Origin of the sequence: Yokenella regensburgei (assembly GCF_003634235.1) — a bacterium.
GTDB lineage: Bacteria > Pseudomonadota > Gammaproteobacteria > Enterobacterales > Enterobacteriaceae > Yokenella > Yokenella regensburgei.
The window spans coordinates 574129-631799 of sequence record NZ_RBIZ01000005.1; the positions used below are offsets into that span (position 1 = coordinate 574129).

Here is a 57671-nt window from a genome sequence, read left to right on the forward strand (position 1 = left end):
AACAACACGTTACCCGCGGTAGAGATTGGGCCACCCAGCATTGGCATCCCCATGTTGAACGGCACCGGAACCGGCATCGGGAACGGCATGCTGTCCTGCGGGGTACCAATACGTTTTTTCCACGCGATCTGGTTGGTTTTCAGATCCAGGGCGGAGATATAACCCCACGCCGGCTGTTTACACGGCAGACCGAACGGTGAAAGGAACGGATTCAGGGTCACGCCAAACGGAACGCCATACTGCGGCTGGATACCGGATTCGGTACCGCTGGCTTTCGCGTCCTTCGGCGGCTCTATCGGGTTGCCCGGCCCGCGTGGGATCAGACGTGAGACAAACGGCAGCGCCATCGGGTTGGCAATCGCCACCTGACGGTCAGGATCAACGGAAATCCCACCCCATTCGAACATCCCCAGGTTACCCGGGAATACCAGCGTGCCCTGCTCAGACGGCGGGGTAAAGATCCCTTCGTAGCGCAGTTTGTGGAACATCACACGGCACACCAGCTGGTCGAACATGGTGGCGCCCCACATGTCCGCATCGGTCAGATCTTTCTTCGGTCGGAAGCTGAGATCGGAGAACGGCTGGGTTGCGGAGACGTGATCACCTTTCGCAGCACCCTGCGGAACCGGTTTTTCCGGCGCCGGGACGACCAGCTTACCGTCACGACGATCGAGAACAAAAATGTTCCCGGTTTTCGCTGGGGCATAAATCACCGGAACGGTTTCGCCTTTCACGGTGATGTCAGCCAGCGTAGGCTGGGAAGGCATGTCCATATCCCACAGATCGTGGTGGACGGTCTGGTAGCTCCAGGCCAGTTTACCGGTGGTCGCGTTCAGCGCCAGAATCGCGCTCGCATAGCGTTCCTGCTCCGGCGTGCGGTAACCGCCCCAGATATCCGGCGTGGTAACGCCCATCGGGAGGTACACCAGATCAAGCTTCGCATCGTAGGCCGCAGGTGCCCAGGAGTTCGGCGAGTTCAGGGTGTAGTGGTGTTCGTCTTCCGGGATCGCGTTCGGATCTTTTGCACCCGGATCGAAGGCCCACAGCAGCTTACCGCTGTTAACGTCAAAACCACGGATAACGCCGGACGGCTCGCGGGTTGAGAAGTTATCGGTGACAGCACCTGCAATAACGATGGTTTTGTCGGTCACGATCGGTGGGGAAGTGGGTTCATACATCCCCGGCGTGGTCACCGGCTGGTTGGTTTGCAGGTTGAGGATCCCTTTGTTTGCAAAGGTTTCACACAGCTTACCGGTATCCGCATTGAGCGCAAACAGACGACCATCGTTCACCGGCAGCAGAATGCGGCGCGGACAGTCAGCCACCACATCCGCAGGGGCGTTTGCTGGCGTGGCCTCGTGGTAAGAGACACCACGACAGGTGACGTGCTGGAAGGATGGGTCAGTGTTGAGCTGCGGATCGAAGTGCCATTTCTCCTGCCCGGTTTTGGCATCCAGCGCGAACAGACGCTGGTGCGCGGTGCACAGATAGAGCATGTTACCGACTTTAATCGGCGTCACTTCGTTAGTGATTTCACCCGGATCGTTAGGCTGCTTCAGATCGCCGGTACGGAATACCCAGGCCTCTTTCAGCTGGTGAACGTTGTCCGCGTTAATTTGCTTCAGCGGGGAGTAGCGCTGCCCCTCCTGATTACGACCATAAGCGGGCCAGTCCTGATCAGCAACGGTAGAAATCGGCGCCGCTGGCGTCACATCGGTGCTCAGCGTGCCGTTGATTTCCTGCGGATCGTGGAAGCCGGCCCAGGTCAGGATGCCACCGCTTATCAGCAGCGCCACCACCAGCGCACATACGGCACCGCCGGAAGGGATGTGCAGACGACGCCAGACAAAGGGCAGAATCAGCCAAATGCCGAAGAACACCAGAATATCGCTGCGCGGCGTCAGCGCCCAGAAGTCGAAACCGACCTCCCACACGCCCCAGACCATCGTGGCGAGCAGCAGAGCGGCGTACAGCCATAGCGCACAGCGCTTACCGCGAAACAGCATGACGGTGACGGCAAGCATCACCAGACCTGCTACGGGGTAGTACCAGGAACCGCCAATCGCGGCCAGCCATACCCCTCCGATTAAAAGATATAGCCCGCAGAATGCTGCAAAGAGGGCCGTTAGCGTCACGAGAATTCGTGATTGTTGAGGTTTTGTTTCTGCCATAGAAAGACACCCACCAAATAGTTAATTTTTTAGTAGCAATTAATTATAGGATTTAACAAGTGTGATCGGAATCACAAATCGAGCTTTATGATCGCATGCACCGTATAAATGGTTTTGCTGGTATACTGTGCCGCTTGCTGATCAATACTGCTGCCACTGGCGGTGATATTGAGTGATTTACTCTTTAAATCAGATGGTTAGTTTAATGAAACATACTGTTGAAGTGATGATCCCGGAAGCGGAGATCAAAGCGCGTATCGCCGAATTAGGTCGTCAGATTACTGAACACTATAAAGATAGCGGCAGTGATATGGTGCTGGTTGGGCTGCTGCGCGGTTCATTTATGTTCATGGCTGACCTGTGCCGCGAAGTACAGGTATCACATGAAGTCGATTTTATGACGGCGTCGAGCTATGGCAGCGGCATGTCCACCACCCGTGATGTAAAAATCCTCAAAGATCTCGACGAGGATATCCGTGGTAAAGACGTGCTGATCGTCGAAGATATTATCGATTCTGGTAATACTCTGTCGAAAGTGCGCGAAATCCTGAGCCTGCGTGAGCCAAAATCCCTTGCCATCTGTACTCTGCTGGACAAACCGTCCCGCCGTGAAGTGGATGTGACCGTGGAATATGTCGGCTTTGCTATTCCGGATGAGTTTGTCGTTGGCTATGGTATCGACTACGCTCAGCGATACCGCCACCTGCCGTACGTCGGCAAAGTGGTCCTGCTGGACGAATAAAAAAAGGCCCCGCGGGGCCTTTTTTGTTATTTATGATTTACATGCTTAAGCTTCAGGTTGGAAATCCCGTGGCGGTAACGCTGCTCCAGGGTAGCGCGGCTGGTGGCGGTCACGTCGAGATCGCGTAACAGGCCATCGTGAATGCCGTAAGCCCAGCCGTGAACCGTGACCTTCTGGCCGCGTTTCCAGGCTGATTGCATAATGGTGGAGTGGCCCAGGTTATAAACCTGCTCCATCACGTTCAGCTCGCACAGGGTGTCGAGACGACGTTCCTGAGGCATTTCGCCCAGCAGTGAGCTGTGTTTGAACCAGATATCACGGATGTGCAGCAGCCAGTTGTCGATGAGGCCGAGTTCCGGATTCTCTACAGCCGCCTGTACGCCACCGCAGCCATAGTGGCCACAGATGATGATGTGCTCGACTTCCAGCACATCAACCGCGTACTGCACCACGGAGAGGCAGTTCAGGTCAGTGTGAATGACGAGGTTGGCGACGTTACGGTGAACAAAGAGTTCACCCGGCTCCAGACCCGTAAGGCGTTCAGCGGGAACGCGGCTGTCGGAACATCCAATCCATAGAAAGCGTGGTTTCTGCGCTTGTGCCAGTTTCTCAAAAAAACCGGGATCCTCTTCCACCAGCATTTTTGACCATAGTGCATTATTGCTGATGAGTGTATCTATATCTTTCATGGAGGTTAACGACCTGTAACCAAGTAAGTGCGTTGCGCTAATATAGGTCAACTCCATCATTTTTAAAACCACACATCGAGTGTCACAACACGATAAGAGACATTTAATGACCATTGCTCTGGAACTAAAACAGCTTAAAAAGACCTATCCGGGCGGCGTTCAGGCGCTGCGTGGTATCGATCTTAGTGTTGAAGCTGGTGACTTTTACGCGCTGCTTGGGCCGAACGGCGCAGGCAAATCAACCACCATCGGCATCATCAGTTCGCTGGTGAACAAAACTTCCGGCAGCGTGAGCGTATTTGGCTACGATCTGGGCAAGGACGTGGTCAACGCCAAACGCCAGCTGGGGCTGGTGCCGCAGGAGTTTAACTTCAACCCGTTCGAGACCGTTCAGCAGATCGTGGTGAACCAGGCGGGTTACTACGGCGTTGAGCGAAAAGAAGCCGTCGAACGTAGCGAAAAATACCTAAAACAGCTCGATCTGTGGGAAAAGCGTGGTGAACGTGCACGTATGCTTTCCGGTGGGATGAAGCGGCGCCTGATGATTGCTCGTGCGCTGATGCATGAGCCAAAACTGCTGATCCTCGACGAACCGACCGCCGGGGTGGATATCGAACTGCGTCGCTCTATGTGGGGGTTCCTGAAGGATCTCAACGACAAGGGCACCACCATCATTTTAACCACCCACTACCTGGAAGAGGCTGAAATGCTGTGCCGTAACATCGGCATCATTCAGCACGGAGAGTTAGTGGAAAATACCTCGATGAAAAATCTGCTCTCAAAGCTTAAATCGGAGACCTTCATCCTCGATCTGGCCCCGAAAAGCCCGCTGCCGAAGCTCGACGGCTATCAGTACCGGCTGGTCGATACTTCCACGCTTGAAGTGGAAGTGTTGCGCGAGCAGGGCATTAACAGCGTCTTTAGCCAGCTCAGCGCGCAGGGTGTTCAGGTATTAAGTATGCGTAACAAAGCCAACCGTCTGGAAGAGCTGTTTGTGTCGCTGGTGAATGTGAAACAAGGAGAGCAGGCATGATGCAGCTTTATTGGGTCGCCCTGAAAAGTATCTGGGCGAAAGAGATCCAGCGCTTTATGCGTATCTGGATCCAGACGTTGGTGCCGCCGGTTATCACCATGACGCTCTATTTCATCATCTTCGGTAATCTGATTGGTTCACGAATTGGCGAGATGCATGGTTTTACCTACATGCAGTTCATCGTGCCGGGGCTTATCATGATGGCGGTGATCACCAACGCCTATGCCAACGTAGCTTCGTCGTTTTTCAGCGCGAAATTCCAGCGTAACATTGAAGAACTGCTGGTGGCTCCGGTGCCAACCCATGTCATCATTGCCGGGTACGTCGGCGGCGGCGTGGCGCGCGGCCTGTGCGTTGGCATTCTGGTGACGGCAATTTCGCTGTTCTTCGTGCCGTTCCAGGTTCACTCCTGGCTGTTCGTCGGACTGACGCTGCTGCTGACGGCGGTGCTGTTCTCTCTGGCGGGGTTGTTGAATGCGGTGTTTGCTAAAACCTTCGACGATATCAGCCTTATCCCGACGTTCGTACTGACGCCGCTGACCTATCTTGGCGGGGTATTTTACTCGCTGACGCTGCTGCCACCGTTCTGGCAGGCGCTGTCGCACCTGAACCCGATTGTCTACATGATCAGTGGTTTCCGCTTCGGCTTCCTCGGTATTAGCGATGTGCCGCTGGCAACCACCGTGGGGGTTCTGGTGGTCTTTATCGCCGCGTTTTACCTGCTCTGCTGGTATCTCATCCAGAAAGGACGCGGTCTGCGCAGCTAGACCCTTCGCCCGGCGGCTCGTCGCTGCCGGGCAACACTCCGCCGAAGTTTGACTTTTATCACCCCATCCGAATATTCACCCGGCTAAACTACATGTCTGCTAAGGAGACTTGTATGCTAGGTTGGGTTATTGCCTGTCATGACGACCGCGCACAGGAAATCATGGATCGCCTCGAAAAAAAGTTTGGGCCGCTGACGCAATGTCGGGCGGTGAATTACTGGCGTGGGCTTAGCGCTAACATGCTGAGTCGGATGATGTGCGATGCACTGCACCACACAGATTCAGGCGATGGGGTGATTTTTCTCACTGATATTCCCGGGGCGGCACCGTACCGTGTAGCATCGTTGATGAGCCACAAGCACAGCCATTGCGAAGTGATCTCCGGTGTCTATTATTCATTGTTGGAGCGAATGTATTCGCAGCGGGAGACCTTATCCAGCGAAGCCTTTCGCGATGCGATTGTTGCCAGTGGGGCGCCCGAGGTCAGCAGTCTGTGGCATCAGCAGCAGAAAAATCCACCCTTCGTGTTACTTCATGATTTGTACGCTGATTAACCATTGGTATTGATAGCGCTTTTGCTACAATAGCGGCAGTTTTCGCTGCCCGGTCAATCGTGTATGTTAACTCGTCTTGTCTTTGTCCTGCTGCTGGTGGTTTCTGGCAGCGCCAGTGCCACTCTTCTCAACCAGCCTGAGCTGTCCGCTCGTTATATGCAAACGACGGAAGATGCCACTATCTGGGCGAAAATCGGCAATCGGGTCGTCACGGTGGGTAACGTGCGCGGCGGGCAGATCCTGGCAGTAAAAACCACGAACGCGGATTACTATGAATTCAGCTTCGGTTTTGGTACCGGCTATATCGATAAAGGGCATCTGGAGCCGGTGCAGGGCGGCCTGCGGGTACAGGATAACCTCGGTGACCTGAACAAGCCGCTCAGCAATCAGAACCTGCTGACCTGGCGTGATACCCCTGTTTATAACGAGCCGCGAAATACCAGCGTTCCGTTTGGCGTACTGGCAGACAATCTGCGCTACCCCATTATCAGCAAACTAAAAGACCGCCTGAACCAGACCTGGTATCAGATCCGTATTGGCGATCGCCTGGCGTGGGTCAGTAGCCTGGATGCACAGCAGGACAACGGTGTGCCGATCCTCACTTATCACCATATTCTGCGTGATGAAGAGAATACGCGCTTTCGCCATACTTCTACCACCACCTCGGTACGTGCGTTTAGTAACCAGATGACCTGGCTTCGCGATCAGGGCTACACCACGCTGACCATGTATCAGCTGGAAGGTTATTTGCGTAATAAACTCAATATTCCTGCCCGCTCGGTGGTGATTACCTTTGACGATGGTCTGAAGTCGGTCAACCGCTACGCCTGGCCGATTCTCGAGGAGTATGGTTTTAAGGCGACTGCGTTTATTATTTCGTCGCGGATTAAAATCCACCCACAAAAATGGGATCCAAAATCGCTGCAGTTTATGAGCATTTCTGAGCTACGAAGCATTCAGAACGTGTTTGATATCCAGTCGCACACCCATTTTCTGCATCGGGTGGACAACCAGCATCGTCCGATTCTGTTGAGCCGTAGCTACCACAACATTCTGTTTGATTTTGAACGCTCACGCCGTGCGCTGGGGCAGTTCAACCCTCACGTGCTGTATCTCTCTTATCCGTTTGGCGGCTACGACGATAATGCGCTGAAAGCGGCGAATGATGCCGGTTTCCACATGGCGGTGACGACGGTGAAAGGGAAGGTAAAACCGGGGGATAATCTGTTCTTACTGAAGCGCCTGTATATTCTGAGAACCGATTCACTGGAGACCATGTCGCGGCTGATCAGCAATCAGCCGCAGGGGTAGAGTTACGCGACCTGAACCGGAATCGCTTTGGCGGTGCGCTTCATCTCGTTTTCGCCTTCAAAGTAGGCGACTTTCGGCTGCCAGCGGCGGGCCTCTTCGTCTGACATCATGACGAAGCTTGCGATAATCACAATATCGCCCACGTCGGCACAGTGCGCTGCCGCACCGTTCACGGAGATAATTTTAGAACCGCGCTCTGCCGCAATGGCATAGGTGGAGAAGCGTTTGCCGTTGTTCACGTTCCAGATATCAATCGCTTCGTTTTCAAGAATTCCTGCCGCATCGAGAAAATCCTGGTCAATGGCACAGGAACCTTCGTAGTGCAGGTCGGCCTGAGTCACTGTCACACGGTGAAGCTTACCTTGCAGCATTTTGCGAATCATTACGTCTACCTTTAATCATCATGCATTACCCTCTCCGCAGGAGAGGGTCGGGTGAAGGGATATATTCCCGGAGCCTGTATGCGCGCAGTATTGCCCGATTTTTAGTCGGTGTCTACTGGCCGAGCTCAACCACTTTATTATCAATCAGGCGAGCCTGACCAAGCCAGGCGGCAACGAGGATAACCGCACGTTTGCTGGTGTCAGAAACCTCCAGCAGCGTATCGGCATCGCGAATTTGCACTTCATCGCTGCGAAAGCCCTTATCGTTCAGTTCCTGTTCTCCAAGTGCGATCAGCTCGTCAAAATCACGCTCGCCGGCCTGCAGTTTTTCGGCAATACCGTTCATCACCTTGCTGATGCCCGGCGCGATTTTACGCTCGGCCGCGGTGAGATAACCGTTGCGTGAGCTCAGGGCCAGACCATCTTTGGCGCGGACAATCGGCACGCCGATAATCTCGATGTCGTAGCCCATATCCGCCACCATCTTGCGAATAAGCGCCAGCTGCTGGAAATCTTTTTCGCCAAAGCAGGCAACGTCTGGCTGCACCAGGTTAAAGAGCTTGCTGACAATAGTCGACACGCCGCGGAAATGGCCCGGACGGCTCGCGCCCTCCAGCATGGTAGAAAGACCTGGAACATCGACGTAGGTTTGCGTATCGGTACCCAGCGGATAAATATCGGCCGGAGCAGGCGCGAAAATAAAATCCACTTTACGCTTGTTGAGCTTCTCGCTGTCTTCCTGCAGGGTGCGCGGGTAGCGCGCCAGATCTTCTGGTCGGTCGAACTGCATCGGGTTCACGAAAATGCTCACCACCACCACATCAGCACAGGCTTTTGCCTCATCGACAAGCTTCATATGGCCATCGTGAAGGTTGCCCATGGTGGGAACCAGCGCAATACGTTTACCTTCCTGGCGCAGACGACGGATATGCTGACGCAGCAGCGGAAGGGTTTCGATAATCAACACAACAAGACTCCTTAATGGAAACTGTGTTCTTCGCCCGGATACGCACCGGACTCGACGTCAGTCATATACTGCCGCACCGCGGCGCGCATGTCGCCCGTTTGTTCGAGGAAATTCTTCGCAAATTTCGGGATATGCCCGCCGGTGATGCCGAAGGCGTCATGCATCACCAGGATCTGTCCGTCGGTGACGTTACCCGCGCCGATGCCAATCACCGGAATACGCAGCGCTTCGGTGACGCGTTTAGCCAGTTCTACCGGCACGCACTCCAGCACCAGCAGCTGTGCCCCGGCGGCTTCCAGCGCCAGCGCATCATCCAGCAGCGTCTGCGCTGCATCACCGCGCCCCTGTACCTTGTAGCCGCCGAAGATGTTGACCGACTGCGGGGTGAGGCCAAGGTGACCGCACACCGGCACCGCGCGCTCGGTGAGCATTTTAACGGTCTCGACCAGCCATGCGCCGCCTTCAATCTTGACCATATTGGCACCGGCACGCATTACCGCGGCGGCATTGGTGAACGCCTCTTGCGGGGTTGCGTAGGCCATAAACGGCAGGTCAGCGAGCAGCAGGCAGTACGGCGCACCGCGACGTACGGCGCGAGTATGATAAGCAATGTCTTCTACCGTGACCGGCAGGGTGGTGTCGTGTCCCTGGACCGTCATCCCAAGAGAATCACCGACCAGCATCACGTTCAGACCTTCGTCAGCGAACAGTTTGGCGAAGCTGTAGTCGTAAGCGGTAATGGTCGCGAAGCGTTTCTTTTCCTGTTTGTATTTCTGCAACAGGGAAATCGTGGTTGGTTTCATAGGAGTTCCTGATTACTAAGGCCGAATCTTGCGGCATTGTATCAGCAACTCCCGGGGGGACAAGTTTACCAGTGGGCAGGTTGTGCGCTATTCAGCTGTTTCAGGATGGCGGCAAGGGTTGTGCCGTCCGGGAAGGTGAGTTCAGGCGCGATTTCAAACAGCGGCCAGAGCATAAAGCCACGGTTTTTCATGTCGTAATGCGGCACGGTCAGGCGCGGGGTGTCCAGAACCTGCTGGCCAAAGAGCATGATATCGAGATCGAGGGTGCGTGGCCCCCAGCGTTCGGCTTTACGAACGCGACCCTGCTGCAGCTCAATGCGCTGCGTGTTATCCAGCAGCGCTTCTGGGGACAGGGCGGTTTCCAGCGCCACGGCGGCGTTCAGGTAATCGGGTTGATCCTGCGGCCCCAGCGGCGGTGTACGATAAAACGAGGAGAGCGCAACGACGCGGCTCTCCGGGATTTCGCCCAGTGCGGCAATGGCAGCGTTAACCTGGTCCAGCGGTGAGGCCAGATTGCTGCCGAGTGCGATATAAACCAGACTCACGCGCTGCCCTGACGCGGTGCGCGTTTACGTGGGCGGCGATGACGGCGGCGAGCGGCGGGCTCATCGCCCAAATCGTCCAGCATATCTTTCTGCGTCGGTGGCGCGGAGACCTGGAACTCACCCCACCACTGCGCCAGGCGCTGCAGTTCGGCGTTGCTCTCGGCTTCGGCGCGCAGTGCCAGCAGATCGTAGGCGGCACGGAATTTCGGATGCTCCATCAGCTTCCAGGCGCGTTTACCCTGACGGCGAGACATGCGCAGCTGCAGCTGCCAGATATCACGAACCAGCGTAGTAATGCGTTTCGGGATCGCAATTGAGCGACAGGCTTCGTCCAGCACATCGTTTGCGGCCAGGGCGAAGGCATCGTAGTAAGCGAGGCCGCTCTCCTGGGCAATCTTCTGCGCCATTTCCAGCAGCGGATACCAGAACATTGCCGCAAACAGGAACGCCGGGTTAACGCGCATATCGTTGTGAATGCGGTTATCAGTGTTTTTCAGCACCTGGGCAATGATGCGTTCCATCGGGCTGTCGCCATTCTCGGTGAAATAACGCGAGATGGTCGGGAACAGCGGCTGGAACAGATTGCATTCGCGAAGTCCGCGGTAGGTTTCAAAACCGTAACCCGCCTGCAGCAGCTTCAGCGACTCTTCAAACAGACGAGCCGGCGGCACGTCGTTCATCAGCGTTGCCAGGCGTGGAATAGGCTCGGCGGTTTCCGGGCTGATCCGCATGTTCAGCTTGGCGGCAAAACGCACGGCACGCAGCATACGCACCGGGTCTTCACGATAGCGGGTTTCCGGATTGCCAATCAGACGGATGATGCCGTCCTGCAGATCCTGCATACCACCGACGTAATCGCGAACGGTGAAATCCGCCACGCTGTAGTAGAGACTGTTGATGGTGAAATCGCGGCGCTGCGCATCTTCCTCAATGGATCCGAAGATATTATCGCGCAGCAGCATGCCGTTCTGGCCGCGCTGGGAGGTAGCGCGATCGTCAGGCGAGCCATCGTGGTGGCCACGGAACGTCGCCACTTCGATAATTTCAGGGCCGAACATGACGTGAGCCAGGCGGAAGCGACGGCCAACAAGACGGCAGTTGCGGAATAGTTTACGCACCTGGTCTGGCGTTGCGCTGGTTGTCACATCGAAATCTTTTGGTTTTTTGCCCAGCAGTAAATCACGCACACCACCACCTACAAGGTAAGCTTCATAGCCTGCCTTGTTCAGGCGGTAGAGAACCTTGAGGGCATTTTCACTGATATCTTTGCGGGAAATAGCATGCTGCTCACGCGGGATGATAGTCATCCTGGGTCTGGCGACGACGAGTTCAGCCTCGCTCTCCTCACGGCTTAGCACCTTGCGGCAAAAATTAGCGACTCGGGTAAAAATGTTACACCTCGGTAGTTGTATACAGGCTGCGTCCCGTCATTGTGCGAGACCAATGGCGGGACGCAGTCGGGATTCGGACAAAAAATAGCGGCTAATCATAGCTCAGCAAAACGCGTTTGAGAATGATGGATTTCCGGTACCGCCGAAAGATCCCAGTTAGCCACCGCATTTTTAAGCAGCGCTTCAACGCTCATATCCCGCCACTCTTCAATAATATCCTGCTGTAGAAACGCCAGTGCCTTAATCAGCTCGGGACGCGGATCGCCATTCGGCAGCGCCGGGGCATGGTTCTGTTTCGATAGCTTATTGCCATCGTGATTCAGCGCCAGCGGCAGGTGAATATAATCGGGAGCCTGCCAGCCAAAATGGTGATAGAGCGAAATCTGTCGCACGGTCGGTTCGATAAGATCGGCGCCGCGCACAATTTCCGTCACCCCCTGGAAATGGTCGTCGACCACTACCGCCAGGTTATAGGCAAATAAACCGTCGCGGCGATGAATAATAAAATCTTCGCGTGCGAGGGCGGCGTCGGCAGTAATTTCACCGCGTAGCTTATCGTCAAAGCGTAGCACGGGTTGCTGCTGACGCAGGCGTAGCGCTGCATTTTCAGGGCCTAACCCTAAATCACGGCAGTGACCGTCGTAGATGCCGCCGAGGCTCTGAATTCGGGCACGCGTGCAGGCGCAGTAATAGCTAAGCCCTTGCTCAGCAAGCCAGGCAAGCGCGTCGCGGTAGGCGTCGTGTCGCTGGGATTGCCAGAGGACGTCACCATCCCAGTGAAGACCGTAATGTTCCAGCTGACGCAGGATGGACTCTGCCGCACCGGGAACTTCACGTGGAGGATCGATATCTTCGATACGTACCAGCCAGGTACCGTGATTCGCGCGGGCCTGCAGGTAGCTGCCAAGCGCGGCAATTAAAGAGCCGAAGTGTAATTCACCGGAGGGGGATGGCGCAAAGCGCCCAATATAGTGTGATTCAGACATAGTCGTGGTTACAAGGCGGGAGAGACTCCCGCCTTTAGATGGTCTACAGGGCTGGAATTAACCGGCCATCTGTTTTTCGCGGATTTCAGCCAGCGTTTTGCAGTCGATGCACAGATCGGCTGTCGGACGCGCTTCCAGACGGCGGATCCCGATTTCAACACCGCAGGATTCGCAGTAGCCGAAATCTTCGTCTTCGACTTTCTTCAGCGTTTTTTCAATCTTTTTGATCAGTTTGCGCTCGCGGTCACGGTTACGCAGTTCGAGGCTGAACTCTTCTTCCTGTGCGGCACGGTCCACCGGATCCGGGAAGTTAGCAGCTTCATCCTGCATATGAGTAACGGTGCGATCGACTTCATCCCTGAGTTGATTACGCCATGCTTCAAGAATACGTCTGAAGTGCGCCAGCTGGGCTTCGTTCATATACTCTTCGCCCGGTTTCTCTTGATACGGCTCCACCCCAGCGATGGCGAGAATACTCAGGGACGATGTTTTACGGTTTTGCCCTTCTTGCATGTTGCTTCTCCTTAACACGCACTATCGATCCCCAGGTGGGGGAAAAATCAGGCCGCTATAAATAGCAGATGCTTTTCCGGATAGCAATTATCTAAACGTTACACTTGACAACCCTGTGAGGAAAAGCGTATTTGCGCACGCGACCAGCACACTTATTGTTCGTCGTTATAACACGACGGGTATAGGCTCATTGAGAGTCATCATATCGGCAGAAAGTTCCGCTTTAAATGCCAGAATTTCAACCCCTTTGTTTTTTGCCTCATTCAACAATTGCGCGTATTTCGCATCGATGTGGCGCGCAGGTGAAAAACAGGTAATGGCCGAGTGAAGCACTGCAAAAAAAACCACAGCGCGATCGCCTGCGGCTACCACGCTCATGAGCTCCCGAAGATGCTTTTGACCCCTTTCAGTCACCGCGTCCGGGAAATAACCGTACTCATTTTCCGCCAACGTTACCGATTTCACTTCAATATAGCAGTTACGACCGTCATCTGCCTGTAGCAAAAAATCAATTCGACTTCGTTCTTCGCCATATTTTACTTCGCTTTTCAGCACGCTATATCCTGTGAGCGGAGCAATGACATCATTCTGTAATGCTTCTTTCACTAACATATTGGCGCGTAAAGTATTAACACAAATAAAGGCGCCTTGCTGGGTCTGCGTTATTTCCCATGTATGCGCATATTTGCGTTTAGGATTATCCGATGTGGAATACCAGACGGTATCTCCCGGCGTAGCGCAACCGGTCATTGCACCGGTATTGGGGCAGTGCAGGGTGAGGGTTTCGCCCGCTGGCGTCATCACGTCGGCAAGAAAGCGTTTATAGCGTTTGATGAGCGTAGCGGATTGTAATGGGGGCGAAAATTGCATCACGTGTCCTGTTATTCGGTTAATGTCCAGCGCTGAAGCGGGGTGTAACGGGTGCGTCCTTGTGAATACGACGATTCATACAGCACAAACTCGTTCACCGGCACCTGCCAGTGAAAGCCCGGCGGTGGAATGCTTACCGCGTGGCCTGCATCACGCAGCAGAGTAAGGTGCGGGTGAAATGGCTGCGGGCTTTGGTAGCAACCGCTGCGGGCCGCCTGGGCGCGAAGCATACTGGCAAGCTGCAGCAATCCCCGGGGCGGCTGGCAGGTGCCAAGCCACACCACGCGGGATCGTAGCCACTGTCCGGCATCGTCAAGATGCAGGGTAAACCCGGGCTGGTGAATACGTCCGGCCATTGCGGCGAGCGCCTGCTGCTTTTCCGCGCTCACTTCACCTAAAAAGGCCAGCGTGATGTGCAGATTTGCCGCCGCGACCGGGCGGCCGGCTTCGGGCGGAAACTGCCCGGCGCGCCAGCGGACAATCTGTCGTTGAATATTGCCCGGTATTTCAACGGCAAAGAATAGCCGTTTTGGCTCTGACATCTCGGTTTCTCGGTAATCATTTATGGCGATGCTACAATGCATGACCCTGAATGTTAACTCTTCGGAGCGTTTTGTGTCCCTGTTACCGGTTGCTACAGTCCTTCCCGAACTTCTTCAGGCGCTGAGTCATGCGCCGCAGGTCTTGCTCAACGCGCCCACCGGCGCGGGGAAATCGACGTGGCTGCCGCTGCAAATTCTGGCTCAGGGCAACATTCAAGGTAAAATTATCCTCCTTGAGCCACGTCGGCTGGCGGCGCGTAACGTCGCGGAGCGGCTGGCAGAGCAGCTCGGTGAAAAAACCGGACAAACCATCGGCTACCGGATGCGTGCCGAGAACTGCACTGGCCCGGATACCCGCCTTGAAGTGGTAACGGAGGGGATCCTGACGCGCATGTTGCAGCACGATCCAGAGCTGAACGGCGTGGGGCTTGTGATCCTCGATGAGTTCCACGAGCGTAGCCTGCAGGCAGATCTCGCGCTGGCGCTGCTGCTCGACGTTCAGCAGGGGCTGCGGGACTCGCTTAAGCTGCTCATCATGTCGGCGACGCTCGATAACGATCGTCTGCAGCAGCTGCTGCCAGAGGCGCCGACCATTATCTCCGAGGGGCGAAGCTACCCGGTGGATCGCCGCTATCAACCACTGGCGGCGCATCAGCGCGCCGACGAGGCGATTGCTATCGCCACGGCCGAACTATTACGTCATGAATCCGGATCTCTGCTGCTGTTTTTACCGGGAGTAGGGGAAATTCTGCGCGTGCAGGAGCAGCTCGCCTCACGCATTGCCGACGATACATTACTGTGCCCGCTGTACGGTGCTTTGCCGCTCAGCGAGCAGCGGAAAGCGATTCTGCCTGCACCTGCCGGTAAGCGTAAAGTGGTGCTGGCGACCAACATTGCGGAAACCAGCCTGACGATTGAAGGTATTCGCCTGATTGTCGACAGTGCGCAGGAACGGGTGGCTCGTTTTGATGTGCGCACCGGGCTGACGCGGCTGGTCACGCAGCGCATCAGCCAGGCTTCGATGACCCAGCGCGCCGGGCGTGCCGGGCGTCTGGAGCCGGGTGTTTGTCTGCACCTGATAGCCAAAGAGCAGGCCGAGCGGGCGGCGGCGCAAAGCGAGCCGGAGATCCTGCAAAGCGATCTCTCCGGGCTGCTGCTGGAGCTTTTACAGTGGGGCTGTCAGGAACCGTCACAGCTCAGCTGGCTCGATCTTCCTCCGGCGCTCAACCTTGCGGCGGCGCGCCGACTGCTGGCGCAGCTACAGGCGCTGGAAGGCGAACGTCTGTCTGCGAAAGGCCGAAAGATGGCCGAGCAGGGTAACGATCCGCGTCTGGCGGCGATGCTGGTAGCGGCAGAGGGAGCCGATGAAATCGCCACGGCGGCGAAGGCGGTGGCGATCCTCGAAGAACCGCCGCGAAACGCCAGCACGGATCTTGCTCATGCCTTTTCCCGCAACCAGCCTAACTGGCAGCAGCGCGCCCGGCAGCTTGCGAAACGGCGCGGTGGATCGCCGGGCGAGGCGGATATTGACCTGCTTCCGGCACTGCTGGCGCGGGCGTTTCCCGACCGTATTGCCCGTCGTCGGGGGCAGGAAGGTCGTTACCAGCTTGCCAACGGTATGGGGGCAATGCTCGACGCCGACGACGCGCTGGGCCGCCATGAATGGTTGATTGCGCCACTGCTGCTGCAGGGCAGCCAGTCGGCGGACGCCCGTATTCTGCAGGCGCTACCGGTAGAAGTTGATGTGCTGATCGCACGTTGTCCGTGGCTGTTAAGCCAGTCTGATACCGTTGAGTGGGACGACGAGCGCGGTACGTTAAGAGCCTGGCGCCGCCTGCGAATTGGTGAGTTAACCGTGAAGACTCAGGCGCTGGCAAAACCTTCGGAAGAGGAGCTGCACCAGGCGATGCTTAACGGCATCCGTGACAAAGGGCTCTCGGTACTGAACTGGACGCCGGAGGCAGAGCAATTCCGTCTGCGTTTGATGAACGCGGCAAAATGGCTGCCGGAAGAGGAGTGGCCTGCGGTTGACGACGCGTCGTTACTGGCTTCGCTTGAGCGCTGGCTTCTGCCGCAGCTGACCGGGGTTCACTCGCTGCGGGCGCTTAAGGCGGTGAATATTCATGAAGCGTTACATAATCTGCTGCCATGGTCTTTACGTCAGCGGCTGGTGACTTCGCTTCCCACGCATTACACTGTGCCCACCGGAAGCCGAATCGTAATACGTTATCATGAGGATAATCCTCCGGCTCTGGCGGTGCGCATGCAGGAAATGTTTGGTGAAGCCACGACCCCAACGATAGCCGAGGGGCGTGTGGCGCTGGTGCTTGAGCTGTTATCGCCGGCACAGCGTCCGCTGCAGGTCACCCGCGATCTCAGCGCGTTCTGGAAAGGGTCTTATCGCGACGTTCAGAAAGAGATGAAAGGTCGTTACCCGAAGCATGTATGGCCCGACGATCCTGCAAATACTGCGCCCACCCGGCGCACAAAGAAATATTCATAGGCGAAAAATTGAGAGATTTCTTCTGGTTCGCCGAAATGAAAGAGATGAGAATCAGGCGGTTATGCCTGGAAAATGCGGAGAAAAAGCATGGCGGGGAATGACCGCGAGCCGATTGGACGGAAAGGAAAACCTTCACGTCCGGCGAAACAAAAGATAAGCCGTCGTCGGCTCAGAGATGAAGAGTATGACGACGAGTACGATGATGACGATGAGGATGAAGAGCCGATGCCGCGTAAGGGGAAAGGCAAAGGGCGTAAGCCTCGTGGTAAGCGCGGATGGTTCTGGTTCCTGGTGAAGCTTGGTATCGTCTTTGCGGTGCTTATCGCCATTTACGGTGTTTACCTCGACCAGAAAATTCGTAGCCGTATTGACGGTAAAGTGTGGCAGTTACCTGCCGCCGTATATGGCCGCATGGTTAACCTCGAGCCGGATATGCCGGTCAGTAAAAACGAGATGGTGCGTCTGTTGACGGCCTCCCAGTACCGCCAGGTGAGCGCGATGACGCGCCCGGGCGAGTTTACGGTGCAGGCTAACAGCATTGAGATGATCCGCCGTCCGTTTGACTTCCCGGACAGTAAAGAAGGGCAGGTGCGTGCGCGTCTGGACTTCGATAGCGATCATCTGGAAAGTATCACCAACATGGATAACAACCGCCAGTTCGGGTTCTTCCGACTCGATCCGCGATTGATAACCATGATGTCCTCGCCGAACGGCGAGCAGCGCCTGTTCGTGCCGCGCAGCGGGTTCCCGGACCTGCTGGTCGATACGCTTATCGCCACCGAAGACCGTCATTTCTATGAGCACGACGGTATCAGCCTGTACTCCATCGGGCGTGCGGTGCTGGCGAACGTGACCGCAGGACGCACGGTGCAAGGGGCGAGTACCCTGACGCAGCAGCTGGTGAAAAACCTGTTCCTCTCCAGTGAACGCTCCTACTGGCGTAAGGCCAACGAAGCGTACATGGCGGTTATCATGGATGCCCGCTACAGCAAAGACCGGATCCTTGAGCTGTATATGAACGAGGTGTACCTCGGTCAGAGCGGCGATAACGAGATCCGCGGCTTCCCGCTGGCGAGCCTGTACTACTTTGGTCGTCCGGTGGAAGAGCTGAGCCTCGATCAGCAGGCGCTGCTGGTGGGCATGGTGAAAGGGGCATCAATTTACAACCCGTGGCGTAATCCGAAGCTGGCGCTCGAACGTCGTAACCTGGTACTGCGCCTGCTGCAGCAGCAGAAGGTGATTGACCAGGAGCTGTACGACATGCTCAGCGCCCGCCCGCTTGGCGTGCAGCCGCGCGGTGGGGTTATCTCACCACAGCCAGCCTTTATGCAGATGGTTCGCCAGGAGCTGCAGGCGAAGCTTGGCGATAAAGTGAAAGATCTCTCCGGCGTGAAGATCTTCACCACCTTCGACTCGGTCGCGCAGGATGCGGCAGAAAAAGCGGCAACCGACGGCATTCCGGAGCTTAAAAAACAGCGTAAGTTGAGCGATCTCGAGACGGCGATGGTGGTCGTCGACCGCTTTAGCGGTGAGGTTCGGGCGATGGTTGGTGGTGCGGAACCGCAGTTTGCGGGTTACAACCGTGCCATGCAGGCGCGTCGTTCGATTGGTTCTCTGGCAAAACCGGCGACCTATCTTACCGCGCTAAGCCAGCCGAACCGCTATCGTCTGAATACCTGGATCGCCGATGCGCCGGTGGATATTCGCCTGCCTAACGGTCAGACCTGGTCTCCACAGAACGATAACCGTCGCTTTACCGGTCAGGTGATGCTGGTGGACGCGCTGACCCGTTCGATGAACGTGCCAACCGTTAACCTCGGGATGGCGCTGGGTCTCCCGGCGGTTACCGATACCTGGTTGAAACTGGGGGCGCCGAAAGATCAGCTTAATGCCGTGCCGGCTATGCTGCTGGGGGCACTTAACCTGACGCCGATTGAAGTGGCGCAGGCGTTCCAGACCATTGCCAGCGGCGGTAACCGCGCAACGCTTTCTGCCCTGCGTTCGGTGATTGGCGAAGATGGTACGGTGCTGTACCAGAGCTATCCGCAGGCGGAGCGTGCGGTGCCTGCGCAGGCGGCGTATATGACGCTGTGGACCATGCAGCAGGTGGTTCAGCGCGGTACCGGGCGTCAGCTTGGCGCTAAGTACCCGAACCTGCATCTGGCAGGGAAAACCGGGACCACCAACAACAACGTCGACACCTGGTTTGCCGGTATCGACGGCCGTGAAGTGGTGATCACCTGGGTTGGTCGTGACAACAACCAGCCGACGAAGCTCTACGGTGCCAGCGGTGCGATGTCTATCTACCAGCGCTATCTGTCCAACGAGTCACCGATCCCGCTGGATCTGACGCCGCCGGAAGATATTGCCAGCATGGGCGTTGACGATAACGGCAACTTTGTTTGCGGCGGTGGCGGCACTCGTATGCTGCCGGTCTGGACCACGGATCCGGACCAGCTTTGCCAGCAAAGCCAACCGCAGCCGCAGAACGGCAACCCGTTTGAGCCGTCCTCTCAGCCGCAACAACAGCAGCAGCCGCAGCAGCAGCCTCAGCAGCAGGATAAAAGCGATGGCGTAGCGGGCTGGATCAAGGATATGTTCGGCAGTAACTAAGTCTGCATATTCCGCAGTCACTCCTCTCGCCCTTCGGGGCGAGAGATCCTCTTCTTAACCTTCCTCTAACTCCATAACAACACTCCGGTTATTTTTTATGCCCTTAGATTTGGTAGGGGCGCATTCCGCTTGCTATGCCTTCGGCGTTTCGCCTATTATGCTGCGGTCATAATAATAATTATCGTTTACGTTATCATTCACTATTACATCAGAGAACTGAAATGGCGCGTCCTAAAACTGCTCAGCCAGGCAACATTGCGCTGCGTAAAATCGCAGTCGTTGTAGCTACAGCGGTTAGCGGCATGTCTGTCTATGCGCAGGCGGCTGACAAACCGAAAGAAGAAACCATCACCGTCACCGCCGCACCGGCCGCACAGGAAAGTGCCTGGGGTCCATCCCCAACCATCGCCGCGAAACGCACCGCTACCGCGACAAAAACCGATACCCCAATCGAAAAAACACCGCAGTCTGTTTCCGTCGTCACGCGGGAAGAGATGGATATGAAGCAGCCAACGACGGTGAAAGAGGCGATCGCTTATACACCGGGCGTATTCTCAACGCGCGGTAGCTCCACCACCTATGATGTGGTCACCATTCGTGGTTTTACGACCTCTTCAACCGTAAACACCAACCAGTATCTTGATGGTATGAAACTGCAGGGTAATAACTACTCTGAAGTGTCGATGGATCCTTACTTCCTCGAGCGCGTCGAAGTGATGCGTGGACCGGTATCGGTACTGTACGGCAACAGCAACCCGGGTGGGATTGTTTCGATGGTCAGCAAACGCCCGACCACCGAACCGCTGAAAGAAGTGCAGTTCAAAATGGGCACCAATAACCTGTGGCAAACGGGTTTTGACTTCAGTGATGCGATTGATGATGCCGGTGTGTGGTCCTACCGCCTGACCGGGTTAGGTAGCAGCCAGGATGCCCAGCAGCAGATGGCGAAATCTACACGCTACGCGATTGCACCCTCTTTCAGCTGGCGCCCGGATGATAAAACCGACTTTACCTTCCTGAGCAACTTCCAGAGCGATCCGGATGCGGGCTACTACGGCTGGCTGCCGCGTGAAGGGACCGTCGTGCCATACACGGATGCTAACGGTAATCAGCACAAACTGCCGACCGACTTCAACGAAGGCGATCCGGATAACAAAATGTCCCGCCGCCAGCAGATGGTTGGCTACAGCTTTGCCCACCAGTTTGATGACACCTTCACCGTGCGCCAGAACCTGCGTTACGCTCAGGTTCACACGCTCTATCGCTCCGTTTATGGATACGGTTATCAGGCCCCGGGAATGATTAATCGTCAGTACGTACGTTCTGATGAAAACCTCAATACGTTTACCGTTGATACTCAACTGCAGTCCAGGTTTGCGACGGGTCCGGTCGATCATACCCTGCTGACCGGGGTTGATTACTCGCGTATGCGTAATGACATAAACGCGGAATACGGCTCTGCTGATCCTATCTCCATGCAGAACCCGCAATACAATAATCCGAACATTAACGTCACGTTCCCGTATGCGGTGCTGAACCGTATGGAGCAGACTGGTCTGTATGCTCAGGATCAGGCTGAATGGGACAAATGGGTGCTGACATTAGGCGGTCGTTACGATTACGCCACCACCTCTACGCTGACCCGCTCTTCGAACTCGATGGCAGAAAACCACGATCAGCAGTTCACCTGGCGTGGCGGTCTGAACTATGTGTTCGATAACGGTGTTTCACCTTACTTCAGCTACAGCCAGTCGTTTGAGCCGGTTTCTGGTTCGAGTGCGGGCGGTAAACCGTTCGATCCTTCCCATGGCGAACAGTATGAAACGGGCGTGAAATACGTACCGAAAGACATGCCTGTGGTGGTTACCGCAGCGGTCTACCAGCTGACCAAAGATAAAAACCTGACGGCTGACCCGAACAATCCGGGCTTCAGTATCCAGACCGGGGAAATTCGTTCTCGCGGATTTGAACTGGAAGCCAAGGCGGCAGTAAACGCCAATATCAACCTGACGGCGGCCTATACGTTTACCGATGCTAAATATACCAACGACACGGTATTTGAAGGTAAGCGCCCGGCGGAAGTGCCGCGCAACATGGCCTCTCTGTGGGCTGACTACACCTTCCACGAAACGGCGTTGAGCGGTTTAACGCTCGGGGCAGGAGCGCGTTATATTGGCTCGACGGTAAGCTATTACCAAAATGATCCAGTGAAGAAAAATCAGTCCTTCAACGTTGCCAGCTATGCGGTTGTTGATGCGACGGTGAAATATGATCTGGCACGCTTCGGACTGCCTGGTTCATCGGTGGGTGTGAACGTCAATAACCTGTTTAACCGCGAATACGTTTCCAGCTGCTACAGCGAGTATGCATGCTACTGGGGCGCAGAACGTCAGGTCGTTGCGACAGCAACCTTCCGCTTCTAAACCATTTTCAGGCGCGGCTTGCTGCGCCTTTTTTACACGTTGGTCGCTATGCAGGAAAACATCACGCAATCCGATACTACCTTTTCGCTTAGCAACGTCGCTTTTCATGTCCCTGGCCGGACGCTGCTGCATCCTCTCTCTCTGACTTTTCCTGCGGGCAAAGTGACCGGGCTTATCGGTCATAACGGTTCCGGTAAATCCACACTGCTTAAAATGCTTGGCCGCCATCAGCCGCCGTCGCAGGGCGATATTCTGCTCGACGGGCAGCCGCTGGAGAGCTGGAACAACAAGTCCTTCGCTCGCAAGGTCGCCTACCTGCCGCAGCAGTTGCCGATGGCGGAAGGGATGACGGTGCGCGAACTGGTGGCGATTGGGCGCTATCCGTGGCACGGTGCGCTGGGGCGCTTTGGTGCCGCCGACCGTGAGAAAGTGGAAGAGGCGATTAGCCTGGTTGGTTTGAAGCCTCTGGCGCATCGCCTGGTCGACAGCCTCTCCGGTGGCGAACGTCAGCGCGCATGGATTGCCATGCTGGTCGCCCAGGATACTCGCTGCCTGCTGCTGGATGAACCGACCTCCGCGCTCGATATCGCCCATCAGGTGGATGTACTGGCGCTGGTGCATCGCCTGAGCCAGCAGCGTGGCCTGACGGTTATCGCGGTGCTGCACGATATCAATATGGCGGCTCGCTACTGCGATTATCTGGTGGCGCTGCGCGGTGGTGAAATGATTGCACAGGGAACCCCGGAAACGCTGATGCGTGGCGAAACGCTGGAGCAAATCTACGGTATTCCGATGGGGATCCTGCCGCATCCGGCAGGGGCTGCACCGGTAAGTTTTGTCTACTGATGAATAATTCTCTGATGATTAGCCGCCGGCGTCTGCTGACGGCGATGGCGCTGTCGCCGCTGCTGCTGAAAATGGCTCCGGCACAGGCGGCGACTATTGACCCTCGACGCATTGTCGCGCTCGAGTGGCTGCCGACGGAACTGCTGCTGGCACTGGGCGTCACGCCTTACGGCGTGGCGGATATTCCCAACTATCAGCGCTGGGTTAACGAGCCTGTTTTGCCAGACACGGTGATTGATGTCGGTCTGCGTACCGAGCCGAACCTTGAACTGCTCACCGAAATGAAGCCTTCTTACATGGTGTGGTCGTCAGGCTACGGCCCGTCGCCGGAGAAGCTCATGAAGATTGCACCGGGGCGCGGCTTTACTTTCAGCGATGGAAAAAGCCCGTTGGCGATGGCGCGAAAATCGCTGGTTGAGATGTCGCAGCTGCTGGGGCTGGAAGCGGCAGGGCGCCGTCATCTCGACGAATACGACCACTTTATTGCCCGGCACAAACCACGCTTTGCCAGGCGCGGCGGCCGTCCGCTGCTGATGCTGAGCCAGCTCGATGCCCGCCATATGCTGGTGTTTGGCCCGAATAGCCTGTTTCAGCCGATCCTCGATGACTATGGAATTGTGAATGCCTGGCAGGGGAAAACCAACTTCTGGGGTAGCCAGGTGGTGGGGATCGACAGGCTGGGCGAATTCAAGGATGTTGACGTCATCTGCTTTGAACACGGTAACACCCTGGCGATGCAAAAACTGCAGGCCACGCCGCTGTGGCAGGCGATGCCGTTTGTGCGTCAGCAACGTTTCCGGACGGCCCCGGCGGTGTGGTTCTACGGTGCGACGCTTTCGGCGATGAACTTCGTCACAATTCTGGATAATACGCTGGGAGGACAAGCATGAGGTCGCGCATCTCACTCTTCCCGGCGTTACTGTTACTGGTGCTGTTTATCGCCGCCCTGTGGCTCAGCTGGGTGAACTTCAATGCCGCGCTGCCGCGTGCGCAGTGGGGTGAAGCACTCTGGCAGCCGAGCGTCGACAGTATTGCCCAGATGCTGTTTCACTTCAGCCTGCTGCCGCGTGTCGCGGTATCGCTGCTGGTGGGGGCTGGCCTCGGACTGGTCGGCGTGCTGTTCCAGCAGGTGCTGCGTAACCCACTGGCGGAGCCGACCACGCTGGGCGTTGCAACCGGCGCACAGCTTGGGATAACCATCACCACTCTCTGGGCGCTGCCCGGTGTGCTGACCGCGCAGTTTGCGGCGCTGGCTGGCGCCTGTATTGTTGGCGCGCTGGTATTCGGCGTCTCCTGGGGAAAACGCCTGTCGCCGGTGACGCTTATCCTCGCGGGTCTGGTTGTGAGCATGTACTGCGGTGCCGTGAACCAGCTGCTGGTGATTTTCCACCACGATCAGCTGCAGAGCATGTTTTTATGGAGCACCGGCTCGCTGACGCAAACCGACTGGAGCGTAGTGCAACAGCTGTGGCCACAGCTGTTGGGGGGCGTGATGCTCACGCTGCTTCTGCTGCGACCGCTAACCCTGATGGGGCTGGATGACGGCGTGGCGCGCAACCTTGGGCTGGCGCTGTCGCTGGCGCGGCTGGCAACGTTGACGCTGGCGATTATTATCAGTGCCCTGCTGGTGAATGCGGTTGGGATTATTGGTTTTATCGGCCTGTTTGCCCCGCTGCTGGCAAAAATGCTCGGCGCACGACGACTGCTTTCTCGCCTGATCCTGGCGACACTGATTGGCGCGCTGATCCTCTGGCTTTCCGATCAAATGATCCTCTGGCTCTCACGAGTCTGGATGGAGGTCTCTACCGGTTCGGTGACCGCGCTGATTGGTGCTCCGCTGCTCCTGTGGCTGCTGCCGCGCCTGCGCAGCATCAGTGCACCGGCTATGAACGCCGGTGACCGGGTGGCGGCAGAACGGCAGAATGTGTTGCTGTACTCCCTTATTGGCGCTGCCGTGCTGCTGTTGGTGATGCTGGCGGCGCTGTCGCTGGGGCGTGATTCCCAGGGCTGGCAGTGGGCGTATGGCGAACTGCTCGAGAGGCTGATGCCGTGGCGCGCACCGCGCATTATGGCGGCGTTAATCGCCGGTGTCATGCTGGCAGTGGCGGGCTGTATCATCCAGCGTCTGACGGGTAACCCAATGGCGAGCCCGGAGGTGTTAGGTATTTCCTCCGGTGCGGCGTTTGGCGTAGTGCTGATGCTGTTCTTTGTGCCGGGCAACGCCTTTGAGTGGTTGCTGCCGGCCGGCAGCATGGGGGCGGCGGCAACGCTGCTGATTATCCTGATTGCCGCCGGGCGCGGTGGTTTTTCGCCACACCGCATGCTGCTGGCGGGGATGGCGCTCAGCACCGCCTTCACCATGCTGCTGATGATGCTGCAGGCAAGCGGTGACCCGCGGATGGCGCAAATTTTGACGTGGATCTCCGGTTCGACCTACAACGCTAACTGGCTGCAGGTTACGCGGACGGGGCTGATGATGCTGGTACTGTTAGCTCTGGTGCCGTTGTGCCGCCGCTGGATGACTATCCTGCCGTTAGGGGGAGATACTGCCCGCGCGGTGGGGATCGCGCTAACGCCATCACGTGTAGGGTTACTGTTGCTGGCCGCCAGCCTGACCGCTGCGGCGACGCTGATTATTGGCCCGCTCAGCTTTATTGGGCTGATGGCACCGCATATCGCGAGGATGATGGGATTCCGTCGAACGATGCCGCATATTGTTATGTCGGCCCTGACGGGGGGATTACTGCTGGTGGTGGCTGACTGGGGCGGACGAATGCTGCTGTTCCCGTATCAGGTTCCGGCGGGGCTGCTCTCAAGCTTTATCGGCGCGCCGTACTTTATTTATCTGCTGAGAAAGCAGAGCCGATAATTTCCCCGCACTCAGCCCCTCTCCCCAAAGGGAGAGGGGTCTGCATTTCATTACAGCTTCGCGAACACCCGACGTGCAGCATCGATGGTGTTATCGATATCTTCTTCGCTGTGGGCGATGGACATAAAGCCCGCTTCAAACGCGGAAGGCGCCAGGTACACACCTTCTTCCAGCATCAGGTGGAAGAAGCGCTTGAATCGCTCTACGTCGCACTTCAGCACGTCCTGATAGCAGGTCACTTCTTTCGCATCGGTGAAGAAAATGCCGAACATACCGCCCACGTGGTTTACCACCAGTGGAATACCCGTTTCCTCAGCCGCTTCCAGCAGGCCATTCGCGAGCTGAGTAGTCAGTGCGGTCAGCGTCTCATGCACGCCCGGCTGAGCCACTTCGGTCAGACAGGCATAGCCCGCCGCCATGGCAATAGGGTTACCCGAAAGGGTACCCGCCTGATATACCGGACCGGTTGGCGCCAGCGCGTCCATCACGTCGCGGCGTCCGCCGAAAGCGCCCACCGGCATACCGCCGCCGATGATTTTGCCAAGGCAGGTGAGGTCTGGTTCTACGTCGTAGTAAGACTGTGCACCCGCCAGTGCGACGCGGAAGCCGGTCATGACTTCATCGATGATAAACAGCGCGCCAAACTCATCACACAGGGCGCGCAGGCCCGGCAGGAAGTCAGGCTGCGGCGGAATACAGTTCATGTTGCCCGCGACCGGCTCGACGATGATGCAGGCGATTTCCTGCGGGTACTGTTCGAATGCTTCACGCACGGAAGCCAGGTCGTTATAGGTACAGGTCAGAGTATGCTTAGCGAAGTCCGCCGGTACGCCCGGGGAGTTTGGCTGGCCGAGGGTCAGCGCACCGGAGCCAGCTTTCACCAGCAGGCAGTCGGCGTGACCGTGGTAGCAACCTTCAAACTTGATGATTTTATCGCGGCCGGTGAAGCCACGGGCCAGACGAATGGCGCTCATAGTGGCTTCAGTCCCGGAGTTCACCATGCGAACCATATCCATGGTCGGCACCAGTTCGGTGACCAGTGCAGCCATAGTGACTTCCATCTCGGTCGGTGCACCAAAGCTCAGGCCACGGTGAGCCGCTTCAATCACCGCATTACGGATCGCCGGGTGGTTGTGCCCAAGCACCATCGGCCCCCAGGAGCCAACATAATCAACATAGGCTTTGCCATCCACGTCATACAGATAAGCCCCGTCGGCGCGTTCAATAAAAAGTGGAGTTCCACCGACGCCGGTAAAAGCACGGACCGGGGAGTTCACGCCGCCGGGGATAAGTTCGCGCGCGGCGCTGTAGAGGTTTTCTGATTTGCTCATTGCCTGTTCCTGGTTCGGGTATGAGAATTGGCGTCTATTCTAAGTTATTCCGTAGACGTTATGAAAGTTTTGCTCAAATGAAAACAACAGTAACCAAAGGGATTTTCCAGGCGACAGCGCGGTGGCGGGATGATTACAATACGCCGGGCATTTGTATTACTTATTAATGATAATCGCATGAAAGCAGAATCTCCCTCTTTTGAAGCACAACAAGTTCTTCGCAGACGCCGTCGCGATGTGATCCGGCGGATACTCAATCGTGACAAAACGCCGCTCGCTATTTTATTGATGGCAGCGGTCGTTGGCACGGTGACCGGATTGGTTGGGGTCGCGTTTGAAAAGGCCGTCTCCTGGGTGCAGAACTGGCGACTGGGGCACCTGACGCGCGCCGCTGACCACGATATTCTGGTCTGGCCGCTGGCGTTTATTCTCTCGGCGCTATTGGCGATGGTCGGGTATTTTCTCGTCCGCCGTTTTGCACCTGAAGCCGGTGGCTCAGGCATCCCGGAGATCGAAGGGGCGCTGGAAGAACTGCGTCCGGTACGCTGGTGGCGCGTATTACCGGTAAAATTTTTCGGTGGGATGGGTACTCTCGGCGCGGGAATGGTGCTCGGACGTGAAGGGCCAACGGTGCAGATTGGCGGCAATATCGGGCGAATGATCCTCGATTTGTTCCGCTCACGAAGCCCGGAGGCGCGGCATACGTTGCTGGCAACCGGCGCGGCGGCCGGTCTCTCGGCGGCGTTTAACGCACCGCTCGCCGGGATCCTGTTTATCATCGAAGAGATGCGCCCGCAGTTTCGCTATAACCTGATCTCGATAAAAGCCGTCTTTACCGGCGTGATCATGTCGAGCATCGTATTCCGTATTTTCAACGGCGAAGCGCCACTCATCGACGTGGGGCATTTATCAAATGCGCCGGTAAATACCCTGTGGCTGTATCTGATCCTCGGGATGGTTTTTGGCTGCGTGGGCCCGTTGTTCAATAACCTCGTGCTGCGTACCCAGGATATGTTCCAGCGTATTCACGGTGGTGAAATTAAAAAATGGGTGCTGGTCGGTGGGGTGATTGGCGGACTGTGTGGGGTGCTGGGACTGATTGAGCCTGCGGCCTCCGGCGGCGGCTTTAACCTGATCCCCTTCGCGGCGGCAGGGAACTACACCATTGGATTGCTGCTGTTTATATTTATCGCGCGAGTAGTGACCACGCTCCTGTGCTTCTCGTCCGGCGCGCCGGGCGGTATTTTTGCCCCGATGCTGGCGTTAGGAACCCTGCTTGGTACCGCGTTCGGTATGGCGGCAATGGTCTACTTCCCGCAGTATCACCTACAGGCCGGAACCTTTGCCATCGCCGGCATGGGGGCGCTGCTGGCGGCGTCCGTACGGGCACCGCTCACCGGGATTGTGCTGGTGCTGGAGATGACGGACAACTATCAGCTCATTTTGCCAATGATTATTACCTGTCTTGGCGCAACACTACTGGCACAATTTTTAGGTGGCAAACCGCTATACTCCACGATCCTGGCCCGAACGCTTGCGAAGCAACAGGCAGAACAGGCGCGTAATGCACCGCCGGTCGGTGGGGAGAATACTTGAACGATTTACTCGGGTATTAGATAATGGCTCAAAAGGTCGGGTTATTATTTGGCCTGTATTAACGGGAGTAAAAAATGAGTGATGACGTAGCAGCGCTGCCGCTGCAGTTTACCGACGCCGCAGCTAACAAAGTAAAAGCCCTGATTGCCGACGAAAACAATCCTAACCTGAAGCTGCGTGTATACATCACCGGCGGTGGGTGCAGCGGTTTCCAGTATGGTTTCACCTTTGACGATCAGGTGAACGATGGTGATATGACTATCGAGAAGCAGGGTGTTGGCCTGGTGGTCGACCCGATGAGCCTGCAGTATCTGGTCGGTGGTTCTGTGGATTACACCGAAGGTCTGGAAGGTTCCCGCTTTATCGTCTCTAACCCGAACGCTACCAGCACCTGCGGGTGTGGTTCTTCGTTCAGCGTCTGACGGCTATCATGCAGGCCCGGCAAGCGTAGCGTGCCGGGCGGCTTCGCCTTACCCGGCATCCTTCTTTACTTCCCCTGACGTCCGTTATCATCCAGCGTAAAGGTTGGCAGCTTCAGGTGCCAGCGAATAGCGGCAAGTCGGATAACCAGCGTCACCTGCATCCCAAGCATCGCCGACGTTTCCAGCGACATCGCAAACGTATAATGCGCCGTGGCGTGAACAATACCGCCAACAATACAGGCAGTGGCGTAGATTTCGGTGCGCAGAATCATCGGGATTTCGCGCGCCAGCACGTCGCGGATAATCCCGCCGCCGACGCCGGTAATAACACCCATACAAATCGCTACCAGCGGACCGGTTCCGGCGATAAAGGCTTTGTTTACCCCTATACCGACGAACACCGCAAGCCCGACGGCATCGAGAACCGGCAGGATCCATTTCGGCAGGCGGCGCGGTTGGCGCACCAGCAAAATGGTGAGCATGCTGGTTATCATCGCTACCACCAGATCGGTGGGATCTTTTACCCAAAAGACCGGGCCGTTTGCCAGCGCCATGTCCCTGATGGTTCCACCACCTACGGCGGTGACAACGCCCAGCACCAGTACGCCGAACGGATCCATGCGCAGCTTTCCGGCCAGCAGAACGCCGGAAATAGCAAATACCGCGGTACCAACAATATCCAGCCAATACACGAGCATGGTTAGTTTCCTGCCTGATCCACCTGCGCAAGCGCAGTACAGAGTTGTTTTGCGGCGAGGATAATACGCGGGCTTGCGCGTTCAAACCAGTCACTATTGAGCGCAATAATCGGAACGTTGAGCTGGGTACGCCAGTAACCCTCTATTTTCGCGACTTCACGCTCATCGCCGGTCACTACGATGGCCTGCGGGGAACGTGCCAGCACCTGCTCTCGGCTTACCTGCGGCCAGGGAACACGGCTACCGGCAAAGATGTTTTCTCCACCGCACAGCTCAAGGATCTCGTTTTGAATCGAGTTTTTCCCGGTTGTGAACAGCGGGTTGGCACCAAACTGTAGAAACACACGTTTTTTCGCATGGCTGCCGTACTGGGCTTTCAATTGAGTGTAGTCGTGCATCAATGTTTGCGCGGCCTGCTGAGCCTTTTTGGGCTGCGGGCTCCAGGCGGCCAGTTCGCGTAGCGACTGGGCGATATGGGCAACCGAAGTGGTATCGACCCACAGGACTTTAATGCCGAGTGAACTGAGCTGATTCACCTGACGCTCGGCATTGCCCTCGCGCCAGGCCAGCACCAGGTCAGGCTTCAGGGCGACGATGCGCTCAAGATTAATGCCTTGCCAGCTGGCGATTTGCTCAATTTTTTCCGCTTCAGGCGGATAGTCTGAATAGCTGCTGACACCGACCGGCGTGATGCCAGCGGCAAAGGCGAGTTCAGTATTGGACGGGGAGAGGGAAACTACCCGGGGCGCGGCGAAAAGCCACGCCGGGGTAAGCAGAAGCAGGGCAACAATGGCCCTGAAGCGCGACTTAGCCACGCGCCAGCTTCTGCACCAGAGCTTCCACCATCAGGGTAGACTGCCTGGCGGCAACCGCCAGGAACTCGTCAAAGCTGAGGTGAGATTGCTGATCCGCAACGTCGGAAATGGCGCGAACGACCACGAAAGGCACCTTAAAGTTGTGGCAGACATGGGCAATCGCAGTCGCTTCCATCTCAACGGCAATCGCCTGCGGGAAGTTATGGCGAATTTTGGCAAGGCCAACAGAGCCGTTAATGAAAGCATCACCGCTGACAATAAGGCCGCGAACAGAGTTCAGATTCAGCGCGCTGATGCAGCTTTCTGCGGCGGTAATCAGTTTGTCGTCGGCTTTAAAACCGGCCGGGCAGCCCGGAAGCTGGCCATACTCGTAACCGAACGCGGTAACGTCGGCGTCATGATAACGGGCTTCGTCGGAGACCACGATATCACCCACTTTCAGCGTCGGCGCCAGGCCACCGGCGGAACCGGTGTTGATGATTACGTCCGGCTTGCAGTGCTCCAGCAGCAGGGTTGCGCCCATGGCGGCAGCCACTTTACCGATACCGGATTTGAGTAACGCGACTTCTGTGCCATTCAGCGTACCGGTGTAAATCTCGCTTCCGCCAATAGACAGCGTCTGACGGTTCTCGATTTTGTCACGCAGCAGCGTAACTTCTTCTTCCATTGCACCAATAATGCCAATTTTCATAGATTTACTCGCGATATGTCAGGTTTAAAGGCATAGTTTATCATGCGCCCAGAGGATGCGCATATCCGGACCGGGAGAGGCTATGTCTGACATTAATTTTCGCAACAAGATTAACTGGCGTCGGCGGTTTCGTTCACCGCAGGGCGCGAAGACGGAACATGAGATCCTGCGGATTTTTGAAAGCGATCGCGGGCGGATTGTGAACTCTCCGGCCATTCGTCGCTTACAGCAGAAAACTCAGGTGTTTCCGCTGGAGCGCAACGCTGCGGTGCGCACGCGCCTGACCCATTCTCTGGAAGTTCAGCAGGTGGGGCGCTATATCGCAAAAGAAGTGCTGAGCCGTCTTAAAGAACAAAAACGGCTTGCAGCCTACGGGCTGGACGAACTCACCGGGCCGTTTGAAAGCATCGTCGAAATGGCCTGTTTGATGCACGATATTGGCAATCCGCCGTTTGGCCATTTTGGTGAAGCGGCGATCAACGACTGGTTCCGCCAGCGCCTGTTCCCTTCAGATGCCGCAAGCCAGCCGCAAAGCGATGACCGCTGCACGGTGGCGGCATTACGCCTGCGCGAAGGGGAGGAGAGCCTCAACGTGCTGCGGCGCAAGGTGCGTCAGGATCTGTGCCACTTTGAGGGCAATGCGCAGGGGATCCGTCTGGTGCATACCCTGATGCGAATGAACCTGACCTGGGCGCAGGTGGGTTGTATTCTGAAGTATACCCGCCCGGCGTGGTGGACAGGGCCGACGCCGGAAAGCCACAGCTACCTGATGAAAAAACCGGGTTTTTACCTCGCAGAAGAAGCCTATATTGAAAGGCTGCGTAAAGAGCTTTCTCTCGCACCTTACAGCCGCTTCCCGCTGACCTGGATAATGGAGGCTGCCGACGATATCTCTTATTGCGTCGCCGACCTGGAAGACGCGGTGGAAAAACGGATATTCAGCGTTGAACAGCTGTATCAGCATTTGCATGACGCGTGGGGACACCATGTAAAAGGCTCGCTATTCTCTCAGGTGGTTGAAAACGCCTGGGAGAAATCACGCTCAAATAGCCTAAGCCGGAGTACTGAAGATCAGTTCTTTATGTATTTACGGGTCAATACGTTGAATAAGCTGGTGCCCTATGCTGCCCAGCGTTTTATTGAGAATATTGAGCAGATATACACGGGGGATTTTAATCATGCCCTGCTGGAGGATGACAGCGACTTTAGTCAACTGCTTGATTTATATAAAACGGTGGCAATGAAGCAAGTGTTCAGCCATCCGGACGTAGAGCAGCTTGAATTACAAGGATACCGTGTTATCAGCGGCTTGCTGGAGATCTATAAACCGCTACTGCAACTTTCAACGGCGGATTTTTGTTCGCTGGTGGAAAATGAACGGCTGCGTCATTTACCTATTGAATCACGTCTGTTTCAGAAGCTCTCAACGCGCCATCGGCTGGCTTATATAGAAGCGGTGAATAAAATTTCGCGTCAGTCAGTTGAATTTCCGCTGATGGAATACTATTACCGTTGTCGGTTGATTCAGGATTATATCAGCGGCATGACAGATTTGTATGCCTGGGATGAGTATCGCCGGTTGATGGCTGTGGAATAAGCCTGAGTTTTGTAAAGATGGCCAATAAATATTTACTTTTTCCATAAACTTAATCCCGGAACTTCCCGCTATAAAATGAATCTGACAATCACGAACACAGCAATTTTGCGTAATCAGATATTGAGATTGAGACACATGAAAAAAACCACGTTAGCAATGAGTGCACTGGCTTTGAGTTTAAGTCTGGCTTTGTCGCCGCTGGCGACGGCAGCTGAAACGGCATCCTCGGCAACGACTGCGCAGCAGATGCCGAGCCTCGCGCCGATGCTTGAAAAAGTGATGCCATCAGTGGTTAGCATTAACGTTGAGGGTAGCACCAGCGTTAATACGCCGCGGATGCCGCGTAACTTCCAGCAGTTCTTTGGTGATGATTCACCGTTCTGTCAGGACGGTTCTCCGTTCCAGGGCTCACCGTTCTGCCAGGGCGGACCGGGTGCCGGAGCGGGTGGTAACGGCGGCGGCCAGCAGCAGAAATTTATGGCGCTGGGTTCAGGCGTAATTATTGATGCCGCAAAAGGCTATGTGGTAACGAACAACCACGTCGTGGACAACGCGACGACGATTAAAATTCAGTTAAGCGACGGGCGTAAGTTTGATGCCAAAGTCGTGGGCAAAGATCCGCGTTCCGATATCGCACTGATCCAGATTCAGGATCCGAAAAACCTGACCGCGATTAAGCTTGCTGATTCCGATGCGCTGCGCGTGGGTGACTACACCGTGGCTATCGGTAACCCGTTCGGTCTGGGAGAAACGGTGACCTCCGGTATCGTTTCTGCGCTGGGTCGTAGCGGCCTGAACGTGGAAAACTACGAGAACTTTATCCAGACCGATGCGGCGATTAACCGCGGTAACTCCGGCGGTGCGCTGGTGAACCTCAACGGCGAACTTATCGGTATTAACACCGCTATTCTGGCGCCGGACGGCGGCAACATCGGTATCGGTTTTGCTATCCCGAGCAACATGGTGAAAAACCTGACCGACCAGATGGTGAAGTTCGGCCAGGTGAAACGCGGTGAGCTGGGTATTCTGGGCACCGAGCTGAGCTCCGATCTCGCGAAAGCCATGAAGGTTGATGCACAGCGTGGCGCGTTTGTAAGCCAGGTTATGCCGAACTCTTCAGCCGCGAAAGCCGGTATCAAGGCGGGTGATGTGATAACCACCCTTGACGGTAAGCCTATCAGCAGCTTTGCAGCACTACGTGCGCAGGTAGGGTCAATGCCGGTCGGCAGCAAAGTGAGCCTCGGCCTGCTGCGTGATGGCAAACCGGTTACCGTGACGCTGGAACTGCAGCAGAGCAGCCAGACTCAGGTTGACTCCAGCTCCATCTTCAACGGTATTGAAGGTGCAGAGATGAGCAACAAGGGTCAGGATAAAGGTGTGGTGGTCAGCAGCGTGAAAGGGAACACCCCTGCGGCGGCGATTGGCCTGAAAAAAGGTGACATCATCGTCGGTATCAACCAGCAGCCGGTGAAAAACATCGCTGACCTGCGGAAGATCCTTGAGAGCAAGCCTTCCGTTCTGGCGCTGAATATTCAGCGTGGCGACAGCACAATCTATCTGTTGATGCAGTAATCTCACGGCAGAAAAGTAAAAGCCCCCTCCGGCAGGAGGGGGCTTTTTTTTAACCCGGATTATTTATTGCGAGTGAGCTTTTCCAGATCGGATTCAATTTCGCTGATCTTATTTGCCACCACGCTTTCCAGATGACGCAGGTCGTCAAGGATCTTACGCTTCAGATCGACTTCAGTACGATCGCGCTGGCAAATCTGATCCAGCTCATCAATGACGTAGCGAAGATTCGGGCTGATTTCCTGTACTTCTTTGTAGCCCTGACCTACGCCGTCTGCCACCACGGTCTTGCGCTGGCGCGGATATTTAAACTTCACGCTTTTTGCGAAGAACTCGCCTTTATCCTTTTGAAAATAGATTTTCAGGATATCGTTGTTGGCTTCCTGCCGGAGGCTGTAACGATCGATTTCTTCAGGATTGGTAATGCCCAAACTTTTCAGATTGTCGTACATAGCGGTACCCTTGATCTCAATATAACTATTGAATAATTAATGAAATAAACTATTTCCGCCAGCTCCGGATATAAAAAAAGCGGGGTGGCCCCCGCTTTTTGAATCTGCGCTTAGTCGATAGTGCGCAGCAGTTCGTTGATGCCCACCTTGCCGCGGGTTTTGGCATCGACCTTCTTCACGATAACCGCACAGTAGAGGCTGTAAGAGCCATCTTTTGACGGCAGGTTACCGGAGACCACAACTGAGCCCGCCGGTACGCGACCGTAGGTCACTGAGCCGGTTTCGCGATCGTAGATTTTGGTGCTCTGGCCGAGATAAACGCCCATCGAAATAACGGAACCCTCTTCGACGATAACGCCTTCAACGACTTCGGAACGCGCGCCGATGAAGCAGTTGTCTTCGATGATAGTCGGGTTTGCCTGCAGCGGCTCAAGGACGCCACCGATGCCGACGCCGCCGGACAGGTGAACGTTTTTACCGATCTGCGCGCAGGAACCTACGGTTGCCCAGGTGTCGACCATCGTGCCTTCATCAACGTAGGCGCCGATGTTAACGTAGGACGGCATCAGCACGGTGTTGCGTGCAATGTATGCACCCTGACGCACGGCGGCTGGCGGCACGACGCGGAAGCCTTCTTTCTGGAAGCGAGCTTCGTCGTAGTTGGCGAATTTCATCGGCACTTTATCGAAGTAGCGGCTTTCCGCACCATCGATAACCTGATTATCGTTAATACGGAAAGAGAGCAGGACCGCTTTCTTCAGCCATTGGTGGGTCACCCACTGTCCCTCAATCTTCTCAGCGACACGCAGCACGCCGGAATCGAGCAGAGAAATGACCTGGTTTACCGCTTCACGGGTCACGGTATCTACGTTAGCCGGAGTGATCTCGGCGCGACGCTCAAAAGCGGTTTCAATAACGTTCTGTAACTGCTGCATTGTTAAACTCTTTCCATATAAAAAAACACACTACCCTTTATTGTCTGGATTAAGGGCTGCTGTCAACCGCTGTTGCACTTCCAGCTGCAGGTCATTATTAAGGGCACGCCGGTCGGCGGTCGCGATTATAAATAAATCTTCTACTCGTTCACCAATTGTGGTGATTCTGGCCCCGTGGAGCGAAATATTGAGGTCAGCGAACACCTGACCAACGCGGGCTAACAAACCTGGCTGATCGAGTGCGATTAGCTCAAGATAAGATTTCCTGTCCGTATGGGTCGGCAGGAAATTAACCTCTGTATCGACGGTAAAGTGGCGCAATTTTGCCGCCTGACGACGTGGGGCAGGGGGCTGCCATGCGCGCTGGGTGATGGTCTGAATCAGCCCGTGGCGGATAACCTCGTGGCGGTCGGAGGAAAGCGGGCTGCCGTCCGGCTCCAGCACGATGAAGGTATCCATCGCCATGCCGTCGCGGGTCGTGAAGATCTGCGCGTCATGTACGCTGAGGTTACGCCGGTCGAGTTCGCCGCAGACTGCGGCAAACAGGTACGGACGGTCCGGGCTCCAGATAAAGATTTCCGTGCCCCCGCGCGTCGCCTGCGGGCTGAGCAGGATAAGCGGCTGGGTGAGGTCGTGCTGGAGCAAATGCCGGGCATGCCAGGCGAGCTGGTTTGGCGTGTGACGTACAAAATAGTTGGCCCGACAGCGCGCCCAAATCTGATGCAGTGCCTCTTCATCGATGTTGTCCATCCGCAGCAGCGCGAGCGCCTGAAGCTGGTGGTGACGCACGCGATCGCGCATGTCCGGCATGCTCTGGATCCCGCGGCGCAGCTGTTTTTCGGTGGCAAAGTAGAGCTCGCGCAGCAGGCTTTGCTTCCAGCTATTCCATAGCGTTTCGTTGGTGGCACAAATATCGGCGACCGTCAGGCACACCAGATAGCGCAGGCGGTTTTCGCTTTGCACCTCTTCGGCAAACTGCTTGATGACTTCAGGATCCTGAATATCGCGCCGCTGGGCGGTGACCGACATCAGCAGATGGTGGCGCACCAGCCAGGCGACTAGCTGGGTTTCCCGCGAGTTCAGGCCGTGCAGTTCGGCAAATTTCAGGATGTCCTGCGCGCCGAGGATCGAGTGGTCGCCGCCGCGCCCTTTGGCGATATCGTGAAACAGGGCGGCGATCAGAATCAGTTCCGGATGGTTCAACCTTGGCCAGAGTTCCACGCACAGCGGATGGCGCGCGCGGGTTTCCTCTTTGGCGAAGCTTTCGAGCTTCAGCAGGACGCGGATCGTATGTTCATCGACGGTATAGGCGTGGAACAGGTCAAACTGCATCTGGCCGACGATATGCGACCACTGTGGCATATAGGCCCACAGCACGCTGTGACGATGCATTGGCAGCAGGCCGCGGCTGACAGCACCGGGGTGGCGCAGCATGCTGAGAAAAATTGAGCGCGCTTCCGGGATGTAACACAGGGGCTGCACCAGGTGGCGACGAGCGTGGCGCAAATGCCGCAGGGTGGTAGAGTAAATTCCGCTGATGCTGCTGTTACGCACCATCATGTAGAACATACGTAAGATGGCCTGCGGCTCGCGAATGAACAGCGTATCGTCACGCAGGTCGATAAGCGTACCGCGCAGCTGGAAGTCATCATCCAGCGGACGAGGTTTTTCGTCGGCGGTCAGCGCCAGAATGGCTTCATCGAACAGCTGCAGCAGCATCTGATTCAGTTCACCCACGCGGCGAGTCACGCGGTAGAAGTCTTTCATCATGTGCTCGACCGGTTCGTTGCCTTCTCCGGTATAGCTCAGGCGCTGGGCAACGCTGAACTGGCGGTCGAACAATAGACGGTTATCGTAGCGATTGACCTCGAGGTGCAGGGCAAAGCGAATGCGCCACAGCAGGTGCAGACATTCGTTTAGCTCAATGCGTTCAGCCTCGGTCAGAAAGCCAAAACCGACCATTTCGTCAAGCGAGGTGGCGCCAAAATGGCGGCGGGCAACCCACTGCAGGGTGTGAATATCGCGCAGACCACCGGGACTGCTTTTGATATCCGGCTCCAGGTTGTAGCTGGTACCGTGGTAACGTTTGTGGCGATCCGCCTGCTCCTGCACTTTGGCGGCAAAAAACTTCTCCGAGGGCCAGAAGCCATCGCTGAAAATATGCTTTTGCAGTTCGAGGAAAAGCGCAACGTCACCAATCAGCAGGCGCGACTCAATCAGGTTGGTGGCAACCGTGAGGTCGGAAAGCCCTTCCAGCAGACACTCTTCCAGCGTGCGAACGCTGTGGCCGACCTCGAGCTTCACGTCCCACAGCAGGGTCAGCAGCTCACCGATTTTAAGCGCCTCTTCATCCGGCAGCTTTTTGCGGCTCAGTATAAGCAGGTCGATATCGGAGAGCGGGTGTAGCTCTCCGCGGCCATAACCGCCGACGGCGACCAGAGCAACGTCGCTCCGCTCGGCGAAACCGTAGTGGATCCACAGATGTTGCAGGAGCTGATCGATAAACACGGTGCGGGCGGTAATGAGCTGTTCGGCAGAAACGCCGCTGTCGAACGCCGTACCGAGCCAGCGCTGGAAGGTATCCAGATGAGCTTTGATGGTGGCACAGTTCAGATCGCTTTCCGGCCATGAAACCGGGTTGACGGGCTGATCGGGCAGAACAGGAAGTGTGGTGTCCGGTAAAGAAGTGCTCATAGCGCCACCATAAGAAAAGCCGGCTTACGCCGGCTTTTTCGTTAGTCGTTGTGCGAAATTATCGCCGGGATGGTGTCATCCTTACGGAGAGTCAATATCTCGCAGCCGTTATCTGTCACCACAATAGTATGCTCATACTGTGCAGACAAGCTCCGGTCTTTGGTTTTTACCGTCCAGCCGTCTTTCATCGTACGGATGCGGTAATCGCCGGCGTTGACCATCGGTTCAATCGTGAAGGTCATACCCGGTTGCAGCACCACGCCGCCGTCGTCGGCATCATAGTGCAGTACCTGCGGCTCTTCGTGGAAACCACGGCCAATACCGTGACCACAGTATTCGCGAACCACTGAGAAACCTTCTGCTTCAACGAATTTCTGGATAGCCGCGCCAAGGGTGCGCAGGCGAATGCCTGGTTTCACCATTTTCAGCGCCAGATACAGGCTTTCCTGAGTGATACGGCACAGACGTTCGCCCAGAATGGTCGGTTTACCGACGATGAACATCTTCGAGGTGTCACCGTGGTACTCATCTTTAATGACGGTGACATCGATGTTGACCACATCGCCGTCTTTCAGCAGCTTCTGGTCGTCAGGAATTCCGTGGCACACCACCTCGTTAATCGAGATACAGACGGATTTCGGGAAGCCGTGGTAGCCGAGGCAGGCGGAGATAGCCTGCTGCTCATTCACGATATAGTCGTTGCAGATGCGATCCAGTTCGCCGGTGCTGACGCCCGGTTTAACGAACGGCTCGATCATCTCCAGCACTTCAGCGGCCAGACGACCGGCAACGCGCATTTTTGCGATTTCTTCAGGGGTCTTAATTGAGATAGCCATGAATTCTGTCCATCAGGGCCGATTTTATCGGCAATTTGAGTCTAAGTGCTGCCAATGGTATCAGGACGGCATACTTCCTGCCAAACTGAGAATCATTAACAGCACGCAGCGCCAACAAATATTGGTTTCTGCCCGTGATTTGTGGTATAAAGCGCGCCGGACTTCCGTTCCATTTCGTATACACATGATGGAACGTAAGCGACAAATCTCACTTTGTGTAACAACACACACGTATCGGCACATATTCCGGGGTGCCCTTTGGGGTCGGTAATATGGGATACGTGGAGGCATAACCCCAACTTTTATATAGAGGTTTTAAACATGGCAACTGTTTCCATGCGCGACATGCTCAAGGCTGGTGTTCACTTCGGTCACCAGACCCGTTACTGGAACCCGAAAATGAAGCCTTTCATCTTCGGTGCGCGTAACAAAGTTCACATCATCAACCTTGAGAAAACTGTACCGATGTTCAACGAAGCTCTGGCTGAGCTGAACAAAATCGCTTCCCGTAAAGGTAAGATTCTGTTCGTTGGTACTAAGCGCGCTGCAAGCGAAGCGGTAAAAGACGCTGCTAACAGCTGCGACCAGTTCTTCGTGAACCATCGCTGGCTGGGCGGTATGCTGACTAACTGGAAAACCGTTCGTCAGTCCATCAAACGTCTGAAAGACCTGGAAACTCAGTCTCAGGACGGTACTTTCGACAAGCTGACCAAGAAAGAAGCGCTGATGCGCACTCGTGAGCTGGACAAGCTGGAAAACAGCCTGGGCGGTATCAAAGACATGGGCGGCCTGCCGGACGCACTGTTCGTTATCGACGCTGACCACGAGCACATCGCTATCAAAGAAGCAAACAACCTGGGTATCCCGGTATTTGCCATCGTTGATACTAACTCCGATCCGGACGGCGTTGATTTCGTTATCCCGGGTAACGACGATGCTATCCGTGCTGTCAGCCTGTACCTGGGTGCAGTAGCTACTACCGTTCGTGAAGGCCGTTCTCAGGATCTGGCTTCTCAGGCGGAAGAAAGCTTCGTAGAAGCTGAATAATAAGGTTCAACCCCTTATTTAACCAGGTAGTACTGAGTTTGGTTAGGGGCCTCTTTATGGCCCCTTTTTCACTTTTATATCTGTCTGGCTTATCGCCGGGCAGGTCACACCTCCCGAGGATTTAAGAATGGCTGAAATTACCGCATCCCTGGTAAAAGAGCTGCGCGAGCGTACTGGCGCAGGCATGATGGATTGCAAAAAAGCGCTGACTGAAGCTAACGGCGACATCGAGCTGGCAATCGAAAACATGCGTAAATCCGGCGCAATCAAAGCGGCGAAAAAAGCAGGTAACGTAGCCGCTGACGGCGTGATCATCACCAAAATCGACGGCACCTACGGCATCATTCTGGAAGTTAACTGCCAGACTGACTTCGTTGCTAAAGATGGCGGTTTCCAGGCTTTCGCTAACAAAGTTCTGGATGCAGCAGTTGCTGGCAAAATCACTGACGTTGAAGTTCTGAAAGCACAGTTCGAAGAAGAACGTGTTGCCCTGGTTGCTAAAATCGGTGAGAACATCAACATCCGTCGCGTTTCCGCTCTGGAAGGCGAAGTTCTGGGTTCTTACCAGCACGGCGCGCGTATCGGTGTACTGGTTGCGGCTAAAGGCGCTGACGAAGAACTGGTTAAGCAGCTGGCAATGCACATCGCTGCAAGCAAGCCAGAATTCGTTAAGCCGGAAGACGTGTCTGCTGAAGTGGTAGAAAAAGAGTACCAGGTTCAGCTGGACATCGCCATGCAGTCTGGCAAGCCGAAAGAAATCGCAGAGAAAATGGTTGAAGGCCGCATGAAGAAATTCACCGGCGAAGTTTCTCTGACCGGTCAGCCGTTCGTTATGGACCCGAGCAAATCTGTTGCTCAGCTGCTGAAAGAGCACAACGCTGACGTAACTGGCTTCATCCGCTTTGAAGTGGGCGAAGGCATCGAGAAAGTTGAGACTGACTTCGCAGCAGAAGTTGCTGCCATGTCCAAGCAGTCTTAATTTTTTTAAAGCAGCCGCCTGAGGGCGGCTTCTTTTTGCGCCCATCTGGAAAAATCAGCCAACCGCTATAGTGGCTGCGCTGGAAAGCGACGTACAATGTCGCCTGTTTTAACTCATCTCACTCGTTGACAGTCTCAGGAAAGAAACATGGCTACCAATGCAAAACCCGTCTACAAACGTATTCTGCTTAAGTTAAGTGGCGAAGCTCTGCAGGGTTCGGAAGGCTTCGGTATTGACGCAAGCATACTGGATCGTATGGCTCAGGAAATCAAAGAACTGGTCGAACTGGGTATTCAGGTTGGTGTGGTAATTGGTGGTGGTAACCTGTTCCGTGGTGCGGGTCTGGCAAAAGCGGGAATGAACCGCGTGGTGGGCGACCACATGGGCATGCTGGCAACCGTCATGAACGGCCTGGCAATGCGTGACGCATTGCATCGCGCCTATGTGAATGCTCGTCTGATGTCCGCGATTCCGCTGAATGGCGTGTGTGATAATTACAGCTGGGCCGAAGCTATCAGCCTGCTGCGTAACAACCGCGTGGTGATCCTCTCCGCCGGTACGGGTAACCCGTTCTTTACTACCGATTCCGCAGCGTGCCTGCGCGGTATCGAAATTGAAGCCGACGTCGTGTTGAAAGCGACCAAAGTGGATGGCGTGTTTACCGCCGACCCGGCAAAAGATCCATCAGCGACGATGTACGAGCAACTGACCTACGCGGAAGTGCTGGATAAAGAGCTGAAAGTGATGGATCTTGCGGCGTTCACGCTGGCTCGTGACCACAAACTGCCGATTCGCGTATTCAATATGAACAAGCCAGGCGCACTGCGTCGTGTTGTCATGGGCGAAAAAGAAGGCACTTTGATCACGGAATAATTTCCGTCAGGGTCAAATACGGGTAAGATTCCGCTTTATCTTCGCGGGTAACTTACCCTGGCATGATTTAAACGAGACTATACTTAGCACACCTTATTGGCTGTGCCTGGTCTGACCGAGACAAGTTTTCAAGGATTCGTAACGTGATTAGCGATATCAGAAAAGATGCTGAAGTACGCATGGACAAATGCGTAGAAGCATTCAAAAACCAAATCAGCAAAATTCGCACCGGTCGTGCTTCCCCAAGCCTGCTGGATGGCATTGTCGTTGAATACTACGGCACGCCGACTCCGCTGCGCCAACTGGCAAGCGTCACCGTTGAAGACACCCGTACGCTGAAAATCAACGTGTTCGACCGCTCTATGGGCCCGGCCGTTGAGAAAGCGATCATGGCGTCTGACCTTGGTCTGAACCCAAGCTCTGCGGGCACCGACATCCGTGTTCCGCTGCCGCCGCTGACTGAAGAACGTCGTAAAGACCTGATCAAAGTCGTGCGTGGTGAAGCAGAGCAGGGCCGTGTTGCCGTGCGTAACGTTCGCCGTGACGCGAACGACAAAGTGAAAGCACTGCTGAAAGACAAAGAGATCAGTGAAGATGACGATCGTCGTTCACAGGATGACGTACAGAAGCTGACCGACGTTGCTATCAAGAAAATTGATGCGGCGCTGTCAGAGAAAGAAGCAGAACTGATGCAGTTCTAATCATCTCTGCGGCTTATATGATTAAACGCCGTACAGAAAGCCAGTGATGGCTTTGCTGGCGGCGTTTTGCTTTTACCCGTTTTACAATCTTCTGGACGCTTCATGAAGCAATTAACCATTCTTGGCTCCACCGGGTCTATTGGCTGCAGCACGCTGGATGTGGTGCGGCATAACCCTGACCGTTTCGCCATCACAGCCCTGGTGGCAGGCAAAAATGTTGACCGTATGGTTGAACAGTGTCTGGAGTTCGCTCCACGATTCGCCGTGATGGAAAACGAGGCCAGCGCTAAAGCATTGAAGGCCGCTTTACAGCTGCACGGTAGCCGGGTCGAGGTCATGAGCGGAGCGCAGGCTGCAAGCGAAGTGGCGGCGCTGGAAGAGGTTGATCAGGTGATGGCTGCCATCGTTGGTGCGGCGGGGCTGGTGCCGACGCTTGCGGCTATTCACGCCGGGAAAAAAGTACTGCTCGCTAACAAAGAGGCGCTGGTCACCTGCGGGCGTCTGTTTATGGACGCGGTAAAACACAGCGGTGCGCAGCTGCTGCCGGTCGACAGCGAACACAATGCGATATTTCAGAGTTTGCCGGAAACAATTCAGCAGAACCTGGGGTACGCTGACCTTGAGCAGAATGGCGTATCGTCAATTTTGCTTACCGGGTCTGGTGGCCCGTTCCGGGAGACAGCAGTTTCTGCACTGGCGGCAATGACGCCGGATCAGGCCTGCAAACACCCGAACTGGTCAATGGGGCGTAAAATCTCCGTCGACTCTGCCACCATGATGAACAAGGGTCTGGAATACATTGAAGCCCGCTGGCTGTTTAATGCGTCTGCGGCGCAGATGGAAGTGTTGATTCATCCGCAATCGGTCATCCATTCTATGGTGCGCTATCAGGATGGCAGCGTGCTGGCACAGCTCGGTGAACCGGATATGCGCACGCCTATCGCTCATACAATGGGGTGGCCCGCACGTGTGAACTCTGGCGTAAAACCTCTTGATTTCTGCCGTCTTGGATCGCTGACCTTCATGGAACCCGATTACGGTCGCTATCCATGCCTGAAGCTGGCGATGGACGCTTTCGGACAAGGGCAGGCCGCGACGACCGCGCTGAATGCCGCCAACGAAATCACCGTGGCAGCATTCCTGGCGTCGAAGATTCGATTCACTGATATTGCGGCGTTGAACCTGTCCGTTCTTGAAGCGATAAGTGTTGCAGAGCCACAAAGTATCGATGAGGTTCTGGCGGTAGATGCCTGTGCGAGAGAGATTGCGCAAAAACAGGTGAAGCGCATCGCAAGCTGATGATTCTCCGCCTATGATGAGTCGTGGCATTTGTTAGCGCTGGGCTTCGATGATATAGTCTGCGCCACTCATTCGCCGTGAATTTAGCACTGGTTGTGCACGGTGTAGTCAGGGGCGGGTATTCCAGAATACTGCTAATTCCTTTTCATGGATTATTAACGCGTTATGTTGTCTGCTAATCAACCAATCAGCGAAAAATTGCCTGCGCATGGCTGCCGTCATGTGGCTATCATCATGGATGGCAATGGGCGCTGGGCGAAGCGGCAGGGGAAAATTCGTGCTTTTGGTCATAAGGCCGGTGCGAAATCCGTACGTCGTGCTGTCTCTTTTGCAGCAAATAACGGGATTGATGCCTTAACGCTTTATGCGTTCAGTAGTGAAAACTGGAACCGTCCTGCCCAGGAAGTTACGGCGCTAATGGAGTTGTTTGTGTGGGCCCTCGATAGTGAGGTTAAAAGCCTGCACCGTCACAACGTCCGCCTGTGTATCATTGGTGATACCAGTCGCTTCAATGCTCGTCTGCGCGAAAGAATTCGCAAGGCGGAAACACTGACGCAAAATAATACCGGATTAACGCTCAATATTGCAGCGAACTACGGTGGACGTTGGGATATTATTCAGGGAGTCCGCCATCTGGCGGAACAGGTACAAAACGGCACGATGAGCCCCGATGAAATCACTGAAGATTTATTGGGTGAGCAAATCTGCATGCATGAACTGGCTCCTGTAGATTTAGTGATTAGGACAGGGGGAGAACATCGCATCAGTAACTTTTTGCTGTGGCAAATTGCCTATGCCGAACTTTACTTTACAGATGTTCTTTGGCCCGATTTCGATGAACAAGACTTTGAAGGTGCGCTGCATGCTTTTGCCAATCGTGAGCGTCGTTTCGGCGGCACTGAGCCTGCTGGTGAAAATACCTGATGGGGGTAGCTTTTGCTAAAGTATCGCCTTATTTCCGCTCTCGTTTTAGTACCCGTAGTCATTGCGGCACTCTTTTTACTGCCGCCGGGTGGCTTTGCCATTCTGACTCTGGTGATTTGTATGCTGGCCGCATGGGAGTGGGGTCAGCTTAGCGGGTTCACATCCCGCACACAGCGCGTCTGGCTGGCCCTGTTTTGTGGCCTGCTGTTGGCGCTGATGCTCTTGCTGATGCCTGAGTATCATCATAATGTCCAGCTGCCTTTGGTTCAGGGCTCTCTGTGGGCCTCGCTCGGCTGGTGGATTGTTGCGTTGCTGATGGTGTTGACCTATCCGGGTTCTGCTTCGGTATGGCGCTCCTCAAAGACGCTGCGTCTGCTCTTTGGTCTGCTGACTATCGTGCCGTTCTTCTGGGGCATGGTGGCACTGCGAGCATGGCATTATGACGATAACCACTACAGCGGTGCACTGTGGCTCCTGTATGTGATGATTCTGGTGTGGGGGGCTGACTCCGGCGCCTATGTCTTTGGTAAACTGTTCGGCAAGCACAAGCTGGCGCCGAAAGTTTCTCCGGGGAAAACCTGGCAAGGATTCATCGGCGGCCTGTTTACCGCAGCGGTAATTTCGTGGGCTTATGGTTTATGGGTCAATCTGGATGTTGCCCCGGTCACCTTACTGATCTGTTCCATTGTGGCAACGCTGGCTTCAGTACTGGGTGATTTGACCGAAAGTATGTTTAAGCGGGAAGCGGGAATTAAAGACAGTGGTCATTTGATTCCTGGACACGGCGGTATTCTGGACCGAATTGACAGCCTGACGGCTGCGGTCCCGGTCTTCGCCTGCCTGTTGCTGTTAGTTTTCAGGACGATTTAACGGACGGTGTTATGCTGAGCATTCTCTGGAATTTGGCTGCGTTTATTATTGCGCTGGGTGTACTTATCACCGTGCATGAATTTGGCCATTTCTGGGTCGCCCGCCGTTGTGGTATCCGTGTCGAACGTTTTTCGATTGGCTTTGGCAAGGCGCTGTGGCGCCGCGTCGATAAGCGTGGCACGGAGTTCGTCATTGCCCTGATCCCACTGGGTGGGTACGTCAAAATGCTGGATGAGCGCGTTGAGCCGGTTGCACCGGAAATGCGCCATTACGCCTTCAATAATAAAACAGTGGGGCAACGCGCCGCTGTCATCGCTGCCGGACCGGTGGCAAACTTCATCTTTGCTGTTTTCGCCTACTGGCTGGTTTTCATCATCGGAGTTCCCGGTGTGAAACCGGTGATTGGTGAAATAACGCCCAATTCCATCGCAGCAGAAGCACAAATTGCACCAGGCACGGAACTTAAAGCCGTTGACGGTATCGAAACGCCTGATTGGGATGCGGTTCGCTTAGCGCTGGTCGCCAAAATTGGTGATGAGCAAACAACGCTGACGGTTGCCCCTTTCGGAAGTACGCAACGCCAGGATAAAATCCTCAACTTGCGACATTGGGCTTTTGCGCCGGACAAAGAAGATCCTGTTACGTCACTGGGGATTCGTCCGCGCGGTGCACAAATTGAAACGACCCTTGCCGAAGTACAGGCAAATTCCGCAGCCAATAAAGCGGGTTTGCAAGCCGGCGACAGGATCGTTAAAGTCAATGGTCAGCCGCTGACAAGCTGGATGACGTTTGTCACCCTGGTGCGTGATAATCCGGGTAAACCATTGGCGCTAGAAATCGAAAGACAGGGAAGCCTCTTGTCTTTGACATTGATACCGGATACAAAACGCGGTAGCAATGCGACGGAAGGGTTTGCGGGCGTGGTCCCGAAAATCATTCCGCTGCCCGATGAGTACAAGACAGTACGGCAGTATGGACCGTTTGACGCTATTGTTCAGGCCACGGATAAAACCTGGCAACTGATGAAGCTGACGGTGCAGATGCTAGGAAAATTGATAACCGGTGACGTAAAACTGAACAACCTCAGTGGGCCGATCTCTATCGCTCAGGGGGCTGGGATGTCTGCGGAGTTTGGGTTGATTTACTATCTGATGTTTCTTGCGCTCATCAGTGTGAATCTTGGCATTATCAACCTGTTCCCGCTTCCCGTTCTTGATGGGGGTCATCTGCTCTTTTTGGCGATTGAAAAGCTAAAAGGCGGGCCGGTATCCGAGCGAGTTCAAGACTTTAGTTATCGCATTGGCTCTATCTTGCTGGTGCTGTTAATGGGGCTTGCACTTTTCAATGATTTCTCTCGGTTGTAAGAGAGATAGTTAGGAAGAACGCATAATAACGATGGCGATGAAAAAGTTGCTCATAGCGTCGCTGCTGTTTAGCAGCGCGACCGTATACGGTGCTGACGGGTTCGTAGTGAAGGATATTCATTTCGAAGGCTTGCAGCGAGTCGCTGTTGGTGCGGCCCTTCTTAGTATGCCCGTGCGCCCAGGCGATACGGTAACTGATGATGATATCAGTAACACCATTCGTGCTCTGTTTGCTACAGGGAACTTCGAGGACGTTCGCGTCCTGCGTGATGGCGATACGCTGCTGGTTCAGGTAAAAGAGCGTCCGACTATCGCGAGCATCACGTTCTCCGGTAACAAATCGGTGAAGGATGACATGCTGAAGCAGAACCTGGAAGCATCCGGCGTTCGTGTGGGCGAATCTCTTGACCGTACCACCCTCTCTGACATTGAGAAGGGACTGGAAGACTTTTACTACAGCGTCGGTAAATACAGCGCTAGCGTGAAAGCGGTGGTCACACCGTTGCCGCGTAACCGCGTTGACCTCAAGCTGGTCTTCCAGGAAGGCGTTTCCGCCAAAATCCAACAGATCAACATCGTGGGTAACCACGCGTTCAGTACTGATGAGCTGATCTCCAACTTCCAGCTGCGCGATGAAGTGCCGTGGTGGAACGTGGTGGGCGATCGCAAGTATCAGAAACAGAAACTGGCGGGCGACCTCGAGACCCTGCGCAGCTACTATCTGGACCGCGGCTACGCACGCTTCAACATTGATTCGACTCAGGTTAGCCTGACGCCGGACAAGAAAGGTATCTATATCACCGTTAACATCACCGAAGGCGATCAGTACAAGCTGTCTGGTGTTGAGGTGAGCGGTAATCTGGCGGGCCATTCTGCAGAAATCGAAAGCTTGACTAAAGTCGAGCCGGGCGAGCTGTATAACGGCACCAAAGTGACCAAAATGGAAGATAACATTAAGAAACTTCTCGGTCGCTATGGCTACGCCTATCCGCGTGTTCAGTCGCAGCCAGAAATCAACGATGCGGATAAAACCGTTAAGCTGCACGTGAACGTTGATGCCGGTAACCGTTACTACGTACGTAAGATCCGTTTTGAAGGCAACGACACTTCCAAAGATTCCGTACTGCGTCGCGAAATGCGCCAGATGGAAGGGGCGTGGCTGGGTAGCGATCTGGTCGATCAGGGTAAAGAGCGTCTGAACCGTCTGGGTTATTTCGAAACGGTTGATGTGGATACTCAGCGCGTACCGGGCAGCCCGGATCAGGTTGATCTGGTCTACAAGGTGAAAGAGCGTAACACCGGTAGCTTCAACTTCGGTATCGGTTACGGTACGGAAAGTGGCGTGAGCTTCCAGGTGGGTGTTCAGCAGGATAACTGGTTAGGTACCGGTTACTCTGTGGGTATCAACGGCACCAAAAACGACTACCAGACGTATTCCGAGTTCTCTGTCACTAACCCGTACTTTACGGTGGATGGCGTTAGCCTCGGCGGACGTGTCTTCTACAATGACTTTAAAGCAGATGACGCTGACCTCTCCTCCTACACCAACAAAAGCTATGGTGTGGATGGGACGCTGGGCTTCCCGATCAACGAGTACAACACCCTGCGTGCAGGTTTAGGCTACGTCCACAACGACCTGTCTAACATGCAGCCGCAGGTGGCGATGAACCGTTACCTGAACTCCATTGGTCAGAGTGCCAGTACGACAACGGATAACAACGGCTTCTCCGCTGATGACTTCACCTTCAACTACGGTTGGACGTATAACAACCTCGATCGCGGATTCTTCCCGACCGACGGTAACCGCGTCAACCTTAGCGGTAAAGTCACCGTACCTGGCTCTGACAACGAGTTCTACAAGGTCACGCTGGATACCGCGTCTTACTTCCCAATCGATAACGATCACAAGTGGGTCGTGTTAGGTCGTACACGTTGGGGCTACGGCGATGGTCTGGGCGGCAAAGAAATGCCGTTCTATGAGAACTTCTATGCCGGTGGTTCCAGCACCGTGCGTGGCTTCCAGTCTAACAACATTGGTCCGAAAGCGGTGTATTACGGCGCTCCGGGGCTGAATGAATGTAATCAGGCAAGCGGCACTGTATGTAAGTCTAACGATGCGGTGGGCGGTAACGCCATGGCGGTGGCGAGCCTTGAGCTGATTGTGCCGACGCCGTTTATCAGTGATAAGTATGCTAACTCTGTCCGTACCTCCTTCTTCTGGGATACGGGTACCGTCTGGGATACTCACTGGGATAATACCGCGCAAATGCAACAGGCGGGAATTCCGGACTATAGTGATCCGAGCAATATCCGCATGTCTGCAGGTATCGCATTACAATGGATGTCTCCTCTGGGGCCGTTGGTCTTCTCCTACGCCCAGCCGTTCAAGAAATACGAAGGGGACAAAGCCGAACAATTCCAGTTTAACATTGGTAAAACCTGGTAATTGTTCAGCGCAAAGGAATGTATGTGCAGTGTAGCGATGACTCAGGTGAACACTTCGGTGGTCACCAGGCCACGCAAAAAACGGTACCTCCGGGTACGAATGGGATGGTAAGGAGTTAACTGTGAAAAAGTGGTTAGTAGCTGCAGGTTTGGGTTTAGCAATGGCGGCATCTGCTCAGGCAGCAGATAAAATTGCAATTGTTAACATGGGTAGCCTGTTCCAACAGGTTGCACAGAAAACAGGTGTTTCCGCTACGCTGGAAAACGAATTCAAAGGCCGTGCATCCGAGCTGCAGCGTCAGGAATCTGACCTTCAGTCCAAAATGCAGCGTCTGCAGCGTGATGGCTCCACCATGAAAGCGGCGGATCGTAGCAAGCTGGAAAAAGACATCATGTCTCAGCGCCAGGCTTTCTCTCAGAAAGCACAGCAGTTTGAGCAGGATCGTGCTCGTCGCTCTAACGAAGAGCGCGGCAAGCTGGTGACTCGTATCCAGACCGCAGTGAAAAGTGTGGCATCCAGCCAGAGCATCGATCTGGTTGTTGACGCGAACACCGTTGCTTACAACAGCAGCGATATCAAAGATATCACCGCTGATGTGCTGAAACAGGTTAAATAAGTAATGCCTTCAATTCGACTGGCTGATTTAGCACAGCAGTTGGATGCAGAATTACACGGTGATGGCGATATCGTCATCACCGGCGTTGCGTCCATGCAATCCGCTAAAGCAGGCCAAATTACGTTCATGGTAAATCCTAAGTACCGTGAACACCTGGCCCTTTGCCAGGCTTCTGCTGTCGTCATGACGCAGGATGATTTGCCTTTTGCTAAAAGTGCAGCTCTGGTGGTGAAAAATCCTTACCTGACCTACGCTCGCATGGCTCAAATTCTTGATAGCACGCCGCAGCCGGCGCAGGATATCGCCCCAAGCGCGGTGATTGATGCGACGGCAACGCTCGGTAACAACGTGTCTGTCGGTGCTAATGCCGTGATTGAATCTGGCGTGGTACTGGGCGACAACGTAGTGATTGGCGCGGGGTGCTTCGTTGGTAAAAAAACCAAAATCGGTGCCGGCTCCCGCTTGTGGGCCAACGTTACCGTTTACCACGAGATTGAAATCGGCGAAAATTGCCTGATCCAGTCCAGTACCGTGATCGGTGCTGATGGTTTCGGGTATGCCAACGATCGTGGTAACTGGGTGAAGATCCCGCAGCTTGGTCGCGTCATTATTGGCGATCGTGTAGAGATCGGTGCCTGTACCACCATCGACCGTGGCGCACTTGACGACACGGTGATCGGCAACGGTGTTATCATTGATAACCAGTGCCAGATTGCACATAACGTGGTAATTGGCGACAATACCGCGGTTGCAGGCGGCGTCATCATGGCGGGCAGCCTGAAAATTGGTCGTTATTGCATGATTGGCGGCGCCAGCGTGATTAACGGGCACATGGAAATTTGCGACAAGGTGACGGTCACCGGGATGGGCATGGTAATGCGCCCGATAACCGAACCTGGCGTATACTCCTCCGGTATTCCGCTACAAGCCAATAAAGTGTGGCGTAAAACCGCAGCCCTGGTGATGAATATTGATGATATGAATAAGCGTCTCAAGAGCATTGAGCGCAAGGTCAATCAGCAAGACTAAGAATTCATCATTCTGACGCCTGCATTTCCCGGCCTGCGGCATTCATACGATTGCGGCAGGCCGTGTTATTATTGCTATTCAGTATATTTTTGACAGGAAGAGTATTTTGACTACTGACACTCATACTCTGCACATTGAAGAGATTTTAGAACTTCTGCCGCACCGTTTCCCGTTCTTGCTGGTTGACCGCGTGCTGGATTTTGAAGAAGGTCGTTTTCTGCGCGCAGTGAAAAATGTTTCCGTGAACGAACCGTTTTTCCAGGGGCATTTCCCTGGTAAGCCGATTTTCCCAGGCGTTCTGATCCTCGAGGCGATGGCGCAGGCTACCGGTATTCTGGCGTTTAAAAGCGTTGGTAAACTGGAACCGGGCGAGCTGTACTACTTTGCGGGTATCGACGAAGCGCGCTTCAAGCGTCCGGTCGTGCCAGGCGATCAGATGATCATGGAAGTGACCTTTGAGAAAACCCGTCGTGGCCTGACCCGTTTTAAAGGTGTAGCGCTGGTTGACGGTAAAGTGGTTTGCGAAGCGACAATGATGTGTGCGCGTAGCCGGGAGGCCTGATACGTGATTGATAAAACTGCCTTTATTCATCCTACCGCTATTGTGGAAGAAGGTGCTGTTATCGGCGCTAACGTCCACATTGGCCCGTTTTGTCTTGTTGGCCCGAATGTCGAAATCGGAGAAGGCACCGTACTGAAATCTCACGTGGTAGTTAACGGCCACACGACCATCGGTCGTGACAATGAGATCTATCAGTTCGTGTCCATCGGTGAAGTTAACCAGGATCTGAAGTACGCAGGCGAGCCGACTCGCGTGGAAGTGGGTGATCGCAACCGCATTCGCGAGAGCGTCACTATTCACCGCGGTACAGTGCAGGACGGTGGATTGACGAAGGTAGGCAACGATAACCTGCTGATGATCAATGCGCACATCGCGCATGATTGCGTCGTGGGTAATCGTTGCATCCTCGCAAACAACGCGACGTTGGGCGGGCACGTATCTATTGGTGATTTCGCTATCATTGGCGGTATGACTGCAGTTCATCAGTTCTGCATCATTGGTGCACACGTGATGGTCGGCGGCTGTTCTGGCGTTGCTCAGGACGTACCTCCGTATGTGATTGCGCAGGGCAACCATGCCACGCCGTTTGGCGTGAATATCGAAGGCCTGAAGCGTCGTGGCTTTAGCCGCGAAGCGATTACGGCTATCCGTAACGCGTACAAGCAATTGTACCGCAGCGGTAAAACGCTGGAAGAAGCCAAACCAGAGATTGAAGCTCTGGCTGAACAGCACCCGGAAGTCAAAGCGTTCACTGAGTTCTTCGAACGCTCGACGCGCGGTCTGATTCGTTAATGGCAGAACAGCGTCCCCTGACGATTGCCCTGGTCGCCGGAGAAACCTCCGGCGACATCCTTGGCGCAGGTCTTATTCGCGCCCTGAAGGCTCGCGTACCCAATGCACGCTTTGTTGGGGTTGCCGGTCCGCTGATGCAGGCGGAAGGCTGTGAAGCCTGGTACGAAATGGAAGAACTGGCGGTGATGGGGATTGTTGAAGTCCTGGGTCGTCTGCGTCGTCTGTTGCACATTCGTGCCTCCCTGACTCAACGTCTTACCGAGCTGAAACCCGACGTTTTCGTCGGTATTGATGCGCCTGATTTTAATATTACCCTTGAGGGAAATCTTAAAAAGCAGGGGATCAAAACCATTCATTACGTCAGCCCGTCCGTGTGGGCCTGGCGACAAAAACGCGTTTTCAAAATCGGCAGGTCCACCAATCTGGTGCTGGCCTTCCTGCCTTTCGAAAAAGCGTTTTACGATCGTTTCAACGTGCCGTGCCGTTTCATCGGTCATACCATGGCGGATGCGATGCCGCTCGACCCGGATAAAAATGCCGCTCGTGACGTACTGGGTATTGCGCACGACGCTCACTGCCTGGCATTGCTGCCCGGGAGCCGCGGGGCTGAAGTCGAGATGTTGAGCGCCGACTTCCTGAAGACGGCGCAGATCCTGCGGGAGCACTACCCGAATCTTGAAGTCGTGGTGCCGCTGGTGAACGCCAAACGACGTGAACAGTTTGAACGAATTAAAGCTGAAGTGGCGCCAGACCTGCATGTGCATTTACTTGATGGTAAAGGCCGTGAAGCGATGGTGGCGAGCGATGCCGCGCTGCTGGCTTCCGGTACGGCGGCGCTCGAGTGCATGCTGGCCAAGTGCCCGATGGTGGTGGGTTATCGGATGAAGCCATTTACTTTCTGGCTGGCAAAGCGGCTGGTGAAAACCGATTACGTTTCCCTGCCAAATCTGCTCGCTGGCCGGGAGCTGGTAAAAGAGCTGCTGCAGGATGAGTGCGAGCCACAGCGGCTTGCCGAGGCGCTTCTGCCACTGTTGGCGGACGGTAAAACCAGCCACGATATGCACGACACCTTCCGGGCGCTGCATCAGCAAATCCGCTGTAACGCGGATGAGCAAGCCGCCGATGCGGTTCTGGAGTTAGCACAATGATTGAATTTATCTATCCGCATACCCACCTGGTCGCGGGTGTGGATGAAGTGGGGCGTGGCCCGCTGGTTGGCGCCGTGGTCACCGCTGCGGTGATCCTCGATCCGGCCCAGCCCATCGTTGGCCTCAACGATTCCAAAAAATTATCTGAAAAGCGTCGTCTCGCGTTATTTGACGAAATCAAAGAAAAGGCACTGAGCTGGAGCCTTGGCCGCGCGGAGCCGCACGAGATCGACGAACTGAATATTTTGCACGCCACGATGCTGGCGATGCAGCGCGCCGTGGCTGGCTTACATATTCCACCTGAATATGTGCTGATAGACGGCAACCGTTGCCCGGCGCTGCCGGTGCCGTCGATGGCGGTCGTTAAAGGCGACAGCCGGGTGGCTGAAATCAGCGCCGCATCGATTCTGGCGAAGGTTACCCGTGATGCGGAGATGGCCGAGCTGGATCTCACTTTTCCCCAGTATGGCTTTGCTCAGCATAAGGGGTATCCTACCGCTTTCCATCTGGAAAAGCTGGCTCTGCACGGTGCGACTGAGCATCATCGTCGCAGTTTTGCTCCGGTAAAACGCGTACTGGGTCTCGTGTCCTGAACCGGGCATTATTAAGCAACGCGGAAATTTAAGATGGCTGAACCACGTTTCGTACACCTGCGGGTGCACAGTGACTACTCCATGATTGATGGGCTGGCGAAAACCGGGCCGCTGGTAAAAAAGGCGGCCGCACTCGGTATGCCTGCGCTGGCGATCACCGATTTCACCAACCTGTGCGGTCTGGTGAAGTTCTACGGAGCGGGACACGGTGCTGGTCTTAAACCCATCGTTGGCGCTGACTTCCACGTGCAGTGCGATCTGCTGGGTGATGAGTTTTCTCAACTGACGGTGCTTGCTGCCAATAACGTCGGCTATCAGAACCTGACGCTGCTGATTTCCCGCGCTTACCAGCGCGGTTATGGTGCTTCTGGACCGTGGATTGACCGCGACTGGCTGGTAGAGCTTCAGGAAGGACTGATCCTGTTGTCTGGGGCCCGCATGGGCGACGTCGGTAAAGCGCTGCTGCGTGGCAATATGCCGCTGGTAGAGCAGCTCGTCTCGTTCTATGAGACACATTTCCCTGACCGCTACTATCTTGAACTTATCCGTACCGGTCGTGCCGATGAAGAGAGCTATCTGCATGCTGCTGTCGACCTGGCACAGGCGCGCGGTCTGCCGGTGGTGGCCACGAACGACGTTCGTTTTATTGATTCAGGTGACTTCGACGCGCATGAGATCCGCGTTGCTATCCACGATGGATTTACGCTCGACGACCCTAAGCGCCCGCGTAACTATTCGCCGCAACAATATATGCGCAGCGAAGACGAGATGTGCGAGCTGTTTGCCGACCTCCCTGAGGCGCTGGAAAACAGCGTTGAGATAGCCAAGCGTTGTAACGTCACCGTGCGCCTTGGCGAATACTTCCTGCCGCAGTTCCCGACCGGTGAAATGAGCACCGAAGACTTCCTCGTCATGAAGTCAAAAGAGGGGCTGGAGGAGCGCCTTGAGTTCCTGTTCCCGGATCCACAGGTGCGGGCGGAACGTCGGCCGGAATACGACGAGCGCCTGGATATCGAACTGAAGGTGATAAACCAGATGGGGTTCCCGGGCTACTTCCTCATCGTCATGGAATTTATCCAGTGGTCGAAGGACAACGGCGTGCCGGTAGGGCCGGGGCGTGGCTCCGGTGCGGGCTCGCTTGTCGCCTACGCGCTCAAAATCACCGACCTCGATCCGCTGGAATTTGACCTGCTGTTCGAACGTTTCCTTAACCCGGAACGTGTCTCGATGCCTGACTTCGACGTTGACTTCTGCATGGAGAAACGTGACCAGGTGATTGAACACGTGGCGGACATGTACGGCCGTGATGCGGTATCGCAGATTATCACCTTTGGTACCATGGCAGCGAAAGCGGTTATCCGCGACGTAGGCCGCGTGCTGGGTCACCCGTATGGCTTCGTTGACCGCATCTCTAAGCTGGTGCCGCCTGACCCGGGTATGACGCTGGCGAAAGCGTTTGAAGCGGAGCCACAGCTGCCAGAAATTTACGCCGCCGATGAAGAGGTTAAAGCCCTGATCGATATGGCGCGTAAGCTCGAAGGCGTCACGCGTAACGCCGGTAAGCACGCCGGTGGGGTGGTTATCGCCCCGACCAAAATCACCGATTTTGCGCCGTTGTACTGCGACGAAGCGGGGATGCACCCGGTTACCCAGTTTGATAAAAACGACGTGGAATACGCGGGGCTGGTGAAGTTCGACTTCCTCGGCTTGCGTACGCTCACCATCATCAACTGGGCGCTTGAGATGATTAACGCCCGTCGTGAGAAGCAGGGTGAACCGCCTCTCGACATTGCGGCGATCCCGCTCGACGATAAGAAAAGCTTCGACATGCTGCAGCGCTCGGAAACCACCGCGGTATTCCAGCTTGAATCGCGTGGCATGAAAGACCTCATTAAACGTCTGCAGCCTGACTGCTTCGAAGATATGATAGCCCTGGTGGCCCTGTTCCGTCCGGGGCCGCTGCAGTCGGGGATGGTAGATAACTTTATCGACCGTAAGCACGGCCGCGAAGAGATTTCCTACCCGGACGTACAGTGGCAGCATGAGTGTCTGAAACCGGTACTGGAGCCGACCTACGGCATTATCCTGTACCAGGAACAGGTTATGCAGATTGCCCAGGAGCTCTCTGGCTATACGCTCGGCGGCGCGGATATGCTGCGTCGTGCGATGGGTAAGAAAAAGCCGGAAGAGATGGCCAAGCAGCGCGGCACCTTCGAGGAAGGGGCGAAAAAGAACGGCGTTGACGGCGAACTGGCGATGAAAATCTTCGATCTGGTGGAAAAATTCGCCGGGTACGGGTTTAACAAATCGCACTCCGCAGCCTATGCGCTGGTCTCCTACCAGACGCTGTGGCTGAAGGCGCACTATCCGGCCGAGTTTATGGCGGCGGTAATGACTGCCGATATGGATAACACCGAGAAGGTGGTTGGCCTGGTGGATGAATGCTGGCGCATGGGGCTTAAAATTCTGCCGCCAGATATCAACTCCGGGCTGTATCATTTCCACGTTAACGACGACGGTGAAATTGTTTACGGTATCGGCGCGATCAAAGGCGTCGGTGAAGGGCCGATTGAAGCTATCATCGAGGCTCGCAATAATGGCGGCTATTTCCGCGAGCTGTTTGACCTGTGCGCGCGGACCGACATTAAAAAGCTGAACCGTCGGGTGCTGGAAAAACTGATTATGTCCGGGGCGTTTGACCGCCTTGGGCCGCACCGTGCAGCACTGATGAACTCGCTGAACGATGCTTTAAAGGCAGCGGATCAGCACGCCAAAGCCGAGGCGATAGGGCAGGCAGATATGTTCGGCGTTCTGGCGGAAGAGCCGGAGCAGATTGAACAATCCTATGCCAGCTGTCAGCCGTGGCCAGAACAAACGGTACTGGATGGTGAAAGGGAAACGCTGGGGCTGTATTTGACCGGGCACCCGATTACCCAGTATCTGAAAGAAATTGAGCGCTATGTCGGAGGCTGTAGGCTGAAAGACATGCATCCGACCGATCGTGGTAAAGTCACCACGGCGGCGGGGCTCGTGATTGCCTCGAGGGTTATGGTCACCAAACGCGGCAATCGTATCGGCATCTGTACGCTGGATGACCGTTCCGGACGCCTTGAAGTGATGTTATTCACGGATGCTCTGGATAAATATCAGCACCTGCTGGAAAATGACCGCATACTTATCGTCAGCGGACAGGTCAGCTTTGATGACTTCAGTGGGGGGCTTAAAATGACCGCCCGCGAAGTCATGGACATTGACGAAGCTCGCGAAAAAT

General features: G+C 55.2%; 50 protein-coding genes (2 of these 50 only partly in view). 31 read left to right on the top strand and 19 right to left on the bottom strand.

Annotated features, from left to right (window positions below):
* Window positions 1-2171, bottom strand: partial view of a glucose/quinate/shikimate family membrane-bound PQQ-dependent dehydrogenase gene (locus C7387_RS17745; RefSeq protein WP_120817197.1) — the 5' portion only. Its footprint begins 220 nt before the window's first position; the window shows 2171 of its 2391 coding nt (coding positions 1-2171); its start codon is at window positions 2169-2171; its stop codon lies beyond the left edge, outside the window.
* Between the two features lie 205 nt (window positions 2172-2376).
* On the opposite strand from C7387_RS17745, the gene hpt reads away from it, so the two are divergent.
* Complete coding sequence (hpt, locus tag C7387_RS17750; protein WP_166791138.1) at window positions 2377-2913, top strand: hypoxanthine phosphoribosyltransferase; 537 nt, start codon at window positions 2377-2379, stop codon at window positions 2911-2913.
* Window positions 2914-2939: 26 nt separating this feature from the next.
* Here the strand turns inward: hpt and can are convergent, their stop codons facing one another.
* Window positions 2940-3602 carry a carbonate dehydratase gene (gene can / locus C7387_RS17755; RefSeq protein WP_038252115.1) on the bottom strand — a complete coding sequence of 221 codons (663 nt, stop codon included), beginning with the start codon at window positions 3600-3602 and terminating at the stop codon, window positions 2940-2942.
* Window positions 3603-3708: 106 nt separating this feature from the next.
* Here can and C7387_RS17760 point away from each other — a divergent pair, with 106 nt between their 5' ends.
* From C7387_RS17760 to C7387_RS17775, 4 genes are all read left to right on the top strand, one after another.
* Window positions 3709-4635 (top strand): ABC transporter ATP-binding protein, encoded by a 927-nt coding sequence (locus C7387_RS17760; RefSeq protein ID WP_006817181.1) that lies wholly within the window; start codon window positions 3709-3711, stop codon window positions 4633-4635.
* Window positions 4632-5402 (top strand): ABC transporter permease, encoded by a 771-nt coding sequence (locus C7387_RS17765; protein WP_006817182.1) that lies wholly within the window; start codon window positions 4632-4634, stop codon window positions 5400-5402. The genes C7387_RS17760 and C7387_RS17765 overlap by 4 nt, the downstream gene beginning before the upstream one ends.
* 113 nt (window positions 5403-5515) lie before the next feature.
* Complete coding sequence (locus C7387_RS17770) at window positions 5516-5956, top strand: PTS sugar transporter subunit IIA (RefSeq protein WP_120817198.1); 441 nt, start codon at window positions 5516-5518, stop codon at window positions 5954-5956.
* A 63-nt stretch (window positions 5957-6019) separates the two neighbouring features.
* Window positions 6020-7267 carry a polysaccharide deacetylase family protein gene (locus C7387_RS17775; RefSeq protein WP_006817184.1) on the top strand — a complete coding sequence of 416 codons (1248 nt, stop codon included), beginning with the start codon at window positions 6020-6022 and terminating at the stop codon, window positions 7265-7267.
* 2 nt (window positions 7268-7269) lie between these two features.
* On the opposite strand, the gene panD is transcribed toward C7387_RS17775, so the two are convergent.
* The 9 genes from panD to thpR form a co-directional block, all read right to left on the bottom strand.
* Window positions 7270-7650, bottom strand: a complete 381-nt coding sequence (gene panD / locus C7387_RS17780) for an aspartate 1-decarboxylase (protein WP_006817185.1) — start codon at window positions 7648-7650, stop codon at window positions 7270-7272.
* A gap of 112 nt (window positions 7651-7762) precedes the next feature.
* Window positions 7763-8617 (bottom strand): pantoate--beta-alanine ligase, encoded by an 855-nt coding sequence (panC, locus tag C7387_RS17785; protein WP_038252112.1) that lies wholly within the window; start codon window positions 8615-8617, stop codon window positions 7763-7765.
* An 11-nt stretch (window positions 8618-8628) separates the two neighbouring features.
* Window positions 8629-9420, bottom strand: coding sequence for a 3-methyl-2-oxobutanoate hydroxymethyltransferase (gene panB, locus C7387_RS17790; RefSeq protein ID WP_038252111.1), 792 nt, complete (start codon window positions 9418-9420; stop codon window positions 8629-8631).
* 65 nt (window positions 9421-9485) lie between these two features.
* Window positions 9486-9965, bottom strand: coding sequence for a 2-amino-4-hydroxy-6-hydroxymethyldihydropteridine diphosphokinase (gene folK, locus C7387_RS17795; protein ID WP_006817189.1), 480 nt, complete (start codon window positions 9963-9965; stop codon window positions 9486-9488).
* Complete coding sequence (gene pcnB / locus C7387_RS17800; RefSeq protein WP_209319619.1) at window positions 9962-11356, bottom strand: polynucleotide adenylyltransferase PcnB; 1395 nt, start codon at window positions 11354-11356, stop codon at window positions 9962-9964. Before pcnB ends, folK begins: the two co-directional genes overlap by 4 nt.
* A gap of 95 nt (window positions 11357-11451) precedes the next feature.
* Window positions 11452-12342, bottom strand: a complete 891-nt coding sequence (gene gluQRS / locus C7387_RS17805; RefSeq protein ID WP_038252110.1) for a tRNA glutamyl-Q(34) synthetase GluQRS — start codon at window positions 12340-12342, stop codon at window positions 11452-11454.
* A 57-nt stretch (window positions 12343-12399) separates the two neighbouring features.
* Entirely contained in the window at window positions 12400-12855 is a 456-nt protein-coding gene (gene dksA / locus C7387_RS17810) for an RNA polymerase-binding protein DksA (RefSeq protein ID WP_001155227.1), read from the bottom strand.
* 165 nt (window positions 12856-13020) lie between these two features.
* Window positions 13021-13725, bottom strand: coding sequence for a DNA/RNA nuclease SfsA (gene sfsA / locus C7387_RS17815; protein WP_038252105.1), 705 nt, complete (start codon window positions 13723-13725; stop codon window positions 13021-13023).
* A gap of 11 nt (window positions 13726-13736) precedes the next feature.
* Window positions 13737-14267: an RNA 2',3'-cyclic phosphodiesterase gene (thpR, locus tag C7387_RS17820; protein WP_120817199.1), complete on the bottom strand. Its 531-nt coding sequence runs from the start codon at window positions 14265-14267 to the stop codon at window positions 13737-13739.
* 73 nt (window positions 14268-14340) lie between these two features.
* Between thpR and hrpB the strand changes: the two genes are divergently transcribed.
* The 6 genes from hrpB (at window position 14341) to fhuB (ending at window position 25521) form a co-directional block, all read left to right on the top strand.
* Entirely contained in the window at window positions 14341-16770 is a 2430-nt protein-coding gene (gene hrpB, locus C7387_RS17825; protein WP_120817222.1) for an ATP-dependent helicase HrpB, read from the top strand.
* A gap of 87 nt (window positions 16771-16857) precedes the next feature.
* Window positions 16858-19383 (top strand): bifunctional glycosyl transferase/transpeptidase, encoded by a 2526-nt coding sequence (mrcB, locus tag C7387_RS17830; RefSeq protein ID WP_120817200.1) that lies wholly within the window; start codon window positions 16858-16860, stop codon window positions 19381-19383.
* Between the two features lie 221 nt (window positions 19384-19604).
* The gene (gene fhuA, locus C7387_RS17835; protein ID WP_006817196.1) at window positions 19605-21806 is read left to right on the top strand and encodes a ferrichrome porin FhuA; all 2202 of its coding nucleotides are present in this window, start codon (window positions 19605-19607) and stop codon (window positions 21804-21806) included.
* A 48-nt stretch (window positions 21807-21854) separates the two neighbouring features.
* The gene (gene fhuC / locus C7387_RS17840; RefSeq protein WP_120817201.1) at window positions 21855-22652 is read left to right on the top strand and encodes a Fe3+-hydroxamate ABC transporter ATP-binding protein FhuC; all 798 of its coding nucleotides are present in this window, start codon (window positions 21855-21857) and stop codon (window positions 22650-22652) included.
* Window positions 22652-23542 carry a Fe(3+)-hydroxamate ABC transporter substrate-binding protein FhuD gene (gene fhuD, locus C7387_RS17845; protein WP_120817202.1) on the top strand — a complete coding sequence of 297 codons (891 nt, stop codon included), beginning with the start codon at window positions 22652-22654 and terminating at the stop codon, window positions 23540-23542. Before fhuC ends, fhuD begins: the two co-directional genes overlap by 1 nt.
* Entirely contained in the window at window positions 23539-25521 is a 1983-nt protein-coding gene (gene fhuB / locus C7387_RS17850; RefSeq protein WP_120817203.1) for a Fe(3+)-hydroxamate ABC transporter permease FhuB, read from the top strand. Before fhuD ends, fhuB begins: the two co-directional genes overlap by 4 nt.
* 50 nt (window positions 25522-25571) lie before the next feature.
* On the opposite strand, the gene hemL is transcribed toward fhuB, so the two are convergent.
* Window positions 25572-26852, bottom strand: coding sequence for a glutamate-1-semialdehyde 2,1-aminomutase (hemL, locus tag C7387_RS17855; RefSeq protein ID WP_006817200.1), 1281 nt, complete (start codon window positions 26850-26852; stop codon window positions 25572-25574).
* A gap of 177 nt (window positions 26853-27029) precedes the next feature.
* On the opposite strand from hemL, the gene clcA reads away from it, so the two are divergent.
* Both clcA and erpA read left to right on the top strand, forming a co-directional pair.
* Window positions 27030-28448, top strand: a complete 1419-nt coding sequence (gene clcA / locus C7387_RS17860; RefSeq protein WP_120817204.1) for a H(+)/Cl(-) exchange transporter ClcA — start codon at window positions 27030-27032, stop codon at window positions 28446-28448.
* Between the two features lie 74 nt (window positions 28449-28522).
* Window positions 28523-28870, top strand: coding sequence for an iron-sulfur cluster insertion protein ErpA (gene erpA / locus C7387_RS17865; RefSeq protein WP_006817203.1), 348 nt, complete (start codon window positions 28523-28525; stop codon window positions 28868-28870).
* Between the two features lie 65 nt (window positions 28871-28935).
* On the opposite strand, the gene C7387_RS17870 is transcribed toward erpA, so the two are convergent.
* The 3 genes from C7387_RS17870 to mtnN are packed head-to-tail and all read right to left on the bottom strand — an operon-like array spanning window position 28936 to window position 31074.
* The gene (locus C7387_RS17870; RefSeq protein WP_120817205.1) at window positions 28936-29568 is read right to left on the bottom strand and encodes a TRIC cation channel family protein; all 633 of its coding nucleotides are present in this window, start codon (window positions 29566-29568) and stop codon (window positions 28936-28938) included.
* A gap of 2 nt (window positions 29569-29570) precedes the next feature.
* Window positions 29571-30383: a vitamin B12 ABC transporter substrate-binding protein BtuF gene (gene btuF, locus C7387_RS17875; protein ID WP_006817205.1), complete on the bottom strand. Its 813-nt coding sequence runs from the start codon at window positions 30381-30383 to the stop codon at window positions 29571-29573.
* Complete coding sequence (gene mtnN / locus C7387_RS17880; protein WP_006817206.1) at window positions 30376-31074, bottom strand: 5'-methylthioadenosine/S-adenosylhomocysteine nucleosidase; 699 nt, start codon at window positions 31072-31074, stop codon at window positions 30376-30378. Before mtnN ends, btuF begins: the two co-directional genes overlap by 8 nt.
* 82 nt (window positions 31075-31156) lie before the next feature.
* On the opposite strand from mtnN, the gene dgt reads away from it, so the two are divergent.
* Both dgt and degP read left to right on the top strand, forming a co-directional pair.
* Window positions 31157-32671, top strand: a complete 1515-nt coding sequence (gene dgt / locus C7387_RS17885) for a dGTPase (RefSeq protein WP_120817206.1) — start codon at window positions 31157-31159, stop codon at window positions 32669-32671.
* Window positions 32672-32806: 135 nt separating this feature from the next.
* On the top strand, window positions 32807-34243 hold the full coding sequence (gene degP / locus C7387_RS17890; protein ID WP_038252094.1) for a serine endoprotease DegP: 1437 nt from the start codon (window positions 32807-32809) through the stop codon (window positions 34241-34243).
* A 59-nt stretch (window positions 34244-34302) separates the two neighbouring features.
* On the opposite strand, the gene C7387_RS17895 is transcribed toward degP, so the two are convergent.
* From C7387_RS17895 to map, 4 genes are all read right to left on the bottom strand, one after another.
* On the bottom strand, window positions 34303-34692 hold the full coding sequence (locus tag C7387_RS17895; protein WP_006817209.1) for a DUF3461 family protein: 390 nt from the start codon (window positions 34690-34692) through the stop codon (window positions 34303-34305).
* Between the two features lie 110 nt (window positions 34693-34802).
* A complete protein-coding gene (gene dapD, locus C7387_RS17900; RefSeq protein WP_006817210.1) occupies window positions 34803-35627 on the bottom strand; it encodes a 2,3,4,5-tetrahydropyridine-2,6-dicarboxylate N-succinyltransferase in 825 nt (274 codons plus the stop codon).
* Between the two features lie 30 nt (window positions 35628-35657).
* Window positions 35658-38321, bottom strand: a complete 2664-nt coding sequence (glnD, locus tag C7387_RS17905) for a bifunctional uridylyltransferase/uridylyl-removing protein GlnD (RefSeq protein ID WP_120817207.1) — start codon at window positions 38319-38321, stop codon at window positions 35658-35660.
* Between the two features lie 41 nt (window positions 38322-38362).
* Window positions 38363-39157: a type I methionyl aminopeptidase gene (gene map, locus C7387_RS17910; protein WP_006817212.1), complete on the bottom strand. Its 795-nt coding sequence runs from the start codon at window positions 39155-39157 to the stop codon at window positions 38363-38365.
* Window positions 39158-39478: 321 nt separating this feature from the next.
* On the opposite strand from map, the gene rpsB reads away from it, so the two are divergent.
* The 16 genes from rpsB to dnaE all read left to right on the top strand — a co-directional run.
* A complete protein-coding gene (gene rpsB, locus C7387_RS17915; RefSeq protein WP_006817214.1) occupies window positions 39479-40204 on the top strand; it encodes a 30S ribosomal protein S2 in 726 nt (241 codons plus the stop codon).
* Between the two features lie 127 nt (window positions 40205-40331).
* Window positions 40332-41183, top strand: coding sequence for a translation elongation factor Ts (gene tsf / locus C7387_RS17920; RefSeq protein ID WP_006817215.1), 852 nt, complete (start codon window positions 40332-40334; stop codon window positions 41181-41183).
* 147 nt (window positions 41184-41330) lie between these two features.
* Window positions 41331-42056, top strand: coding sequence for a UMP kinase (pyrH, locus tag C7387_RS17925; protein ID WP_006817216.1), 726 nt, complete (start codon window positions 41331-41333; stop codon window positions 42054-42056).
* Window positions 42057-42199: 143 nt separating this feature from the next.
* Window positions 42200-42757: a ribosome recycling factor gene (gene frr / locus C7387_RS17930; RefSeq protein WP_038252091.1), complete on the top strand. Its 558-nt coding sequence runs from the start codon at window positions 42200-42202 to the stop codon at window positions 42755-42757.
* Window positions 42758-42859: 102 nt separating this feature from the next.
* Entirely contained in the window at window positions 42860-44056 is a 1197-nt protein-coding gene (gene ispC, locus C7387_RS17935) for a 1-deoxy-D-xylulose-5-phosphate reductoisomerase (protein ID WP_120817208.1), read from the top strand.
* A 165-nt stretch (window positions 44057-44221) separates the two neighbouring features.
* Window positions 44222-44980 carry a (2E,6E)-farnesyl-diphosphate-specific ditrans,polycis-undecaprenyl-diphosphate synthase gene (gene ispU / locus C7387_RS17940; protein ID WP_006817220.1) on the top strand — a complete coding sequence of 253 codons (759 nt, stop codon included), beginning with the start codon at window positions 44222-44224 and terminating at the stop codon, window positions 44978-44980.
* Between the two features lie 12 nt (window positions 44981-44992).
* Complete coding sequence (cdsA, locus tag C7387_RS17945) at window positions 44993-45850, top strand: phosphatidate cytidylyltransferase (protein ID WP_006817221.1); 858 nt, start codon at window positions 44993-44995, stop codon at window positions 45848-45850.
* Window positions 45851-45861: 11 nt separating this feature from the next.
* Window positions 45862-47214, top strand: a complete 1353-nt coding sequence (gene rseP / locus C7387_RS17950) for a sigma E protease regulator RseP (protein ID WP_006817222.1) — start codon at window positions 45862-45864, stop codon at window positions 47212-47214.
* 31 nt (window positions 47215-47245) lie between these two features.
* Window positions 47246-49660, top strand: coding sequence for an outer membrane protein assembly factor BamA (gene bamA, locus C7387_RS17955; protein WP_006817223.1), 2415 nt, complete (start codon window positions 47246-47248; stop codon window positions 49658-49660).
* A 121-nt stretch (window positions 49661-49781) separates the two neighbouring features.
* Window positions 49782-50276, top strand: coding sequence for a molecular chaperone Skp (gene skp / locus C7387_RS17960; RefSeq protein WP_038252089.1), 495 nt, complete (start codon window positions 49782-49784; stop codon window positions 50274-50276).
* A gap of 3 nt (window positions 50277-50279) precedes the next feature.
* The gene (lpxD, locus tag C7387_RS17965) at window positions 50280-51305 is read left to right on the top strand and encodes a UDP-3-O-(3-hydroxymyristoyl)glucosamine N-acyltransferase (RefSeq protein ID WP_006817226.1); all 1026 of its coding nucleotides are present in this window, start codon (window positions 50280-50282) and stop codon (window positions 51303-51305) included.
* Window positions 51306-51411: 106 nt separating this feature from the next.
* Window positions 51412-51867, top strand: coding sequence for a 3-hydroxyacyl-ACP dehydratase FabZ (fabZ, locus tag C7387_RS17970; protein ID WP_006817227.1), 456 nt, complete (start codon window positions 51412-51414; stop codon window positions 51865-51867).
* 3 nt (window positions 51868-51870) lie between these two features.
* Window positions 51871-52659 (top strand): acyl-ACP--UDP-N-acetylglucosamine O-acyltransferase, encoded by a 789-nt coding sequence (gene lpxA / locus C7387_RS17975; RefSeq protein WP_006817228.1) that lies wholly within the window; start codon window positions 51871-51873, stop codon window positions 52657-52659.
* On the top strand, window positions 52659-53807 hold the full coding sequence (gene lpxB / locus C7387_RS17980; RefSeq protein ID WP_120817209.1) for a lipid-A-disaccharide synthase: 1149 nt from the start codon (window positions 52659-52661) through the stop codon (window positions 53805-53807). Before lpxA ends, lpxB begins: the two co-directional genes overlap by 1 nt.
* Window positions 53804-54400, top strand: coding sequence for a ribonuclease HII (gene rnhB / locus C7387_RS17985; protein WP_006817230.1), 597 nt, complete (start codon window positions 53804-53806; stop codon window positions 54398-54400). Before lpxB ends, rnhB begins: the two co-directional genes overlap by 4 nt.
* A 33-nt stretch (window positions 54401-54433) precedes the next feature.
* Window positions 54434-57671: the 5' portion of a DNA polymerase III subunit alpha gene (gene dnaE, locus C7387_RS17990; protein ID WP_120817210.1), read on the top strand. 245 nt of this gene lie beyond the right edge of the window; only the first 3238 of its 3483 coding nucleotides appear in the window; its start codon is at window positions 54434-54436; its stop codon lies off the right edge, out of view.

Coding starts and splice junctions, on each gene's coding strand:
- rpsB (WP_006817214.1), top strand. CDS start 39,479: ATGGCAACTGTTTCCATGCGCGACATGCTCAAGGCTGGTGTTCACTTC.
- C7387_RS17775 (WP_006817184.1), top strand. CDS start 6,020: ATGTTAACTCGTCTTGTCTTTGTCCTGCTGCTGGTGGTTTCTGGCAGC.
- hpt (WP_166791138.1), top strand. CDS start 2,377: ATGAAACATACTGTTGAAGTGATGATCCCGGAAGCGGAGATCAAAGCG.
- can (WP_038252115.1), bottom strand. CDS start 3,602: ATGAAAGATATAGATACACTCATCAGCAATAATGCACTATGGTCAAAA.
- pyrH (WP_006817216.1), top strand. CDS start 41,331: ATGGCTACCAATGCAAAACCCGTCTACAAACGTATTCTGCTTAAGTTA.
- ispU (WP_006817220.1), top strand. CDS start 44,222: ATGTTGTCTGCTAATCAACCAATCAGCGAAAAATTGCCTGCGCATGGC.
- C7387_RS17870 (WP_120817205.1), bottom strand. CDS start 29,568: ATGCTCGTGTATTGGCTGGATATTGTTGGTACCGCGGTATTTGCTATT.
- thpR (WP_120817199.1), bottom strand. CDS start 14,267: ATGTCAGAGCCAAAACGGCTATTCTTTGCCGTTGAAATACCGGGCAAT.
- dksA (WP_001155227.1), bottom strand. CDS start 12,855: ATGCAAGAAGGGCAAAACCGTAAAACATCGTCCCTGAGTATTCTCGCC.
- dapD (WP_006817210.1), bottom strand. CDS start 35,627: ATGCAGCAGTTACAGAACGTTATTGAAACCGCTTTTGAGCGTCGCGCC.
- sfsA (WP_038252105.1), bottom strand. CDS start 13,725: ATGCAATTTTCGCCCCCATTACAATCCGCTACGCTCATCAAACGCTAT.
- fhuA (WP_006817196.1), top strand. CDS start 19,605: ATGGCGCGTCCTAAAACTGCTCAGCCAGGCAACATTGCGCTGCGTAAA.
- C7387_RS17895 (WP_006817209.1), bottom strand. CDS start 34,692: ATGTACGACAATCTGAAAAGTTTGGGCATTACCAATCCTGAAGAAATC.
- degP (WP_038252094.1), top strand. CDS start 32,807: ATGAAAAAAACCACGTTAGCAATGAGTGCACTGGCTTTGAGTTTAAGT.
- clcA (WP_120817204.1), top strand. CDS start 27,030: ATGAAAGCAGAATCTCCCTCTTTTGAAGCACAACAAGTTCTTCGCAGA.
- fhuD (WP_120817202.1), top strand. CDS start 22,652: ATGAATAATTCTCTGATGATTAGCCGCCGGCGTCTGCTGACGGCGATG.
- tsf (WP_006817215.1), top strand. CDS start 40,332: ATGGCTGAAATTACCGCATCCCTGGTAAAAGAGCTGCGCGAGCGTACT.
- dgt (WP_120817206.1), top strand. CDS start 31,157: ATGTCTGACATTAATTTTCGCAACAAGATTAACTGGCGTCGGCGGTTT.
- map (WP_006817212.1), bottom strand. CDS start 39,157: ATGGCTATCTCAATTAAGACCCCTGAAGAAATCGCAAAAATGCGCGTT.
- bamA (WP_006817223.1), top strand. CDS start 47,246: ATGGCGATGAAAAAGTTGCTCATAGCGTCGCTGCTGTTTAGCAGCGCG.
- panD (WP_006817185.1), bottom strand. CDS start 7,650: ATGATTCGCAAAATGCTGCAAGGTAAGCTTCACCGTGTGACAGTGACT.
- fhuB (WP_120817203.1), top strand. CDS start 23,539: ATGAGGTCGCGCATCTCACTCTTCCCGGCGTTACTGTTACTGGTGCTG.
- C7387_RS17765 (WP_006817182.1), top strand. CDS start 4,632: ATGATGCAGCTTTATTGGGTCGCCCTGAAAAGTATCTGGGCGAAAGAG.
- fhuC (WP_120817201.1), top strand. CDS start 21,855: ATGCAGGAAAACATCACGCAATCCGATACTACCTTTTCGCTTAGCAAC.
- C7387_RS17760 (WP_006817181.1), top strand. CDS start 3,709: ATGACCATTGCTCTGGAACTAAAACAGCTTAAAAAGACCTATCCGGGC.
- lpxB (WP_120817209.1), top strand. CDS start 52,659: ATGGCAGAACAGCGTCCCCTGACGATTGCCCTGGTCGCCGGAGAAACC.
- C7387_RS17770 (WP_120817198.1), top strand. CDS start 5,516: ATGCTAGGTTGGGTTATTGCCTGTCATGACGACCGCGCACAGGAAATC.
- hemL (WP_006817200.1), bottom strand. CDS start 26,852: ATGAGCAAATCAGAAAACCTCTACAGCGCCGCGCGCGAACTTATCCCC.
- glnD (WP_120817207.1), bottom strand. CDS start 38,321: ATGAGCACTTCTTTACCGGACACCACACTTCCTGTTCTGCCCGATCAG.
- ispC (WP_120817208.1), top strand. CDS start 42,860: ATGAAGCAATTAACCATTCTTGGCTCCACCGGGTCTATTGGCTGCAGC.
- gluQRS (WP_038252110.1), bottom strand. CDS start 12,342: ATGTCTGAATCACACTATATTGGGCGCTTTGCGCCATCCCCCTCCGGT.
- mrcB (WP_120817200.1), top strand. CDS start 16,858: ATGGCGGGGAATGACCGCGAGCCGATTGGACGGAAAGGAAAACCTTCA.
- rnhB (WP_006817230.1), top strand. CDS start 53,804: ATGATTGAATTTATCTATCCGCATACCCACCTGGTCGCGGGTGTGGAT.
- lpxD (WP_006817226.1), top strand. CDS start 50,280: ATGCCTTCAATTCGACTGGCTGATTTAGCACAGCAGTTGGATGCAGAA.
- mtnN (WP_006817206.1), bottom strand. CDS start 31,074: ATGAAAATTGGCATTATTGGTGCAATGGAAGAAGAAGTTACGCTGCTG.
- erpA (WP_006817203.1), top strand. CDS start 28,523: ATGAGTGATGACGTAGCAGCGCTGCCGCTGCAGTTTACCGACGCCGCA.
- rseP (WP_006817222.1), top strand. CDS start 45,862: ATGCTGAGCATTCTCTGGAATTTGGCTGCGTTTATTATTGCGCTGGGT.
- panB (WP_038252111.1), bottom strand. CDS start 9,420: ATGAAACCAACCACGATTTCCCTGTTGCAGAAATACAAACAGGAAAAG.